The organism is Paraflavisolibacter caeni, assembly GCF_025628885.1.
GTDB classification, from domain to species: domain Bacteria; phylum Bacteroidota; class Bacteroidia; order Chitinophagales; family Chitinophagaceae; genus Flavisolibacter; species Flavisolibacter caeni.
Map to the genome: position 1 here is coordinate 1 of NZ_JAOTIF010000002.1, position 57,671 is coordinate 57,671.

At 41.6% G+C, this 57,671-nt stretch carries 44 protein-coding genes (1 of these 44 running past the window's edge); 23 read left to right on the forward strand and 21 right to left on the reverse strand.

Annotation, left to right across the window (positions count from 1 at the left end):
* Positions 1–112: 112 nt before the first annotated feature.
* The 5 genes from OCK74_RS04120 to OCK74_RS04140 all read right to left on the reverse strand — a co-directional run bounded on the left by OCK74_RS04120 (position 113) and on the right by OCK74_RS04140 (position 5,500).
* Positions 113–958, reverse strand: a complete 846-nt coding sequence (locus OCK74_RS04120; RefSeq protein WP_279295732.1) for a hypothetical protein — start codon at positions 956–958, stop codon at positions 113–115.
* Between the two features lie 893 nt (positions 959–1,851).
* A complete protein-coding gene (locus OCK74_RS04125; protein ID WP_279295733.1) occupies positions 1,852–2,751 on the reverse strand; it encodes an SRPBCC family protein in 900 nt (299 codons plus the stop codon).
* A gap of 324 nt (positions 2,752–3,075) precedes the next feature.
* On the reverse strand, positions 3,076–4,317 hold the full coding sequence (locus OCK74_RS04130; protein ID WP_279295734.1) for a pyridoxal phosphate-dependent aminotransferase: 1,242 nt from the start codon (positions 4,315–4,317) through the stop codon (positions 3,076–3,078).
* Positions 4,318–4,440: 123 nt separating this feature from the next.
* The gene (locus OCK74_RS04135; protein WP_279295735.1) at positions 4,441–4,896 is read right to left on the reverse strand and encodes a DUF1573 domain-containing protein; all 456 of its coding nucleotides are present in this window, start codon (positions 4,894–4,896) and stop codon (positions 4,441–4,443) included.
* 163 nt (positions 4,897–5,059) lie between these two features.
* Complete coding sequence (locus tag OCK74_RS04140; protein ID WP_279295736.1) at positions 5,060–5,500, reverse strand: DUF1573 domain-containing protein; 441 nt, start codon at positions 5,498–5,500, stop codon at positions 5,060–5,062.
* A gap of 259 nt (positions 5,501–5,759) precedes the next feature.
* On the opposite strand from OCK74_RS04140, the gene OCK74_RS04145 reads away from it, so the two are divergent.
* The 5 genes from OCK74_RS04145 to OCK74_RS04165 all read left to right on the forward strand — a co-directional run bounded on the left by OCK74_RS04145 (position 5,760) and on the right by OCK74_RS04165 (position 16,601).
* Positions 5,760–8,153 (forward strand): alpha-ketoacid dehydrogenase subunit alpha/beta, encoded by a 2,394-nt coding sequence (locus OCK74_RS04145; RefSeq protein WP_279295737.1) that lies wholly within the window; start codon positions 5,760–5,762, stop codon positions 8,151–8,153.
* A gap of 279 nt (positions 8,154–8,432) precedes the next feature.
* Complete coding sequence (locus OCK74_RS04150; protein ID WP_279295738.1) at positions 8,433–9,740, forward strand: porin; 1,308 nt, start codon at positions 8,433–8,435, stop codon at positions 9,738–9,740.
* Between the two features lie 170 nt (positions 9,741–9,910).
* Positions 9,911–12,715, forward strand: a complete 2,805-nt coding sequence (locus OCK74_RS04155; protein WP_279295739.1) for a TonB-dependent receptor — start codon at positions 9,911–9,913, stop codon at positions 12,713–12,715.
* A 44-nt stretch (positions 12,716–12,759) separates the two neighbouring features.
* Positions 12,760–14,181 (forward strand): hypothetical protein, encoded by a 1,422-nt coding sequence (locus tag OCK74_RS04160; RefSeq protein WP_279295740.1) that lies wholly within the window; start codon positions 12,760–12,762, stop codon positions 14,179–14,181.
* Between the two features lie 170 nt (positions 14,182–14,351).
* Complete coding sequence (locus tag OCK74_RS04165) at positions 14,352–16,601, forward strand: glycosyl hydrolase family 95 catalytic domain-containing protein (protein ID WP_279295741.1); 2,250 nt, start codon at positions 14,352–14,354, stop codon at positions 16,599–16,601.
* A gap of 16 nt (positions 16,602–16,617) precedes the next feature.
* Here the strand turns inward: OCK74_RS04165 and OCK74_RS04170 are convergent, their stop codons facing one another.
* The 7 genes from OCK74_RS04170 to OCK74_RS04200 all read right to left on the reverse strand — a co-directional run bounded on the left by OCK74_RS04170 (position 16,618) and on the right by OCK74_RS04200 (position 21,005).
* On the reverse strand, positions 16,618–17,088 hold the full coding sequence (locus OCK74_RS04170) for a pyridoxamine 5'-phosphate oxidase family protein (protein ID WP_279295742.1): 471 nt from the start codon (positions 17,086–17,088) through the stop codon (positions 16,618–16,620).
* A 135-nt stretch (positions 17,089–17,223) separates the two neighbouring features.
* Positions 17,224–17,694, reverse strand: a complete 471-nt coding sequence (locus tag OCK74_RS04175) for a hypothetical protein (protein WP_279295743.1) — start codon at positions 17,692–17,694, stop codon at positions 17,224–17,226.
* Positions 17,678–18,145: a hypothetical protein gene (locus tag OCK74_RS04180; protein ID WP_279295744.1), complete on the reverse strand. Its 468-nt coding sequence runs from the start codon at positions 18,143–18,145 to the stop codon at positions 17,678–17,680. The genes OCK74_RS04175 and OCK74_RS04180 overlap by 17 nt, the downstream gene beginning before the upstream one ends.
* 229 nt (positions 18,146–18,374) lie before the next feature.
* Entirely contained in the window at positions 18,375–18,638 is a 264-nt protein-coding gene (locus OCK74_RS04185; protein WP_279295745.1) for a hypothetical protein, read from the reverse strand.
* A 456-nt stretch (positions 18,639–19,094) separates the two neighbouring features.
* Entirely contained in the window at positions 19,095–19,634 is a 540-nt protein-coding gene (locus tag OCK74_RS04190) for a DUF1877 family protein (protein ID WP_279295746.1), read from the reverse strand.
* A 179-nt stretch (positions 19,635–19,813) separates the two neighbouring features.
* Positions 19,814–20,116 (reverse strand): DUF3592 domain-containing protein, encoded by a 303-nt coding sequence (locus tag OCK74_RS04195; RefSeq protein ID WP_423803135.1) that lies wholly within the window; start codon positions 20,114–20,116, stop codon positions 19,814–19,816.
* Between the two features lie 322 nt (positions 20,117–20,438).
* Positions 20,439–21,005 (reverse strand): hypothetical protein, encoded by a 567-nt coding sequence (locus OCK74_RS04200; protein ID WP_279295748.1) that lies wholly within the window; start codon positions 21,003–21,005, stop codon positions 20,439–20,441.
* Between the two features lie 320 nt (positions 21,006–21,325).
* On the opposite strand from OCK74_RS04200, the gene OCK74_RS04205 reads away from it, so the two are divergent.
* The 10 genes from OCK74_RS04205 to OCK74_RS04250 all read left to right on the forward strand — a co-directional run bounded on the left by OCK74_RS04205 (position 21,326) and on the right by OCK74_RS04250 (position 37,875).
* Positions 21,326–22,888, forward strand: coding sequence for an ArnT family glycosyltransferase (locus tag OCK74_RS04205; RefSeq protein WP_279295749.1), 1,563 nt, complete (start codon positions 21,326–21,328; stop codon positions 22,886–22,888).
* A gap of 261 nt (positions 22,889–23,149) precedes the next feature.
* A complete protein-coding gene (locus OCK74_RS04210) occupies positions 23,150–26,434 on the forward strand; it encodes a SusC/RagA family TonB-linked outer membrane protein (protein ID WP_279295750.1) in 3,285 nt (1,094 codons plus the stop codon).
* An 11-nt stretch (positions 26,435–26,445) separates the two neighbouring features.
* On the forward strand, positions 26,446–27,960 hold the full coding sequence (locus OCK74_RS04215; protein WP_279295751.1) for a SusD/RagB family nutrient-binding outer membrane lipoprotein: 1,515 nt from the start codon (positions 26,446–26,448) through the stop codon (positions 27,958–27,960).
* Between the two features lie 50 nt (positions 27,961–28,010).
* Positions 28,011–29,537 (forward strand): DUF5689 domain-containing protein, encoded by a 1,527-nt coding sequence (locus tag OCK74_RS04220; protein ID WP_279295752.1) that lies wholly within the window; start codon positions 28,011–28,013, stop codon positions 29,535–29,537.
* Positions 29,538–29,565: 28 nt separating this feature from the next.
* Entirely contained in the window at positions 29,566–31,056 is a 1,491-nt protein-coding gene (locus OCK74_RS04225; RefSeq protein WP_279295753.1) for a calcineurin-like phosphoesterase C-terminal domain-containing protein, read from the forward strand.
* Between the two features lie 156 nt (positions 31,057–31,212).
* A complete protein-coding gene (locus OCK74_RS04230; RefSeq protein WP_279295754.1) occupies positions 31,213–31,410 on the forward strand; it encodes a hypothetical protein in 198 nt (65 codons plus the stop codon).
* A 687-nt stretch (positions 31,411–32,097) separates the two neighbouring features.
* Positions 32,098–34,281 (forward strand): TonB-dependent receptor family protein, encoded by a 2,184-nt coding sequence (locus OCK74_RS04235; RefSeq protein ID WP_279295755.1) that lies wholly within the window; start codon positions 32,098–32,100, stop codon positions 34,279–34,281.
* A gap of 62 nt (positions 34,282–34,343) precedes the next feature.
* Positions 34,344–36,800, forward strand: a complete 2,457-nt coding sequence (locus OCK74_RS04240; protein ID WP_279295756.1) for a bifunctional YncE family protein/alkaline phosphatase family protein — start codon at positions 34,344–34,346, stop codon at positions 36,798–36,800.
* A gap of 68 nt (positions 36,801–36,868) precedes the next feature.
* Positions 36,869–37,294 carry a phosphohydrolase gene (locus OCK74_RS04245; protein WP_279295757.1) on the forward strand — a complete coding sequence of 142 codons (426 nt, stop codon included), beginning with the start codon at positions 36,869–36,871 and terminating at the stop codon, positions 37,292–37,294.
* A 311-nt stretch (positions 37,295–37,605) separates the two neighbouring features.
* Positions 37,606–37,875 (forward strand): hypothetical protein, encoded by a 270-nt coding sequence (locus OCK74_RS04250; protein WP_279295758.1) that lies wholly within the window; start codon positions 37,606–37,608, stop codon positions 37,873–37,875.
* A gap of 98 nt (positions 37,876–37,973) precedes the next feature.
* Here the strand turns inward: OCK74_RS04250 and OCK74_RS04255 are convergent, their stop codons facing one another.
* The 3 genes from OCK74_RS04255 to OCK74_RS04265 all read right to left on the reverse strand — a co-directional run bounded on the left by OCK74_RS04255 (position 37,974) and on the right by OCK74_RS04265 (position 41,305).
* Entirely contained in the window at positions 37,974–39,056 is a 1,083-nt protein-coding gene (locus OCK74_RS04255) for a cytochrome-c peroxidase (RefSeq protein ID WP_279295759.1), read from the reverse strand.
* On the reverse strand, positions 39,032–39,781 hold the full coding sequence (locus OCK74_RS04260) for a hypothetical protein (RefSeq protein WP_279295760.1): 750 nt from the start codon (positions 39,779–39,781) through the stop codon (positions 39,032–39,034). Before OCK74_RS04260 ends, OCK74_RS04255 begins: the two co-directional genes overlap by 25 nt.
* A 69-nt stretch (positions 39,782–39,850) precedes the next feature.
* Positions 39,851–41,305, reverse strand: a complete 1,455-nt coding sequence (locus OCK74_RS04265; RefSeq protein ID WP_279295761.1) for a PhoX family protein — start codon at positions 41,303–41,305, stop codon at positions 39,851–39,853.
* 218 nt (positions 41,306–41,523) lie between these two features.
* On the opposite strand from OCK74_RS04265, the gene OCK74_RS04270 reads away from it, so the two are divergent.
* From OCK74_RS04270 to OCK74_RS04280, 3 genes are read left to right on the forward strand one after another with little or no spacing between them, the layout of a single operon-like run.
* Positions 41,524–42,378, forward strand: coding sequence for a UDP-2,3-diacylglucosamine diphosphatase (locus OCK74_RS04270; RefSeq protein ID WP_279295762.1), 855 nt, complete (start codon positions 41,524–41,526; stop codon positions 42,376–42,378).
* The gene (locus tag OCK74_RS04275) at positions 42,375–43,457 is read left to right on the forward strand and encodes a glycosyltransferase family protein (protein WP_279295763.1); all 1,083 of its coding nucleotides are present in this window, start codon (positions 42,375–42,377) and stop codon (positions 43,455–43,457) included. Before OCK74_RS04270 ends, OCK74_RS04275 begins: the two co-directional genes overlap by 4 nt.
* A 4-nt stretch (positions 43,458–43,461) precedes the next feature.
* Entirely contained in the window at positions 43,462–44,835 is a 1,374-nt protein-coding gene (locus tag OCK74_RS04280; protein WP_279295764.1) for a GH1 family beta-glucosidase, read from the forward strand.
* A 7-nt stretch (positions 44,836–44,842) separates the two neighbouring features.
* Here the strand turns inward: OCK74_RS04280 and OCK74_RS04285 are convergent, their stop codons facing one another.
* Together OCK74_RS04285 and OCK74_RS04290 are read right to left on the reverse strand one after the other, a co-directional pair.
* Complete coding sequence (locus tag OCK74_RS04285; RefSeq protein WP_279295765.1) at positions 44,843–45,352, reverse strand: hypothetical protein; 510 nt, start codon at positions 45,350–45,352, stop codon at positions 44,843–44,845.
* Between the two features lie 12 nt (positions 45,353–45,364).
* A complete protein-coding gene (locus tag OCK74_RS04290; RefSeq protein ID WP_279295766.1) occupies positions 45,365–46,081 on the reverse strand; it encodes a dioxygenase family protein in 717 nt (238 codons plus the stop codon).
* 169 nt (positions 46,082–46,250) lie between these two features.
* On the opposite strand from OCK74_RS04290, the gene OCK74_RS04295 reads away from it, so the two are divergent.
* The 3 genes from OCK74_RS04295 (at position 46,251) to OCK74_RS04305 (ending at position 49,302) form a co-directional block, all read left to right on the forward strand.
* The gene (locus tag OCK74_RS04295; protein ID WP_279295767.1) at positions 46,251–47,348 is read left to right on the forward strand and encodes a sensor histidine kinase; all 1,098 of its coding nucleotides are present in this window, start codon (positions 46,251–46,253) and stop codon (positions 47,346–47,348) included.
* A 70-nt stretch (positions 47,349–47,418) separates the two neighbouring features.
* A complete protein-coding gene (locus tag OCK74_RS04300) occupies positions 47,419–48,114 on the forward strand; it encodes a LytR/AlgR family response regulator transcription factor (protein WP_279295768.1) in 696 nt (231 codons plus the stop codon).
* 273 nt (positions 48,115–48,387) lie between these two features.
* The gene (locus OCK74_RS04305; protein ID WP_279295769.1) at positions 48,388–49,302 is read left to right on the forward strand and encodes a PepSY-like domain-containing protein; all 915 of its coding nucleotides are present in this window, start codon (positions 48,388–48,390) and stop codon (positions 49,300–49,302) included.
* Between the two features lie 464 nt (positions 49,303–49,766).
* On the opposite strand, the gene OCK74_RS04310 is transcribed toward OCK74_RS04305, so the two are convergent.
* Both OCK74_RS04310 and OCK74_RS04315 read right to left on the reverse strand, forming a co-directional pair.
* Positions 49,767–50,180, reverse strand: a complete 414-nt coding sequence (locus OCK74_RS04310) for a DUF6515 family protein (protein WP_279295770.1) — start codon at positions 50,178–50,180, stop codon at positions 49,767–49,769.
* Positions 50,181–50,463: 283 nt separating this feature from the next.
* Positions 50,464–52,593, reverse strand: coding sequence for a M43 family zinc metalloprotease (locus tag OCK74_RS04315; protein ID WP_279295771.1), 2,130 nt, complete (start codon positions 52,591–52,593; stop codon positions 50,464–50,466).
* A 409-nt stretch (positions 52,594–53,002) separates the two neighbouring features.
* Between OCK74_RS04315 and OCK74_RS04320 the strand changes: the two genes are divergently transcribed.
* Entirely contained in the window at positions 53,003–54,922 is a 1,920-nt protein-coding gene (locus tag OCK74_RS04320) for a T9SS type B sorting domain-containing protein (protein WP_279295772.1), read from the forward strand.
* A gap of 78 nt (positions 54,923–55,000) precedes the next feature.
* Positions 55,001–56,020, forward strand: coding sequence for a PorP/SprF family type IX secretion system membrane protein (locus OCK74_RS04325; protein ID WP_279295773.1), 1,020 nt, complete (start codon positions 55,001–55,003; stop codon positions 56,018–56,020).
* Positions 56,021–56,091: 71 nt separating this feature from the next.
* On the opposite strand, the gene OCK74_RS04330 is transcribed toward OCK74_RS04325, so the two are convergent.
* On the reverse strand, positions 56,092–56,784 hold the full coding sequence (locus OCK74_RS04330; RefSeq protein ID WP_279295774.1) for a LytR/AlgR family response regulator transcription factor: 693 nt from the start codon (positions 56,782–56,784) through the stop codon (positions 56,092–56,094).
* A protein-coding gene (locus OCK74_RS04335) for a sensor histidine kinase (RefSeq protein WP_279295775.1) crosses the window boundary here: on the reverse strand, positions 56,765–57,671 show its 3' portion. It continues 293 nt past the right edge of the window; 907 of the gene's 1,200 nt are visible here — the last part of the coding sequence; the start codon falls outside the window, past its right edge; it ends in the stop codon at positions 56,765–56,767. The genes OCK74_RS04330 and OCK74_RS04335 overlap by 20 nt, the downstream gene beginning before the upstream one ends.

The window sequence follows — 57,671 nt, forward strand, 5'->3', positions numbered from 1 at the left end:
GGTGAAAAGGGGAAAACCCGCTCCAGGCCTGCATTTCAGCTTTTTATTTTCATCATATCCAACCCGTTTTTTCCACAATCCTGGAATCTGATTTGTGTAAAAAAATATACCATCACTTCAGCCTTTCATAATATTCAATTCCCTTTGCGCCACTTGGCCAGGCAATTGTTTGCTGGTAATGGTCCTTGTCAGTGAATTGTAGATCCAGGGTTACAGGATTGCCTACTAGTTCAGTGGCAAAACTGGAATTAGTATTCACTTCTATAGCCTGGTTGTTTCCATTCATCTTAAAGGTACCATAGCCAAAGAAGGATACAGGCTTTTGAGTGGCTGAATCCATAGAAGTATTGCCCCACATAAAGTGGCCGGACTGAAATACTTTATACTGTGTAGGATTATTATTGGTTTCCATTGCTCCATCTTTTGATATGGTTACAACCTTTGTTTGTTTCCAGGCTCCATCAAGTGGTGAGGTGACGTTTTCCCCAATGGTCTTGTAATCTTCAGTGAGTCTGAATCGTCTTCCTTGTTCTTCCGGAAAATTAATGACTTGAGTATAGCCTTCACCCGTCTTGTTGATAGCAAGTTCGAAGGTATCATTATGAGCACCACCTGAAGCTGTATAGAACATATGTTCTATCACCTTCCCATTTTGAATTTTATAAGTTCCAATACCAAAAGAAGCAAGTGAGTCATTTGCATTCTTATGTGCATACATCACATGCTTGTCGGTAAATAGCTTCAATTGTTCATGACCCATCACAGAGTCTTGAGTACCATCGTTTGCAACTTGATTGTACATGGCATAAGCCCCGCGCATTTGTAAGCTTTCTTTACTCGTTCCTTTTACCTTCGTACTGCCCTCTTTTGTTTTTGCTTTAGCTACTTGTTGTGCATGGCTGTGTTGATAACAAAACAGGAAAATGGCTAATAAGCCAACGGTGAGTAAGTGTTTCATATATTATTGATTAATGTGAAAGAAGTAAGGTCCGAACACAATGATTCACGAAGTACAGCCTATAGCTTTGAATAGGAAGGGAATGTTCTAATAAAGGTAAATTGATTTTTAATATAAAAGACTTTTATATACTTAAAGGTGCTTTGGGCCATGTATATGGAAGCATAAAAGCAATTGCCTGCCTGGAAAAGCATTCCTATGTAGCCAATTCTTAATGAACAGGAGTTATAGCCTTCATGGGATAAAATTCATAAGTATTGATTTTTGATGCTGGGTCTTCCGCAATAAATTCATTCACCTGCCCTTCATCGTCAACTGCTAGTATCCCTAGCCCATAAACACCCTTGGGGTCAAATAAATATAAGCTGTTCGCACTGGAGGATATATAAAAAAAGAGCCCTTCCGTAGAAACAGAAAGGCGATTAACGATTGCTTGCCATATGAAACTCTTACAAGGCTGATAGAGCCTTTAATATGTTGAAGTAGAACTTTCTTAAATTGTAAATGCAGAAGAACTATAATCGTAAATCTTACATTTAATGCAAAGAAAATAAAAATGCACTATAAATTAAATGATCAGATGTTATAAAAATGCTAATGATTTTAGAGCTTGGATTTTTTAAGTAGAATGATTAAAGATTGAAAACGCTGCTGGTTCATTTAGGATAACATTGGGGAAACGTGAAACATCAAACGTAAAAAATGATTGCTTAAATAATGCCCTTCCTGTCCTTTATATGAACATGTTTCTGTATCCAATATCTCAATATAGGGCCATTCAAGAATCCGCGCTTCATCATCTTTGTCCTCTCTCACCTCTTACGTCTGACATTTCACCCTTCTCTCCTGGAACTTAAAAACTTTTGAATATTCTTAAAACCGGATCTGTTCCTTTAACTAAGTCCCATGTCGTCTTGACCTTCACCCTGCGACTGTGTTGGGTTTGACTGCTGCGAACTCATACCACCCATATTATTCCTCTGCGAACTGCGGCTTGTTCCACTGGTGCTGCCAGCTCCGCTCATGCTGGTAGTTCCGGTTGATCCAGCTGTAGCTGTTGAAGCTTCCCTGGATCTGTTTTTAGTTTCAATATATTCCTTGAAGTTCATGATGTCCTGGCGGATCACCTTTTCAAATACAGGATTGATCAACCTTGCCAACCCTGCCCCTAATTCACCTGCAGGTGCATGATAAATGATTACAGCTTCCACCTCAGTGCCCTGTCCGCCCAACGCATCATGAAAAACAACCTTTCCTGCATTGTTGATCATAGAATTTGGAATAGACTGCCAGCCAATCATATAACCCGGCTCTTCTTTTATGATCTCCGCATTCCATTTTATTTTACCAATATTACCAGGAATTACAGCTTCCCAATGTGAATGCTTGGAGTCAATTTCTGTAACCGATGCCAGGTGCTTCATAAAGAGCGGCAGGTTCTCCAGTTTACGCCAGAAAGCATATACTTCTTCTTTAGGCTTATTGACAATAAGACTTGTTCTAATGTTGATCGCTGTAGTTTGAGATACACCTCTTGTTTTTCCTATGCTGCTATAAAACGGACAATTACCTGAAGCGCCCCTGTATAATAAAAAGCCTCCTAATGCAGTTTTCACCAATCCTCCAAGAGGGTGCTTGAAAAGATTATTGATGCCAGATGACAGTATAAAGGCTCCTAGAGTAGCACTGATCAAACGTTCATTCCAACCTACATTGATCAAATTCGTTCCGCCTTCTGTTGGTTGAAATTCATTATCTGCATGCCAGCTTCCGTATTGTTCATTAGTTGTCATAAGAATCGTTTTCGTTCAATACAGCGAAAATCTTGCTTGCTATCTGCGATCGATGCATTTTTCCTTCCTTGATCTTATAACTGTCTGATATTCAGTAAATAAAAAAAGCCTGGCATTGCGGCCAGGCTTTTTTAGTCTGTACATTTCTCTATATTATTTTGTGTAAATGAGTAGGATTTTACACATCAGTAAGCAATCCGCTCGCTGGTTTAATTGTTTAATAACTTCCACCACTAACGTACTATTATCCTTTGTCTTTTTCATTCCCCAGCTCCCCAAATCCCCAAATCCCAAAATCCCGAAATCCGAAATCCGAAATTCCCCTCATCCTCTCAATCGCTCAAACTCCCTTACTGGTGCACTCGCAACCTCCATAGTTCTTCCGGGATATTGCAGCAGGGCTTGCTCCAGGCAGTCCATAGCTTCGTTGATGTCTTCCTTATTCAGAACATAAGCAAAACGTACCTCCTGTTTGCCCAAGCCTATAGATGTGTAAAACCCGGTTCCCGGCGCCAGCATGATCGTTTTATTGTTGTAAGAAAACGATTCGAGTATCCATTGGCAGAATTTGTCCGTATCATCAATAGGCAGCTTTGCCATGGCATAAAATGCGCCCCCGGGGTTAGGGCAATAGACACCTGGCATCTTGTTAAGACGGCTGACCAGCAGGTTTCTCCGCGATAAATATTCCTCCCTGGTAGCGTCAAAATAGGATTGTGGTAAATCTACAGCAGCTTCGCCCATGATCTGGGCTAGTCCGGGAGGACTTAAGCGTGCCTGTGCAAATTTCATGGCTGTGTCATAAACCGATTTGTTTTTGGTAACCAATGCGCCAATACGTGCCCCTGTAGCACTGTATCGTTTACTGATCGTATCAATAAGCACAACATTGTTTTCCATACCTTCCAGGTGCATGGCACTGATGTACTCACCATCATAGCAAAACTCGCGGTAAGCTTCATCTGACAAAAGATAAAGATTATGTTTCAGGCAGATCGTCTTCAGCGCCTCCATTTCCTCACGACTGTACAGGTAGCCTGTAGGGTTGTTGGGATTGCAAATAATGATGGCTTTGGTCTTCCGCGTAATCAGTCTTTCAAAATCTGCAATAGGAGGTAGGGCAAAACCTGTTTCGATATGCGAAGTAACAGGCACTACATTGATACCTGCAGCAACGGCAAAACTGTTGTAATTGGCATAGTATGGCTCAGGAATGATGACTTCATCTCCTGGGTTCATGCAAATGAAAAAGCTGAATAAAATCGCTTCTGAACCACCTGTCGTAACCAGGATCTCATCGTAGTGAACATTAATGTCTACTGATTGATAGTATTTCACCAGCTTTTTGCGATAGCTTTCATTTCCTGCGCTATGACTGTATTCTAATGTCTTTATGTTCGCATTGCGCACCGCGTTCAGCATGATCGCTGGTGTTTCTATATCCGGTTGTCCTATGTTCAAATGATAAACATGGATACCTTTTTTCTTGGCAGCTTCCGCATATGGTACCAATTTACGGATCGGTGATGATGGCATTTCCTGCCCACGATGAGAAATTTCTAACATAATGCAAAATTAAATGAATTGAAGTTTAGAGAAGATTGAAGGTTTTGGGTTTAATGATGACGTCCCGGAAACAAAAAACCCTGCACTGGATGTGCAGGGTTTTTTGTTTCTAAGGAAATAAGTTTACCTGCCCGGTTTTGATTTCTTGGCTGCTGCTGGTTTCGCTTTCGCGCTTTCTTTGGCATATGCGTCATATGCAGCAGTGTCTAATACTTCACCGGTGATCTTAATATTTTTAGGCTCTTGCACACCAGCCAGCTTAATAAATACATCTTTAGTAAAAGTGCCCATAGCAGCAGCATTGTACTGTACTTTCAATTTGGTTGTTGAATGAGGTGCGATAGGCTCTTTGGGAACTTCAGGAGTAGTACAACCGCACGATCCCCATGCATTTTCAACAACAACAGCCTTGTCGCTCGTGTTCGTGATTTCAAAAAAAGTAGTTACGGGCACACCTTGCTTGATTTTGCCGAAATCATACTTTTCAGTATTTACTTTGATCACTTCTTCTGCTTTTTGCTGTGCCATCACTGTAAGGCTGAAAACAAAGGCTGAGGCTGCTAATAAGAGTTTTTTCATTCGTTAATAATTTAAAGTTTATGGGTGACGAACTTGAATTTGATGAATAAGTATTGATGCAAAGAAAACTACAAATCTTCAAAAAACGCTATACAATTTCTATAAAAAATAATAAATAATGGATAATTATTATCTAAGGCCTTACAATGTAACAGGCATTGGTTTACATAAGCTGCTGCTTTAAAAATTGAACGGAAGCATTGGGCGGAGCAGCGCCCGCAGGTGCCTTCCATACCTCGCCTTTAATTCTGAGCACCTTGGTTTGATTGCCATTATAAAAAATGGTGATCGTCTTTTCAAACACACCTTCACTGGCTGCATTATAGCCTACTTTAATTTTAGCAGTGCTACCGGGCGCTATTTCATCCCGGCTCCATTCAGGCGTTGTACAGCCGCAACTGGCGCTTACATTGTCCAGTTTCAATGGCTTGCTGCCTTTGTTCACTATTTCAAAAGAATAATATACAGGCTTGCCTTGGGGGATCTTTCCAAAATTATGCTCTGGCGATTTTACCTCCAGCACATCTTCCGCTGTTGTAGCTGTTTGTGCCTTACCAATAAAAAAAAGCGGCAAAAGAAGCAGAAATAGGAAAAATTTTTTCATTGTGGCTGATTTTCCAGTGATAAACTCAGGTTTAAGGGCTCGCGCTTGAGCGCCGTTCAAACCAAAAATACACCAAACTGCTTGCAATCAAAAGGCCCCTTCCCATTTTAGCATAATTTAACGTTGGTCCCATAATTCACTTTTCGCAGCTGCTCACATTCTTTTCTTCCACTTCCCTTCATTTTCAATGATTAATTTAACAAATGTCCAAATCCCCATCTCATCGTTATCGCATGTTCCAATAGCCTATTTTTGCGCCATGGAAAATTCATTCGAGCTTGCCCAGCCTTCTTTAGAAAGGCTTTCTTTCGATAACTTTCGCGAAGAAGTGTTGCAGGATTATCGCTGGGTTTGCATGAGTCGCGAAACCAGCCTGATCAGCCGCAAAGAGGTGCTGACCGGAAAAGCCAAATTTGGCATTTTTGGCGATGGTAAGGAAGTGGCGCAGGTTGCTATGGCTAAATTTTTCCAGCCGGGCGATTTCCGCGCCGGCTACTACCGCGACCAGACCTTCATGTTTGCATCTGGCTTGGCTACGGTAGATCAGTTCTTTTCACAGCTCTATGCCGATCCAAACCCAAAACACGACCCCTTCAGCGGCGGCCGGCAAATGAATGCCCACTTCGCTACCCCTTTTGTGAATGAAAGAGGAGAGTGGCTCGACCTGGTCAATAGAAAAAATATTACCTCCGATATCTCTACCACTGCCGGTCAAATGACCAGGGCACTGGGACTGGCATTGGCTTCTAAGTGTTTTCGTGAAGTAAAAGAGTTGCAAAGCTTTTCCCAGCTGTCTAGGAATGGTAATGAGGTTTGCTTTTGCACAATAGGTGATGCTTCAACCTCTGAGGGACAGTTCTGGGAAACCGTCAATGCCGCCGGCGTGCAGCAGGTGCCCCTGGCCATCTTTGTATGGGACGATGGATATGGTATTTCTGTTCCTAAGAAATACCAGACTACGAAGGGATCCATCTCAGAAGCATTAAAAGGTTTCCAGAAAGAAGAAGGCACAAATGGTTTTCATATTTACCGGGTAAAAGGATGGGACTATGCCGGCTTATGCGAAGCTTTCGAAGAAGGGATCCGCCTGGCCCGCGAAACCCATACACCCGTGCTCTTCCACGTAGACGAAGTGACCCAGCCCCAGGGACATTCCACTTCCGGAAGCCACGAACGCTATAAAGATCGGGAACGCCTGGACTGGGAACGTGAGTGGGACTGTATGCTGAAAATGAGGGAATGGCTCCTGGCCAACTCGCTGGCGAATGAAGAGGAACTGTTCGAAATTGAAAAGAGTGCTAAAGAGTACGTTCGGGATAGTAAATCACTTGCCTGGGAGCGCTTTATCAAGCCGATAAAAATCCAGGTGAGCAAAGCTGCTGAACTGATCAACGACGTGGCTGAAAAACTGCCGGAACATAAAAACCACCTCCGTTCACTGGCTCAGGAACTTTCCTTCCGCAAAGAACCCATGCGCCGCGATGTGATGAAAACCCTGAATGCCGCTATTGAGGTGGCTGGCTTTCACGACGCTTCCTGGTGGTTGAAAGACTTTTACAAAGACCTGCAAAAAGAAAATGTAGCCTATTATAATACCCACCTGTACAACGAAGGTGAAAAAAGCGCCCTGCGTGTAAAGGGCGAAAAGGCAACTTACGACTCCGATGCCCTCACTTTAAATGGATATGAGGTACTGAATAACTACTTCAACGAGCTTTTTGCTGCTAATCCAAAGGTGTTGGCTTTTGGTGAAGACTTGGGTTCTATTGGCGATGTGAACCAGGGCTTCGCCGGTTTGCAGGCTAAGTACGGTGTGGAAAGGATCTTCGATACCGGCATCCGGGAACAGTCTATTATGGGGCAAGGTACCGGGTTGGCCATACGTGGCCTGAGGCCCATTGCCGAAATTCAATATTTGGATTATTTGCTTTATGGCTTGCAGCAACTGTGCGATGATGTGGCTACACTCCACTATCGCTCCAATGGACAGCAAAGCTGTCCTTTGATTGTTCGTACCCGTGGCCACCGTCTGGAAGGCATCTGGCACAGCGGCTCGCCAATGGGTATGTTGATCAACTCATTGCGCGGCATGTATATCTGCGTGCCCCGCAATATGGTGCAGGCTGTTGGTATGTACAATACACTCCTGGAAAGCAATGACCCTGCCGTGGTCATCGAATGCCTGAACGGTTACCGCCTCAAAGAAAAATTGCCAAACAACCTGCTGCAATTCCGCGTTCCTTTAGGAATACCTGAAATAGTGAGCCAGGGCACTGATATAACCATTGTTACCTATGGTTCCACACTGCGCGTTGTGTTAAGTGCAGTGGAAACCCTGAAAAAGAAAGGGATCAGTTGTGAAGTAGTGGACGTACAAACGCTACTGCCTTTTGATATCAATCATAGCATCCTGGAATCACTCAAGAAAACAAACCGCATTCTGTTTGTTGACGAAGACGTTCCTGGCGGCGCCGCTGCTTATATGTACAACAAAGTGATGGAAGAACAAGGTGGCTATCGTTGGTTGGATGTCGCTCCCCGCACACTGACAGCTAAGGCCCACCGTCCTGCATATGGCAGCGATGGCGACTATTTCAGCAAACCCAACGCTGAACAAATAGTGGAAGTAGTAAAAGAAATGATGTCCGAGTAAATAAAGAAGTTACATATACTATATTAAATAGGTGAGATGAGTGATCAGCAGCGAGCGAATAAGCTCCTGTTGATCACTCATCTTTTTTATGCTGTAGCTGATAAGAGCAACCAAACGACGTTGATGCGCCTTGTAAGAAATTAGTTTAACCTGAATGTTAACGGTCCCGCCTCTGTAAAGGAATTAATAATTACTTAATATTGACTTCCCTGCCAGCTCTGCTATGCTTAATATCTTGCGGCCCAATTTTAGATAAATCATTTTAGACAACTATTAGTCATGAAATTTCTTTCAAAAGGAGTAATTGTGGTTTTAACCATTTTGATTACTTGTACCCAGTCTTCAGCACAACGGTATCTCGCTGATTATGATTCCACGTTTTATATCAGGGATACGGTAAAACCATTCTTATCAAGAATGAAAAACCTTTACTTCAGCGGTTACATACAGCCTCAGTACCAGGTAGCTCAAAAGGAAGGAGCTCCTTATTTTGGTGGTGCTGATTTCTCTGAATTTTCAGATAATCGCTTTATGCTCCGCCGTGCTCGTGTAAAAATTGATTACGTGCTGCCATCCAAAGAGAATGGTTTGCCAAACGCAATATTCACATACCAGGTGGATGCTACGGAAAGAGGTGTGGTTACACGCGATATGTTCCTGCGTGTATTTGAACCCAAAAAACATTACTTGTCTCTTTACATGGGTTTGTTTGCACGACCCTTTGGTTATGAAGTGAACCTTTCCTCTAGTTACCGCGAAACCCCGGAACGTGGTAGAATGTCTCAAATATTAATGCCAACTGAACGCGACCTTGGAGCTATGGTTAGCTATGAACCATCCTTTAAAGCAGGGAAGAAACCTGTTAAGTTCGACATCGGCTTATTCAATGGTCAGGGCCTTGCAAAGGGTGCTGTAGGTGATTTCGATTCCTATAAAGACCTGATCACTCGCCTCACTATTAAACCTGCTAAGATCGCTGATAACCTTTTCCTTTCTGGCGGACTTTCCCTTTTGGATGGTGGATGGCGCCAGGCTACAAAATATAAATTGGAAATGGATGAAAATGATTCCAAGGTATTCCTGGTCGACTCTTCTTCATCTAATATCGGAGACAAGGCGCCTCGCCAGTATTATGGTGCAGACGCGCAATTAGCGTATAAACATGGATGGGGTAAAACTGAGATCAGGGGTGAGTACTGGAGAGGTACGCAGCCTGGTACGGCTTCTACCACAACCACTCCCGGTACAATGCCTACAGAGCCAACTTATATCCGCGATTTTGATGGTGCTTTCTTTTACTTCCTGCAAAACATTGTCAACAAGAAAAATGAGTTGATGGTAAAATACGACTGGTATGATCCCAATCGTCATGTGGCAAAAGAAGATATTGGAAAAGCTGGTTCTAAACTCACAGCAGCAGACATCAAATATGTTACCTGGGGTGTTGGCTTCACACATTATTTTACAGATGAATTGAAGTTCCTCGTTTATTACGACATCGTTAAGAATGAAAAAACAAGCTTGTCAGGCTATACTTCAGATAATAAAGACAATGTGTTCACTGCTCGTTTACAGTTAAGATTTTAACCTGGCCTATAACGTTGACAAATAACCAATTGCCGGTTGCTGCTTGCTAGCAACCGGCAATTTATTTTAGTTCTTAACCTTGCGGTAACATTGAATTCATCTTACGGTAACATTGACATAACACAGCGGTAACATCGAATTTCGTCCTTTGCGGGAAATAATACTAGCTGATGTTTTCCCGATTGTTACTATTAATTCTATTGACGATCTCTTCTTTTGTAACGCTCTTTGCTCAATCCCTGAAACTGACCGGTAAGGTGGTAAATGAAAAAAATGAACCATTGTCCGGTGTTACAATCAAAACCAATAAAGGTGGAGGAACCGCCTCCGATGTTGATGGTGCATTCTCGCTTACACTAGTTGTTGGTAATAAATACGAATTGGTTTTTACCGCTGTAGGTTATACGCCTAAATCAATAAATGATGTTGAGGTAATAGCAGGTCAGCCTAATGAATTAAATATTGCAATGGCTGTTGCTGCCAAGAAACTGGAAGATGTTGTGGTGCGGACCACCTCCAGTGCTCGCAAGGAATCAACCAACGCATTGATCCAATACCAGAAAAACACAAACACGGTGGCTCAAGTGGTTTCTGCTGAAGCCATCCGCCGTTCACCCGACCGCAGTACTGGTGAAGTGTTGAAACGGGTGCCCGGTACCAGTATCCAGGACGGTAAATACCTGGTAGTGCGTGGCCTTTCCGACCGTTACAACCAGGCGATGCTGAATGGTATTTTATTGGTGAGCACCGAGCCTGACCGTAAAACCTTCTCTTTCGACCTGTTTCCTGCAGCCATGATCGACAACATTATTGTCAACAAGGCGTTTGTTCCCGAACTGCCCGGCGAATGGGCCGGCGGCTTGGTTCAGGTGAATACAAAAGATATTCCTTCTAAGCCTTTCTTTTCTGTTGAAGTAGGTACAGGTTTTAACTCACAAACAATAGGTCATGACTTTTACCGCTACAAGGGTGGTAAATATGATTGGCTGGGTTTTGATGATGGTACCCGTAGAATGCCGGACGCAGTGCCTGTTCGTTCCGTATTTGAAAGTAAAGACTATACTTCCGAAGCACAGAAAGTGGAGTATGGCAAAATGTTCACCAACACATGGGGAACACAGGCTGGCTCAGTGCCTTTGAACGCAGCCTTCGAAGTAAATGGTGGATTTAATACAAACCTGTGGGGTAAAAAAGCGGGTGGTGTTTTGACTTTGACTTATCGCCGGGCCAACAGGAGACTGCCTTTTACAAATACATTCCAGTCAGTAGCGGATGGTACTCCATCTGTGTTGCTGGATTATAGCAATGAAAGATATGCACAGGATGTTTTATGGGGCGCTTTAGGAAACTTCACCCTTCAGTTGAATCCCAGGAACAAGATCAGTATCAAGAACCTGTTCAACGTAAATGGTACTGACTATGCCACACGGCGTACAGGACTTGACCTGACAGCTGCTATGGACAGTATCCGTAGTACAGAGCTGGGTTTCCGTTCCAATATTTATAACAACACCCAATTAATTGGCGAACACAGCATCTCTGATTGGAACACCCGTTTGAAATGGTATGGTTCCTTCACCATCCTCGACCAATACACCCCCGATCAGAGAAGATTGCAATACAACAAAGACCTGACTGTTACCCATGATACTTACAAAGCCCTGTTGGGTGATGTGTTATCCCAAAAAAGTGGTAACAGGTTCTTCTCAAACCTGAATGATTATGTGTATTCTGGCGGCGCTGATGTGGCTAAATCTTTTAAATGGCTAGGCTTTAATCAGACAGCGAAAGGGGGCTACATGCTCCAGGTACGCGACCGTTTGTTCGATGCTCGTCCCTTCTCTGTTTATCTGCCAAAAAACAACTCAAGTAATGATGCACTGAGAGAATTGGATGAGAACAGCATCTTCAGTCCTGAGAACTTTGATGCCAACGATGATTTCAAGTTTCACTTCGACCAGATGTCAAACATCAAGTTCCGCTACATGGCCAACAACATCCTGAATGCGGGATATATCCAGTTCGATAATCAGTTCTCTGATCTCGTTCGTTTGGTTTGGGGTGCAAGAGCCGAACATTTCGACCAGTTAGTAGGTAGCGTTTATACGAGCGATTCCCGCCATTTACATACGAAACAGTTTGATATCTTACCTGGTGCAAACCTTACATTCCAGCTGAATAAAATAACGAACCTGCGCTTCTCAGCATCGCAAACAGTGATTCGCCCTGAACTGCGTGAGCTGGTGGAATATGAATATTACGACTTCGACCTGAACGCGAGTGTAAAAGGTCTGCCAACGTTGAAACGCACAAAGGTGAGCAATGTTGATTTGCGCTATGAATTGTATCCACGGGCTGGTGAGATGTTTACAGCAGGTGTATTCTTCAAACACTTCAAATCTCCTATCGAGGCCATGTTCAATCAGGCTTCCGGCGGCGCCAGTTCATACAACTTTGTAAATGCACCTGATGCCCAAGGCTTTGGCGTAGAAGTAGAAGGCAGAAAGAAATTGGATTTTTCATCTGCACTGAAAAACTTCACTGTGTTTGGAAACCTTTCTTACATCTACAACCGCGTAAACTTTGACAACAAAGAACAGGACCGTCCGATGCAAGGACAATCACCCTACATTATAAATCTCGGCTTACAGTACGACCTGGAGAAGCAAGGTATCAACACAACTTTGTTATTCAACCAGATTGGAAGAAGGATCGTTTATGTAGGTGGTTCAGATGCCCCTGCTATCTGGGAACGCCCACGCCCATTGCTTGACTTCCAGGTGGCTAAAAAGCTGTTGAACAAAAGAGCTGAGATCAAGTTGAACATCTCCGACATCTTGAACAAAGAAAACTTCCTCTATTATGATGTAGATGAAAACGAGCAGTTCAAAAAAGGCAAAGACGCCATCTTCATCAATAGGAAAATGGGTACCACGTTCGGACTTTCATTGAAATACAACTTTATTCAACAATAACCATAGCAACACAAAGACAACACATAACACTTACAAAAAAGAATATGAAAAAATTACTTGTATTAGGATTGTTAACTGGAATTTTGGCAACAGGTTGCCGCAAGATCGTGGAAGATGCTCCTCCTTCAAATAATAACGGAAGTAATAATGGCGGTAACAATGGTGGAAACACTACAGGACAAACAATTACATTAGCCGGTAAAATTGACAAAGACACTACGCTTAAGGCAAATAACAGTTATATACTCAATGGTCTTGTTTACATCACGAACAATGCAACCATTACAATTGAACCAGGTACTACAATCAAAGGACAGTATACTGATCCTGTAGGCGGATTGGTGATTACTCGTGGTGCAAAGATCAATGCTAAGGGCACTGCAACCAACCCAATTGTATTTACATCTGCTTCCGGTACGCCACGCGCTGGGGACTGGGCTGGTATCGTGCTTTTGGGTAAAGCAAAAACCAATTCATCTTTCAATGGCCAGGCAGGTGTTGGCGAAATCGAGGGTGGCGTGAACGATGCTGCTGGTAACGGTTTGTATGGCGGTACAGATGACGCAGATAGCTCTGGTGCGTTGCAATATGTACGTATTGAATATGCAGGTTATGCCTTCTTGCCTGATAAAGAGATCAACAGTCTTACAATGGGCGGTGTTGGTAACAAAACAGTATTAGACCACATTCAGGTAAGCTATGCAAAAGATGATGCTTTTGAATGGTTCGGTGGTTCTGTGAATGCAAAGTACTTGATTGCCTTTAGAACCCAGGATGATGATTTTGACACAGATAACGGTTATCGTGGAAATGTACAATTCGGTCTCGTGGTTCGTGATTCTTCTGTTGCTGATATCTCTAAATCAGAAGCCATGGAAAGTGACAACGATGCCAACGGTTCTACTAATGCTCCGCAGACAGCCGCTGTTTTCAGCAACCTGACTTTGATCGGGCCTAGAGCTACTTTAGGCAATAAAGGCAGCAGCAACTACCTGGGCGCAGCTGTACAGATCAGGAGAAACTCTGCCCTCTCTTTGTATAATTCCGTGATCCTCGGCTGGCAGACAGGTATCCTGATTGATGCATCCAAGGGCCGTCCAACTGATCTGAATATTGTTGACAGCACATTGCGTGTACGCAACAACATTATTGCGGGTGTAGAAACTGCAATAAAATATTCTGCAAGTACAACAACACCAACTGGCGAAACCGATGCAAGCATGTTGACTTGGTTCAGCACACCTTTCTATGGAAACACGGTATTAACTACAGTTGACGATGCTAAGTTTGTCAATCCATTTAATTATACAAGTCCAGACTTTGCTCCTTTTGGTACATCTTCTGCAGCTACCGGTGCTAAATTCACAGACACCAAACTCGCTGGTATGAAGCAGGTAACCTTCCGTGGAGCAATTGCCGCTGCCGGCGAAGACGCCAACTGGTGGAAAGGTTGGACCAAATTCTAAAGAATATACATACCCATACGCAAACCAAGACCATCGCCGGCATTCTTTTGGATGCCGGCATTTTTATTTTGTGCCCTGCAAAAGCGCTAACTTTCCATCTTTCCTAAATGAAATAGCCGACATTTATAAGCACCTGAATGATGCAAACAAAATACCTATTTGAAAACATAATGAACAGATTATACAAGAAAATACTGGTTCTGCTTCTATTCCCATTTACCATCGCATCGGCACAGTTAAAGCCACAACACAACCTGCAGTTCAATCAGCTTGCTGAACGTTGGGATGAAGCCATGCCACTGGGTAATGGTATGTTGGGTGCTTTGGTCTGGCAGAAAGATAATAAGCTGCGCCTCTCATTGGACAGGGCGGATCTTTGGGATGAAAGAAAAGCACTGGACCTTTCTAAATTTAATTTTAAATGGGTGGAAGAGCAGGTCTTGAAAAAAGATTATGGGCCGGTGCAAAAATTGGGCGATGCACCCTACGACAGAATTCCGTATCCTACTAAGCTCCCCGCGGCAGCCATTGAGTTTGATTTAGGTACTTTCGGAAAATGTGTTTCCAATGTGCTGGATATTGGGACGGCATTGAATACTGTGAAGTTTGAAAATGGTGTTGTTTTCAACTGTTATATTCATGCGCTGCAGCCACAGGGATATTTCAGCTTTGAGAACCTGCCTGCCATACCCCAGTTGATCATACACAATTACAACAGCGGGAAAAGCCAGGAAGAAAGCGATAACAGTCATGCCAGCCAGGGATTGGAAAAATTGGGCTATGAAAAAGGCACTGTTACAAAAACTGCCAACAGTATTCGCTACAGGCAACCTACCTATAATGGACATTATTACGAGGTGTTGGTACACTGGAAAACATTTCCGGGCAATAAAATGATCGGCGCCTGGACCATTTCCAATAACCAGCCAGCCGTTTTACCAGCATTGAACACTGCTGCAAAAGAACCGACAGGTTGGAACACGCATATCAGGTGGTGGAAAAATTTCTGGGCCAGGTCTTCAGTGAGCCTGTCTGATACATTGATTGAAAAACAATATTATCGGGAGCTTTATAAATTGGGAAGCGTTGCACGTGCCGGCGCCCCGGCCATTACTCTGCAAGCTGTGTGGACAGCAGATAACGGCAGCCTGCCGCCCTGGAAAGGAGATTTTCATAACGACCTGAACACGCAATTGAGCTACTGGCCTGCTTATACCGGAAATCATTTGGCAGAGGCGGCAACATTTACAGATTGGTTATGGAAGATCAAAGCAAAGAATCAACAGTACACCAAACAATACTTTGGTGTGGAAGGCCTGAATGTACCGGGAGTGGTTACGCTAAGCGGCGATCCAATGGGCGGATGGATACAATACTCATTATCACCTACGGTAAGCGCCTGGTGCGCCCAGTATTTTTATTGGCAATGGAAGTATTCAATGGACAGGCAATTTTTAAAGAACAGGGCGTATCCCTATATCCACGATGCTGCAACCTATCTCGAAAATATTACGAGGTACAAAGATGGTGTCAGGAAATTGCCTCTAAGCTCAAGTCCGGAATACAACGATAACAGGATTGATGCGTGGTTTTTTGAATGGAGCAATTTCGATCTTTCACTCGCGAAGTTTTTATTCACTGCAGCAACTGAAGTAAGCAAGGCTGCAGGCAAGGCTGAAGAAGCCAAACACTGGCAGCAAATTCTTGAACAATTACCCGGCTATGAAGTGAATGAAACCGGCTTTACCATTGCACCCGGTCAGAACCTGAATGAATCACACCGGCACATGTCACAATACATGGCTATTTATCCTTTGGCATTATTGGATGAGAATAGGCTGGAAGATAAAACCATAATTGAAAATTCTTTGAAGCGGATAGAAGAGAAAGGCACAAGGGCTTGGTGCGGCTATTCGTTCAGTTTGATGGCATCATTATATGCAAGAGCGTATAAAGCCGACAGTGCCGCAAAGCAATTACAGATCTTCGCTTCCAATTTCTGTTCGCCTAATAGTTTCCATTTAAACGGCGATCAAAAAGGTGGGCAGTACTCCGGTTTCACTTATCGCCCGTTCACCCTTGAAGGAAATTTTGCATTTGCCCAGGGCGTTCATGAATTATTGCTGCAGAGTCGTATGGGATATATACAAGTATTTCCCGCTGTCCCTGCAAGCTGGCAAAATGTTTCTTTTCATACACTCAGAACAGAAGGAGGGTTTTTGGTCTCAGCAACAAAAGAAAACGGTACACCCACCAAAGTGGTGATTAAAGCTGAAAAAGGCGGGATGGTAAAAATAAAATTACCATTTACTGATTTCCATTTTTCCGGGCCAGCAAAGAAATATGAAGTGAAAGATGGCATAGTTGCATTTGATATGAAGCCAAACGAAGAAGTGGTTATACGGAACGCAAATCATTAAAAAAGGTTATCCGGATTTATGGTGAAACATCTTTGTGAATTGCATGAATCGACCACCAATAATCTGTCCATCTATTGGTTATTTCAGTTTCAGATAAATGATCATAGGCTGGCGAAAGTAAAGGTGTAACCCGGTCCACATGCACCAAAACGATATGATTGATGGTGTACTGACCCGCTGAACTTTGATAATAGGACAGAATAGAAGAAAATAAATTTCCTTCATGCAGCACTTCCGCCTTTCCCTTGAACCGGTAACCTTTTCTGGTAAATACATCTACAACATTAATCTCAATAGAAGGATTTGTCAGAAGGTTTTGGATGGTTCCGGGTGAATGTATATCTGCAAAAGCTAGATGATCCTCATCCCAGGCTATTGTGGTCCCTTTAGGCGATAGATTAGGCGTTCCATCCGGGCAAACCGTGGCAATAAAGCCAAGCTTTACCCTATTGACAAACTCCTTAACTTCTTCTGTAATAAGGCCCATATTTGAAATAGCTTTTGTCTCCTTAAAGTTACGCCAAATAACAATTAATGTATTGAAACTTAAAACCTTGACTTATGGCGGCTCACGGTTCTCGCAGCTTTGTCTATACAGCGAGTTGTGCGTTCGTTTTGTCGATCACTCCTCAAACTCTAAATCTATGTTCAACTCCTTTGTTTTATTTCGAAACTCTAAAAGTTTAAAGGGACCCATTACATTAAATTGACTGTTGCCTTTTTTGCTGCTGAAATGTTTATCAATAATCCAGTAATTTTCACTTTTGTCTTTTACTTGTATAGACTTTGCAATTATCCAATCATTGTTTGAAGTAGCTTTTTCTACGTATTCGGCATAATGACCTTCTGCATCCATATGCCTATCATACCCTGGAATTAGCTGTTCGCCAATATAACAAGCACCTCCACTATAACCAGTACAACGCACAATTATTCTATCCTCTTTTCTGTCACCTTCAAGTAAGGATAAGCTGTCACCTAACGGATTGTCACCCCACATTTGACGACATGAGGAAGTAAGGAAAAGTATTGCGAACAAAAGGCACCAGTTTTTAATTTCAAGTGCTCTATGAGGTCTAAATATTGTAACCATATATCTTTCGTTGCCTATTTTTCTGCTCCATTCTAAGTATATAAAGTACAAGTAATAAAAGGGCAAACATTGTTACCCATACGGATGCTAAAGCAAGGAGCAACACAATAACGATTACAACGACAATACCCAAGCAAGAAAACCCAGGAATAAATACAAAGCCATACCTGTTATAAATGGGTGTAATCGGCCCAATATACTTGTTAAACAGTTCTATGGACAGGTATTTATCCATTACCTCAAAGTCCTTAATGTAGTGCAGATAATCTGATAATTGTTGATACACCAGTTCCCTTTTCCGTCTATCTTTAATACATCCGAAATGGTGAATAAAGTTTTCTACTGTAATCAAATGAAAACGCTTTAGTTCCTTTTTAGGTACAGTTTCCTTTATTGTATATATTATCTCCTGTAATTCAGAAAAATCATGCTTTATATTATCGGGTGGCATTTCAATTCAGAGTATCTTAATTAATGAAACTTGCATAAGGTTGTACACAACAGTTTCAGATGTTTCTGTCATTTTCGGTAGTCCATAATACTACTGCATGGATAAAGGTAAGGCCAATAATAGTGATGAGGAAGTTGATTGTGATCATAGAACCACAAATGCAGAAAAAAAAGTTAGCTGCCGGTTCTTTAACTCAATAGATTTTCCATGAGATGCAAGGTGGCTGAAACTATTGCCTTTTAATAATTTGGTTGGTTGCCAAATAATACAAATCTTGTCCACCGATTTCAGGCTTAATGTTTTCTTCCTGGTTGAATCTTTTTAGGACACCTGAGATAGTAACAGGTAAGCCAACCTGCTGCAATTCCTGTGGCATGGAACAAACATATCCGGTAATCTGGGAATCAATATTGTTGGCAGTGGTCATAGTAAAACTAATGCCATACCTGTTGAATTTAGAAGAATAAACTACCATGCCTTCTTCGTTACTCACAGATTGATACGTTGCACGCTGTACTTCACAGAACGAGTCAGAAGTATCTTTCTTGCATTGAACCCTGAGAATAGATAAGAAGAATACGGCTACAGGTAATCGAAGCGGGAAGACATATCTTATAACATTTTTTGTGTAGACAAGACCTATCTCAACATCCTTGCATAGCCGTCAGCTTTTGTTTGGCTGTTGGTTCATGTTAGCTAATGACAGAGTATGCAAAAAGGTGAACATTAAACACTCCTGGGCTGTACAAATAACTAATACTCAACCCTTTCGCTGAACACATTATTTAGAAGGGTGACCTTATTACACACGCTGACGATTTAACATGTTTCTTTCAGTGACATCAGTCTGGGTTACTCAACCTTGGATAAAGATATAAGGTTCTAAAGAAAATGCTGATTGTGACATTACAGCTCCCATTGAAGAAGCATAAAATCTGTATGCCGTTTTTTAACCGACATAGGACAGAACATAGTTGTTGTCAGCAGCCGCTCTGCTAAAAAAAACTTTCAGCTCAGCAAAATCTTCCAAAAGGTGTCTTTGATTGAATACTTCGTTATCTCCGTTGTCATCATGCCAACACCAAGGATAAATTCCATTATCATTAAGTTCCTTCGAATTGTAATTACTGGCAACTTTTGCTTGATTCTCAGAGTTCAACAATTCATTAATTTCTTTGACCCTTTCTGGTGTGATGTAAGAAACCGAATCTATCATGTTCCACAATGCCTGTTCGTCGACATTATCAAAATTGACGCTGCTCATGCCCTCTGCACCTAGACTATTACCAGGATTAAAAATCTCGACAACCAATTTGCAAGCGTTTTCATCCTTGCCTTTCGAAAGGATAAATTCTAAAGCCATAAATGAACCTGCGTAGGTAGAATATTCTTCGGAAAGTTTTTCTGGATTTACCTTCTTGCCGTTTACTTTTTCAATTTCTTTAAACTTGTCTGATGTGACTCTATAAAGTGTAGCTGATTGACTCATAAGGAACTTCTAAATAGCATACAACGGTCATGATGTTTGCGAAGCAGTGGCAGTCTGTGAGTCAAAACTTCACTTACAATCTATAGTTGTTTATTGGTTTACAGAATAAATGTAGTGATATAGACACTGATATGCAAACATTAAAGTTAGCGGCTGTTTAATTAAGTTGCTCTTCATTTTTATAATGAAGAAATGGTTTTGATTATAGCATAAATAATCAAGCTAATTGCAATTACTCCAAATGGCAATAAATAAACTTCACCCGGTACAGAACTAAGAATATAAAATTGATAGGGGGCGTGAGGTAAATAGTAAATCTCTAATTGCTTCCCAGTTTCATATTGATAATTTTTACCTATTTCAGTATCAACAACAATCCTTTTTCCTGTTTTGTCTTTAAATTCCAAGACAGGATAATAATATTTAACGCCATCAAGATCTACTTCAATTTTATAATCTATGATTGTTGCTCTAGTTTTCACTCCCTGTTTCCGAATGTTATTTCTTCGCCTGAAAGGGTAAACAGTCAAAGAAATAAAGTAATAGCATGAAATGACAAGTAGAATAAACCAAAAAAGCAACTTTATTGTGGGAGAAATTTCCATAAATTATAGGTGGCACTATGATAGCCGCTGCCAGTAGATAAATTTACGAACCAAGCTCATCCAGAAAAATGATTTTAAAAAAGCTGCATAACTTACTAACTCACAGTGTCTCGCAGGTTCGCATTCTTTGTTGTCCAACCTGCATGAGCCCAACCGTAGTGCTAAACTGAAAACATAATAAACGAACTTCTTCTCCTCCCTAAATCCGCAATACCTCTAAACCTCCATCCTGTTTCCCATAAACTTCCACAACTTCAAGTCCAACCACTTCTTTTTTCCAACAAATTTGCCAAGGCCCCATCTGCTCTAACCCATTCATTCCTTTCACATCCACCAGCTCCTTTCTGCCTGTGCTCATCATCCCCCTCACCGCCAGCTGGATCCTCAGCCACTGCTTGTCCCCCTGCCTGCTCATATACAACCGGATGGCCGCCTGGTAGACATGCTTCCTCTTCTTTCGGGGCAGTGTCTTCCGGAAGGCCTCCTTCCTTTCAGTATCTGCAAGAATCCACTGGGCATAGACCACCGCCTCCTTAAACAGATCCCTCCTTACCCGCTGCTTTTCAGAAGCCACCACTCCACTCATGTCTGGGTACTTGGTGATCACAATCCTTTTTTTCCACTTCTTTTTCTTGTTGCCCCGATAATGCTTCACCACAAAACACTTCCCAATCGAGCCCCGGATCATGCCCAACAACAACCGGGGCATCTTCTTGCCATCCTTGATCACCACCCTTTCTTTACTATTGATATAGACCTGATTCATCTTCTAAATCCATTTACCCCTAAAGCTACTCCGCCCCACCCACAACCAAAAACCTTCTGGCCGTTTTGGCAGAAAATGGCAGGAAATGGCCGCTTTTGTCCGCCCCAGCTCCAGCTTTCAAGTAGGGATCCTTCGTACCTCAAGTATACCTGAAGCAGACCATCAGTATACCTACAGTAGGGCAACAGTATCCCTCCTTCGTTCCCAAACCTCTAAAAAGCCATATTTCTTTCCCCTTCCTCTTCTCCCCATAAAACCCCGACCCCTCTATCCCTTTATTCGTCATTCAAATCATTCATCATTCCCTCTACCTTTGCACCATGAAATCCAATAAAACTGCTTTGTTCATTATCCTGGCCGTATCAATTATCCTTCTATTTTCCTTTCTGGGTAAGATCAGTGTCTTCCAGGTGGCAGAAGCCCGCAACGCAGAATGTGCAAACGAAATGTTTGCCCGGCATGATTGGATTACTCCGGTTTTCAACGGACAGCTACGTACCGATAAACCCGCCCTTGAGTATTTCGCCATGATCACGGCCTACCACCTGTTCGGTGTAAACGAATTCAGCGCTCGCTTCTTCTCGGCAGTTTGTGGACTATTGGTGGTCCTATGCACTTTCTTGTTCACCAAACGCCACTTCGGCCAGAATGCAGCTGTCTGGACTTCTATAGTGCTGTTATCCTCCATCCATGCCATTATTCAGTTCCGGTTGGCCACCCCCGACCCTTACCTTATTCTCGCTCACGTACTTTCTTTGTATTGTTTCTGGGAAGGTTGGCAGTCCGGGAAATGGCGCTGGTATGCAGCAATGTACCTCCTTTTGGGACTAGGCGTTTTAGCGAAAGGACCCGTTGGACTATTATTACCGGCACTCACCATAGCCTTGTTCCTGTTGTTAAAGAAAAAACTTTCATGGAATGTCATCAAAGAGGCAAAGCCATGGTACGGGATTATTCTGGCACTTGCTGTATGCCTTCCCTGGTACCTGCTTGTCCATTTCAAAACAGGTGGCGCCTGGACTACCGGATTTTTCATGGAACATAATGTTGGTCGATTTGACAAAGCCGTCGATGGACACAGTGGCTTTTTCCTCCTTCCACTGGTCTTTGTCTTTTTAGGCATGTTCCCCTTCTCCGTTTTTAGTGTACGGACTTTTTCCTGGGTCTGGAAAGAAAGAAAGCAAAACGACTTGCTTTTCTTTTTACTGGTAGCCGCTACCTCCATCGTTATTTTTTACTCCTTCTCAAGCACCAAGCTCTTGAACTATACAACACCTGCTTATCCATTTCTGGCGATCTTGATCGGTTGCTGGTTAAACAAAGTTTCAGGTCAACCTATTAAGGCTTCTTTCGAATGGGCATTCATTACCTTGATCGCAATAGCCATACCTGTCGGTACCTACCTTTGGAGCGCAAATACCGATCCCGTTAAAGATATCGCCTGGATCGCATATCCACTGGCCATATTACCTGCTGGTGTGCTACTGGCTATCCTTTCAAAACAAAGTCTTTTGCGACGTTCACTCCTGGTAGCCGTAGCAAGCATGTGTACGACATTCCTGTTATTTTCCGTGTCTTTCCCTGCTTTGGATAAACACACCGTTTTCCGTATGCACAAACAAGAATTGAAACAGGGAGAAGAAGTAGTTGCTTATAAAAAGTTCAATGATGGTTTTGTATTCTATAACGGCCACCCCATTCCTGTTGTAAACAGCCAGGAAGAGTTGGACTCTTTCCTGAACAAATACCACCACTTGGTAGTCTTAAGCACTACTAAAAATGACTTTGATGAACTAAATAAGAACCATCGGCTGCACTTACAGAGTAAGGTCAGGGATTTGTTCAGCTCTAAATACTCTGCTATTTACTTTCAACTCAACTAAAAAATCATAACAAGTATAGAATTTGCTGCATTGTATATCCAATAACAGCAGTATTTACCGTTCACTCTATACGAACCGTCTTCTTTACAGTTATTTACATTAGCATAATACTCGCTTAACGTTACGTTAACTGTGCGCTTCTACTTTTACGCCCTCCAAAATAACTGAGTGATAAGCTCAATATAAGACTTTGAATAAATCATCATAATGATCTGCTCAATCATTTATCGCGCCCTTATTAATATATAAACAACCTGTTGAATGAAACATTATTACTTATTGAAAGACCAGCAGTCAAATGCTGGTAGCACTCCTTTTGCCAAGACTAAACGAACACACCCTGTTCAAACAATTGCTGTCTGTTCATCTTCAATTGTACGGATACTGGCATTACTGATTTTATTGTTGGTAAACACCATACTGTTTGCCCAGCAAAAGAAAGTTTCAGGGATAATTAAAAATCCTGTAGACAATAGGCCCGTTGTCGGGGCCAGCGTGCAGATAAAAGGTGCTAACAGGGCAGTTGCAACAAATGAGAGCGGCATGTTCAGTATCAATACTGCCGAAAATGAATCGCTTATTATTTCTGCTGTTGGCTTCAAACCAAGGGAAATAAGAATAGGAAAAATATCACAAATAGATATTCAGTTAATGCCTGATGCAAGGGAATTGGATAATGTGGTAGTAACAGCATTAGGTATCAAACGATCTGAAAAGGCGCTCGGTTACGCCACGACTACTGTCCAGGGAGAACAGTTGACAGATGCAATGTCAGGCAACTGGACAGATGCTTTATCGGGAAAAGTAGCTGGCTTAAACTTAGTGAGATCAAATAGTGGTCCTGCTAGTTCTAACAAAGTGATTCTTCGTGGTGAGAATAATCTTACCGGCGATAACGAAGCACTGATTGTTGTAGACGGTGTAGTCATCAACCAGGGGAGCGGCCGTCGCAATGCCATCGGTGGTGAATTAACATACGGTACTGGTAGCGATAATATGCCTGCCGATTATGGAAGTGGCTTAAACGACATCAACCCTGAAGATATAGAATCTGTTTCTGTACTAAAGGGACCTGGAGCCGCCGCCTTATATGGACAGCGTGCTGCAAATGGTGCGATCATCATCACAACAAAATCAGGAAGCAATAAAAGAAAAGGGTTGGGCATTACTTTTAACTCCAACGCTTCCATGGAGCAGATCAACCGTTGGCCGGACCTGCAATTTGAATATGGTCAGGGCCTGGATGGTGCAGCCTATTACTCTTATGGCACAACAGCAGATGGCGCCAGTACCAGTGGTACCAGTTCTGCTTATGGTCCCAGGTTTGATGGACAAAAGTTTTACCAGTATAACACTGGATTACAAGCGGTAGATACAGTAAGAACACCATGGGTGCCTTATACCAATAAGATCAATAAGTTTTTCAATACAGGACAAACCATTACAAACACAGTAACGGTCGATGGCGGTACAGAAAGGACCTCTGCTCGCTTTTCATTGACCAATGTTTCCAACAAATGGATCATTCCCAATACTGGTTATAAACGCAATACGGTATCCTTATCAGTGAATTCCAAAGTGAATGACCGGCTGCAGATATCTTCAAAAATAAACTACACCAACAAGTGGAGCGATAACCTGCCGGGTGCTGGATATGGGAACCAATCCATCATGTATTGGTATATATTCTGGCAACCTAGTGCTGACTTGGACTGGTTGAAGAATTACTGGGTAAACGGCCAGGAAGACAGGAAAATAAAATATCCATATAGTACATTTCCGGAGAATCCATACGCTGTAGTGAACGAGTTTATCAACAGGTCTAACCGTCATGGAGTAACAGGAAATATCCAGGCAACTTATAACTTCACCAAAGAACTGAGCCTGCAGTTGAGAACTTCAATGGATTTCTCATACGAGCAGCGGGCACAGGAACGCCCTTATGATGCAGGTTCAAAATATCCTAAGGGAAGCTACCGGACACAAAATATCTTTTCTCAGGAAGCGAGCACAGACTTCCTGCTGAAATATGCTAAAAAGCTGAATAGTGATTTCGATTTCTCAGTTACTGCTGGTGGTAGTGCATTGAGAAATACATACAATAGAGATGAAACACGTGCAGACTCACTGACTTATCCGGGTGTATATTCTATGGCCAATGCCGCAGGGCCTTTGGTAACCCTGCCATGGAAAAGCAAATATGCGATCAATAGTTTTTACGGATTGGTCACTGCTGCATATAAAGACTTCTTATTCTTCGATGCAACTGGAAGACAGGATTGGAACAGTGTTCTGGCAACACCAACACGGACTGAGAATGCTGGTTTCTTTTATCCATCAGCGAACTTGAGTTTCATTCTTTCAGAGGTTGCTTCATTGCCTCAGGCCATCAGCTTCGTGAAGTTCAGGTTTTCTGCTTCAGGCGTAGGTAGCGGTCAAACGATACCTTACCGTACGTCCTATAACTTTACTTCAGCAGGAAGTTTATACAATGGTGGCTTGGAAAATACGACTGTACTGGCGAATCCAAATTTGAAACCTTTGAGGACGATCACTTATGAAGCAGGAGCAAACATAAGATTGTTCAATAATCGCTTAGGATTTGATGTGGCTGTATATACAGGTAATACCAAAGACCAGATACTGGAGCGTATCATCGACCGTTCTTCAGGTTACACCAAGTCCATTATCAACGCAGGAAGGGTGAACAACAAAGGTGTCGAGTTAACTGTAAACGGAACTCCCATCTCATCTTCCAATGGTTTCAAATGGACAACGAATGTTGTGTTCTCTGCTAACACAAACCAGATCAAGGAGCTTGCCGATAGTTCCGTGGTACTCCAAACCGGTCCCGTTGGCGGTGGACAGATCGTAGCAAAGGTTGGCGGAAGCATGGGCGATCTGTATGGAAGAGGGTATGTACGTGCTCCTGATGGACAGGTAGTTTACGATGCCAATACAGGTGTTGCTTTGATCTCTCAGGATGTGAAGTACCTGGGCAATACCATTCCTAAATGGAAACTGGGCTTCAGCAATGATTTTAGTTATAAACAATTCCGTCTGAACTTATTATTCGATGCTCAATATGGTGCCGTTGCTCACTCCCTGATGCACTATAAACTGGCAGAACAGGGGAAGACAACCAATACACTTCCTGGAAGATATAACGGTATTATCGGGAATGGCGTGATACAGGAAGCAGATGGCAAATACAGGAAGAATGATGTGATTGCCATGGATATAGATGAATACTACCGTTCACATTACGGAGTTGACAATGCAGAGGGCAGCACATTCCGTACTGACTTTATCAAATTCCGGGAAGCCAGGTTCGATTACACACTCAGCCCAAGATTGACAAAAAAGATAGGCCTGCAACGCGCTACAATAGGTGTATATGGCCGCAACCTGTTTATCTGGTCTCCATGGCCCATGTTTGATCCAGAGTTTGGTACGTTGAGCGGAAGCGATATCGTACAGGGATTCGAGATTGGTCAGTTCCCATCTAGTCGCACACTTGGAATGAATCTGGTTATTGGACTTTAATTATTGAAAAAATGAAGAAGATTACATATAAAATCACAGGTGTCATATTGATGTTCAGTATGATGCTTTCATCTTGCACAAAAGATTTCGAAGAGATCAATACCGACCCGAATAATACACCAAATGCTTTGCCGCAGCAGCTTTTAGCGCCGGCTTTGGTGGGCACTTTACAATACAATATGCTGCGAAACCGTAATTTCAATAACGAGTTGATGCAGGTATCCGTTGATATGGGTGATGGAGATGGTAAGGTGTTTAGGTATGATTATCGCTCCACTTGGGCCGATTACCTTTATAACGGGTGGTATTCCGAACTGACGAACTTTAAGGATCTATACAAGATAGCCAGCGATGAGCTGAATTATAATAAATCCTATATAGGGATCTCCCTGATCTGCCAGTCTTGGATTTACTCAATGCTGACAGATACCTATGGAGATATACCCTACTTTGAATCCAATCAGGCAAGAGATTTACTAAACTATGAACCTAAGTTTGATGCGCAGAAAGACATATACTTTGATATTTTCAAAAAGTTGGAGGAAGCAAATACTTTGCTCGCTGCAAATACAGCCATCGTCGCTTCCAGCGATCCGGTTTACCAGGGAAATATTGCAAAGTGGCGTAAGTTCGGCAACTCACTCTATCTAAGATTGTTGCTGAGAGTTTCCGGGAAAGCAGAAGTTGCAGATGCCGCTATTGCAAAAATCAAGGAGATTGTGGAAGTGAATCCTGGTAGTTACCCAATCATGCAGAGCAATGACGAATCTGCTATCCTGAAATGGACCGGCGTGGCTCCATATACTTCGCCACTTCTTACAGTGAGAGAGCAGGACTTCAGGGCGCTAGGCATTGCTACCTTCTTTATTAGTCATTTGGTTGACTGGAACGATCCCCGTATCGATATCCCTACTTATGGAAGCAATGGGATCAACAGGTGGGGCATTGCTCCTTACCAGGGTGCCTACCTGGGTGTTCCCAGCGGTTACGCTCCTGGAGAAAATCCGGAGAAGAAATCTTACTTCTACTCAAATACTTCTACTTCTTCTATAATGACAGAGCCTTTGGCTGGTATGATCATGAATTATGCCGAGTTGAAGTTCATTTTGGCTGAAGCTGCTGCAAAAGGATGGGTCAGCAGTTCTGCCGAAACATATTACAATGATGGCGCTTTAAATAGCATTACACTCTGGCTGCCTACATGGTCTGTTCCTATAACTACATTTTTGGCTGCGGCTGACATCCAATGGGACAATAATGCAACGTTGGATGAAAAGATGGAGAAGATCCATTTGCTGAAATATTATGCCCTGTTCCTTACCGACATGCAGCAATGGTTTGAATACCGCCGTACAGGTCATCCTGTATTACCTAAAGGGGCTGGCCTGAGAAACAATGGAGAAATGCCTTCCAGGATGACTTATCCGGTCTACGTACAATCTACGAACCCTACAAGGTATAAGGAAGCTGTGACTGCACAGGGATCTGATGTGATCTCTACTAAAGTATGGTGGCAAAAACCATAAGATGCCAAACCGTCCGATTAATAAGTTGTAAGACAAAATAATACTAACTGATGAAACAAATAATATACTTTCCCTTCTTTTTGCTGTCTCTGTCCTTTCTGTGGAGCTGCGAAAAAGACAATACATATCCTGGCGGACAAATTAGTCCCTACATTGCTATTTACGATTTAAGAAACATCTATAAAGGCAGTGATGTTACTTTGAAGAAGGAGAATATGTTTGGCTCCAATACGATTACTGGCCTTGTGGTTTCAGACCACTCAGCTGGCAACTTGCCTGCAGGCTTGCTTGTTATTCAGGATTACCGGCGCTTATCACAGCTACGGGGCATTTCAATCGCTATTGGTGCCAGGGCTGCTGATTATTTACCTGGCGATTCTGTAATTGTCAACGTGGAGGGTGGTGTTCTGAAAAAAGTTGACGGTATCCTTCAGGTGACTGGTGTTCCGGAAACTGCTGTTACAAAAATATCCTCTGGAAATAAGGTTCCTGTGAACCGTGTGCCTACAAATCTTATTCTTGCCAATCCTGATAAATACGAGAGTACTTTAAGTGTTATAGTAAAAGGTGGCTTTGATCCTTTACCAGCCCCTACAGATGTATTGGCGGGTGATAAGATCCTGAATGATGGCTTTGGTAATCTTACATTGCATACGGAATCAAAAGCTTCATTTGCTAATAATCCCGTACCGGTAAGTGCTAACTTTTATGGGATCGTTTTCAATACAAATGGTGCCGCAGGTCAGCCTGTTCCTCAGTTCCATCTTCGTAAAAGTGATGATATAGTAGTATTGAGCTCCACTATTGAGATTGCTCCTGTCATCATCACCGGCTTCATGAGTGATGTCAAAGGTGGTGATGGCAATTATGAATATGTACAGTTGATGGCGACAAAGGATATTGATTTTTCAGTTACACCTTACTCTGTAGTGTTCACCAATAATGCAAATGCATCTACACCTACAGGATATCCTTCCAATGGATGGGCTACTGGTGGAATGCGCACTTTTAAATTCAATCTTACATCGGGCTCTGCAACCAAAGGAACTTTTTTCTATATTGGTGGTGCAGGTAAAACCATAAACGGTTCCGGATCAACGAGCATGAGTAACTCCAACTGGATTAGAGCTTTCAACTATACCACCGCTGATGGCGATGGCTTTGGTACCAAGACAACTGGTTTGTTAGCCAATAGCGGTAATGCCTCAGGCATGGCTGTTTTTGAAGGAACAAATGTTACTGTCGACTCCAAACCAGTAGATGTAGTGTTTGTCGCAACAGGTGGTAGCCTATACACTGCAGGACCACCTGAAATGGGATACCGCATCACCAATACAGACTTTTATGATGTAAAAAATCCTATTACCTTAGAGAACCAGGCATTTTACAGAAGCGGTTCCAATACGCTTTCATTTACCTACAACACAGCCGACTTGGGTTACTTTAACATGCTGGGTGGTGCCTATAATCCGGCTTTAGGGAAATGGGTAAAAGCCCGGACCCAGGCAAACGTTTTGCTGACCAGGGAATCTTCTATCAGCGAAATTGAAGGTGCTGGAGCCACAATCCTCAAATAAATAGCAAATAATAATATTAAAATAGATCATGCAAAGGAGAAACTTTCTAAAGAATTTTGGTCTTGCAGGCGCAGTGTTTACTGTGCCTGCAGCCGTAGTGAATGCCGCTACGCCCCGTAAAAAGCAAAATGTAGACGTAACCAACCTTACCTTAAAAGGTCGCGTACATAGCAATGGCAAAGGCATTGCAGGCGTGGCCGTTACCGATGGACTGAATGTAACTACTACAGACAAAAATGGTAATTACGAATTATTAAGCAGCAACACAGCCGAATTCGTGTACATCAGCATTCCATCAGGCTATGCTTTCCCTCATGAAAAAGGAATAGCCAAATTCTTTTACCCCATTAATCAAAAAGATGGTGTCTTTAAATCGGACTTCTCTCTTGAAAAACTTACAGTAGATGACCGTAAGCACAACTTCGTAGTTTGGGCCGATCCTCAGATTATTTCTGAAAAGGATGCCACATTATTAAAAACACAATCAGCTCCCGACCTGGCCGAACTGGTGAAATCATACCCCAAGGGAACTCTGTTCCATGGTATTGGCTGCGGCGACTTGGTATGGGATCACTTTGAGTTGTTTGACGATTACAAACAGGCAATTGAAATATCCACCGTTCCTTTCTTCAATGTGATCGGCAATCACGATATGGATATTGATGCCCGTTCTGATGAAGCCTCATCAAGGACCTTCAAACAGCAGTTCGGACCTACCTATTATTCTTTCAATCGTGGTGAAATTCACTATGTGGTGATGGATGATGTGTTCTTCGTAGGCACTGCCAAAAAATATATAGGTTACTTAACAGAAAACCAGCTGCGCTGGTTGGAGCAGGACCTAGCCTTTATAAAGCCAGGTTCAACTGTTGTGGTAAATGTGCATATACCTACCAACACAGGAGCCGCCAGGAGAAATGGCAAAGAAGAAGAAATGGGCGGAACCGTTTCGAACCGTAAACAATTGTATAAAATGCTGGCGCCATTTAAAGCACACATCATGTCAGGCCACACCCACGTAAGTGAGAAATGGCAGGAGGGGAGTATCATAGAACACGTGCATGGTACGGTTTGTGGCGCCTGGTGGACCGGCCCTATTTGCAGCGACGGCACACCCAATGGTTATGGCGTTTATGAAGTAGATGGAAGTGAGCTAAAATGGTATTACAAATCAACTGGCAAAGAAAGAGGCCATCAGCTGCGCGTATACCCCAAAGGCAAGCTGAATACAAATCCCGACGAAATAATAGCCAACGTATGGAACTGGGATCCTCAATGGAAAGTAGAATGGTATGAAGACGGAATGCTGAAAGGTAAAATGGAACAACGTACCACATTAGACCCTTGGGCCGTTGAGCTGTACGCAGGCGAAGACATGCCAAAGAAGCACAAGTTCGTAGAACCTACCATCACTGACCATCTGTTTTTTGCAAAGCCTTCAGCTGGTGCAAAAGAAATAAAAGTAGTAGCAACTGACAGGTTTGGAAATATTTTCTCAGATGTGATCCGAATGGCCTGATTTTTCAGGATGCAATTTTTCTCAGTAACAATCTATCAGTCGCCTGTTGTTTCTACAACGGGCTTTTTTATATTAATTATTTGATAACCCCGGCTTAAATCTTGCTTAACAATACTGGCTTTCTTTTGACTGTGAATTATTATTCAATTGACTATTATGATACAATACTTGGATTCATTCTCAAAGAGGCCGATTAAAGCTAAAATATATTCAGGGAAAGAATTTATAAAGGATGTGTTTCCTGGCTTTCAAGGCGATGAAATAGAGTTGGGAGTGGACGTTGAAGAAGATGAAGAAACTGGTGAAGAAGAGGAAAACTATGATCTGTACTTTCCTGGAGTTGACTCGTTGTAGTTACTGAAACCTTCAATAGTTGTTATCATTCTCTGATTTAAAAAGAAGTTTATGATTTCGTTTCTCCAATTCAATCGTAGAGATATGCAGTCTAAAAGCGATTATTTGAACAACCATGGAGTCTGTCTTAATATGAGTATTCATCGAGGAATGTTTATAGTGACTTTGTTTGACTTGCATGGTTTTTATGTAGAAGTATGCTATGAAAAGGAAACTAATATGATCAGCAGAATAAATTCTTTCGCATCATTAAAAAAGCTAGAACCTTTTTTTAAGCAAATAAATATTGAAGAAATTATTCTTTTATTAAAGGCTGTGTGATTCATAAAACCAATCTGGATGAAAAAGATTTTCAATAAACTGGATAAGTATTCATTACCTCTTATTTGGATGATTACCTTTTGCATTGTTTTCTACTGCTTCTATATCATAAGTCGAATGTTTGCCATTTTAATGCAGAATGGTTAGCGTATTTTATATTTTACATTTCTTAACTACAGTATTTCCAAATTTATGTTTTGAATTGTTCACAGTAATTCATAAAAAGTTTCTCCTACAGCTAGCAATATTTCCCTTAAAGTATTTGATAACAATGAGTTAATCTGCCAAAAGGTTTATACAAATTAATTTGCGAGCTTTATTATTTATGTTTACTTATTAAAATAATAATAAAGGCTCATTTTCATTATGAATATTGAAAATTCAGTTAAAGCTTTCTTCTGTATGATTGGCTTGAGCAATTGTAACCTGACTATTGCTCAGGTTGATACTTCCCGTTATGCTGAATTGAAGAAAGTGGTGGTGGTAGGTTATAAAGCCATGAATGGCATCGGGCATTTTAATGAGGTCAATTCTTCCTTCGTCTATACTGGAAAGAAAACTGAGATCATTGAAGTGGATAGCATTGATGCCAATAAGGCCATTAATAATACCCGGCAAATCCTGGGAAGAATTCCTGGGTTGAACATTATTGAAAGTGAAACTGGTGGTTTTGTAGCTAATGGTATTGGCATCAGGGGATTGAATCCTGTACAGTCTATGGAATTAAATGTGCGGCAGAATGGTTATAACATTGCCGCCGATGTATATGGATATAATGAAACATATTATTTGCCACCTATGGAAGCTGTAGAAAGAGTAGAAATGATCAAGGGAGCTTCTTCACTTCAGTTTGGTTCACAGTTAGGCGGTATGGTAAACTATGTGATCAGGCAGGGTAGCAAGGATAAACCCTTTTCATTTTCTACAATGCAGACAGTGGGAAGTGCTGGCTTGTATAATGGCTATTTGTCTGCTGGTGGTTCCATAGGAAAACTGAACTACTTTTCTTTTATCAATTACCGTGGTTTACAGGGCTGGAGGGCTAATTCCAACCAGCAGCAGTTAACCGGGTTCGGAAAGGTGAAATACCAGCTAAAAGAGAACCTTTCTTTTAGCCTGGAATATTCTTTACTGCGCAACAAAATAAAGATGCCCGGGGGATTAACCGATACTCAGTTTAATGAAAACAGCAGAACCTCCGTCCGTTCTCGAAACTGGGTGAAAAGCCCCTGGAATATAGTCTCCGCAAATATGGATTATATGATCAGCAAAAATACTAGGCTGAATGTTGTTACCTCCTTTCTTTCAGGTGAGCGAAGCCTTGTATGGGTAAATCAATTACCTGATAAAGCGGATGAAAAAGACCCGCTTACCGGTGTGTATACAAACAGGGAAGTGGATAGAGAAGTGATGAAGAGCACAACCACTGAACTGCGACTGCTGCACCATTATAAGCTAGGAAAAATTCAAAACACTTTGTCTGCAGGAATGCGTTTTGGTTTTGCCAAATTTGATCGCATGGAAGAGGCTCCGGGTACCAACAACAGCGACTTTGATTTATCAACACAAGGTGAATATGAAGAACAGTTTAAATTCACAACAATCAACAGTGCCGGTTTTTTGGAAAATAGGATCCAGTTAAATGATAAATTTTCGATCAACCCAGGCCTCCGGTTAGAATCTCTGATTACTGAAGCAGAAGGGGAGTTTGAAGCCGGAAGTGTTGAAAAGGAAATAGAAAAGGAAAAAGAACGCGTCTTTGTATTAGCTGGATTGGGATTGCAATATCAGGCCGGCAAAAATGCAACCGTTTATGCCAATATAACACAGGCCTACCGGCCAATAGATTATGCCCAATTGCTCCCCCTTAGTTCGGTTTCTGAAGTGGATCCTGATTTGAAAGATCCTAAAGGGTGGAATTCTGATTTAGGTATAAGAGGTAATGTGAAAAATCTATTTAATTATGATGTAAGTCTTTTTTACCTGCAATATAATAACCGGATTGGTTTAGTCTTAAAAGAGAACGAAGCAGGTGAATCTATTACGTATCGTACAAACATTGCGCAAAGCATCCATAAAGGAGTGGAAAGTTATTTGGAATGTAATGTAACAAGATGGCTAGGCCTGAGCAACAAAATTGGTAATCTGAGTATTTATAATTCTTTAGCCTATACAAATGCACAATATACTAGGGGCGAATACAAAGGGAATAAGGTTGAATATGCCCCGGAATTGATTAATCGGGTAGGCTTTAGTTATGCCCTTAAATGGTTTTCCACCTCCCTTCAATACTCACATCAGTCAAAAGCATATGGCGATGCTGCAAATACGGAAATCAGTAGCAATCCCGTTGTTGGCAGGATTCCAGCATACAGTGTAATAGATTGGTCAGTTAACGGCCATTGGAAAAATTTAAAGATCAAGTCTGGTGTGAATAACCTGGCTGATAAGCATTATTTTACACAAAGAACCGACGAATATCCTGGCCCTGGTATTATTCCATCTATAGGCAGGAGTTATTATATAGGTATTGGATGGGATTTTCGCTAACAGCTTTTATTAAGTCTTACTATTGATCTGATACAAGTTTTATTATTTTTCAAATCCTGCATATGAAGAAAATAATTGTTGCTATTATTCTTTGTTCAATATCTGTAATCTCTTTTGCCCAAACTTCTTCTCTCGAAAACGAATTGTCAAAGAACAGGGTAAGACTTCCCAATGGCTGGCACCTGTCGCCGGCAGGTCGTTCTTTGCAATTGGGTGACCTTCCATTGAACATTGCAGTATCCACATCAAAGAGGTATATGGCCGTTACGAACAATGGCCAAAGCATTCAGAGCATACAATTAATTGATCCAAGGACAGAAAAAGTGCTGCATAACGTGATCATACCTAAATCTTGGTATGGCTTAAAGTTTAGTCGTGATGAGAAATTTTTGTATGCATCTGGTGGCAATGATAACTGGATACTGCAATATGCTATTGTCAATAATAAACTGCAATTGAAGGATAGTATTATTCTTGGAAAAAAATGGCCTGAAAAAATATCTCCGGCAGGCATTGAAATAGATGATGCCTCAAAATTGCTTTATGTAGTTACAAAAGAGAATAACTCATTGTATATAGTTAGCCTTTCAGGCAAAAGCATTATTCAGCAAATCGAATTAGGCAAAGAAGCATATACCTGTTTACTCTCTCCTGATAAAAAGGAATTATATATCTCGTCATGGGGTGGTGACAAGGTAATTGTGTTTAATACAGAAAAAAGGAAAATAATTGGTGAAGTTCCTGTAGGTGATAATCCAAATGAGCTTTTGTTGAATAAGAAAGGAAATACTTTATTTGTTGCCAACGCTAATGATAACAGTGTTTCTGTTATTGATATAAAACAGCGTAAAGTACTTGAGGTTTTAAACGCGGCTTTATATCCCGATGCGCCAGCGGGTTCTACATCCAACGGGCTTGCATTATCTGGCGATGAAAAGAAATTGTTTGTTGCGAATGCAGATAATAATTGTTTGGCAGTATTTGATGTATCTGTACCTGGTCATAGTAAATCAAAAGGATATATTCCTGTTGGATGGTACCCAACCAATATTAAAGTAATTGGAAAAAAGATATTTGTTGCCAATGGAAAGGGCTTTTCATCCTTTGCAAATCCTGACGGCCCTAATCCTGTAAAAACGCAACGGCCAGTTGTTCGACATTTAGGAGATACTTCTGCAACAGTTCGGCCCGGGTACATTGGTGGGTTAATGAAAGGAACCATGTCCATTATAGATGAACCATCTGATGTTACCTTGGCAGTTTATTCAAAGGCCGTATATAAAAACACACCATATTCGAAACAAAAGGAAATGAATGCAGATGGCGAAGCAGGGAATCCCATACCAATGAAAGTGGGAGATAAATCGCCCATAAAACATGTATTCTACATCATAAAAGAGAACAGGACTTATGACCAGGTACTGGGTGATATACCAGGTGGAAATGGTGATACTGGTTTGGTATTATTTGGTGAAAGAATTACACCGAATCAGCATAAACTTGCTAAAGAGTTTGTTTTGCTGGATAACTTTTATGCAGATGGTGAAGTAAGTGCAGACGGACATAACTGGAGTACAGCCGCACATACAACAGATTACCTTGAAAAGGACTGGGTAACAAGTTATGGCGGGCGCGGAGGCACTTATCCTGGCGAGGGTAAAAAAGAAATTGCAAATCCCAAAAAGGGATTTATCTGGGATTATGCCAAACGTGCAGGCGTCAGTTATCGTACTTATGGAGAATTTGTGGATGATGGGAAAGCAAATATTCCGGTATTGGAAAATCATTTTTGTCCATATTATCCCAGCTATGGCTTGGGTGATAGAGACACTGTGCGGTTTTATGCATGGAAGCGTGAATTCGATTCGCTCGTTGCTGTCAATGCTGTTCCCCGGCTCAATACGCTTCGTTTTAGTAACGACCATACTGAAGGATTACGCTTTGGCGCTCCCACTCCCTTCGCTCATGTGGCAGATAACGATTTAGCAGTAGGGTTGTTCTTGGAACATCTTTCAAAAAGCCCGGTATGGAAAGAGAGTGCAGTGTTTATTATTGAAGACGATGCGCAAAATGGCCCGGACCATGTGGATGCACATCGCACTACCGCTTATGTGGCTGGCCCTTTTGTAAAACGTGGCATTGTTGATAAAACAATGTACTCTACCTCATCTATGCTGCGCACAATTGAGCTGATTTTGGGGCTTCCGCCAATGAGTCAATACGATGCCGCTGCTACACCTATGTTTAAAAGTTTTACATCTAAGCCTAATTTTGCCCCCTTTGAATCGCTTCCGTCCAATATTGATTTCAATGAAAAAAACAAGGCCAGGAATGCTACTGCAAAATTGAGCGGTGAAATTGATTTGAGCAAGGAAGATCGTGTTCCTGATATGTTGTTCAGTCAAATCATATGGAAAGCGGTTAAAGGTGAGCACAGCGAGATGCCTGCACCTCGCAGGAGTGCTTTTGTGAAAGTTAATGATGATGGCGATGATGAAAAAGAGAAAGGAGAAGATTAAAGCAGAGAAAATAATGTTTACATTTAAGTAGGGATCATTCCGTAAGGTCCTGCTTAAATGTAAACATTATGGCTACTTTGGAGAAAGCAATTGAAATCGCTGTAAATGCGCATAAGGGCCAATTGGATAGATATGGTGCGCCTTTCTTAATGCATGTATTTAGAGTGATGAATGCCGGTAAGAATAAGAATGAGAAGATAGCAGGAGTTTTACATGATATTGTCGAAAAGACGGACTATACTTTTGGCCAATTGCAAGCAGAAGGCTTTTCTACTGAAATTATTCTGGCAGTAAAATGTCTTACCAAAGAAAGCGAAGATGAAGATTACAACGATTATATAAAAAGAGTGAAGACGAATTTCCTGGCAGTGAAAGTGAAGCTGAATGATTTGACTGATAATCTCGACCTCAAAAGAATAAGTGAATTAACCGAAAAAGATATTCCCCGCTTTAATAAGTATTTAAAAGCATACAAAGAACTCATTGAACTGTAAATATCTGGTTAACGACAACGAATAATGCTAAAGATGGCGGTAAAGATAAATACAGGTTAATTGCAAAGGTCCCATTGCAAAAAGAAGCCTATTCACTTCCGGCGAAGTTTGATCCCTCTTCTTTTTATAAAGTGGTTCTTCAAACACCCTCCAATACCGTCAACCATTGGATATTGAAAAGCCGGTAAAATCTCATGAATTCAGTTTATCATTCATTGACTATTTGCCATTGTCCAATAGCTGTTAACAATTTGTTCATATTAGAAATCCTTCAGGAGAGTGTAATTTTATTTGCCGATAAATTGAAACATATGCCACGCTTTAGAAAAAATATAAATATAGGTAATGAAGAGATGGATTTTCAGTTCACGCAATTACATTATCCGGATGGTGTAGGTTATTTTGTAACAGTAGCTGACAAAAACAAAAACCTCTACGCTCTTGATTTGAAGAGAACAACTGAGAATGAATGGAAAATAGTGAAAAAAGACAGTTTGCCTGAATGGATTATCGATGTGGAATCAGCATTGGCCAACACTGTTAATGAGGCAAGGGCACATCATTTCATCCATACTGCCTGAATCTTTCGATAATTTTTGTTCCATTACAATAAGAAAACTTCAACAACAAAACATTTTTACTCAAAAAGCCTTTGTATCATACAAAGGCTTTTTGAATTTTACATTTTAACCTCATCAGTTAGCGTATGTAAAAAAAGTATAAGTTTTCTCTTTTCTTCTGCTGTCAATGAAAGCGGCTCTGCTGGTAAGGTTTGGTTATTCAGTTCCATCTTTCTTCCAGCTGCACCTCCTTGATCATAAAAGTCAATCACTTCTTCCAATGTTGAAAATACGCCATTATGCATATAGGGGGCCGTAAGTTGAACATTTCGGACGGTAGGGGTTTTGAATGCATGCAAGAACTTGGAAATTGGGAAAATTTGATGACGCCCTTGATCACTATCCACTTTTGTGAACTTCTTGTCATTAGGAACACCGATCACTTCGCTCTCCGTAGAGGTAAAGGCTGGCGGTACAGTTCCATTAAATAAGGGTGCAAAATGACAGGTGCCACACTTGGCCTTGCCCATAAATAAATTAAAGCCTTCAATCTCTTCCTGGTTCATTACTTGTTTTCCTTGCATGTGACGGTCAAACTTCGAACTGAAAGGCATTAGTGAACGGATGAAGGTCGCAAGTGCATTTTGTATATGAAAACTCTGGATCGAATCAAACGTAATAGGAAACGCTTGTTGAAACAGTCGAATATAACTGGTGTCCCTTGCTAATTTTTTTGCCGCTAGTGATAAAGATCCATGCAATTCATTCTTGTTTTCCACTACATCTCTTGCCTGGTCTTCAAGAAAAGCCGTGCGCATATCATAAAACTGGCTTTGTTGCAAAGCCGCATACAGAAGGGTAGGGGCATTGCGCTGTAAAAAGCCTCCCTTAATAGCATGACTCTTCGGCAATCCGTCAGTAAAAGCCTTGGAAGGGTTGTGACAGGTGGCGCAACTTCTTTTCCCATCACCCGATAAAATGACTTCAAAAAATAGTCGCTTTCCTAGTGTTACCTTATCCTGGTTGCTATAGGCTTGTGTGCCTGGTGTAAAGAAATCTGGATTAAATATGTTTGGTGCAAACAATGTTTTGGCATCTGCACGTATGGCTCTGGGCTCAGTAAAAACAGGGATGCCTAGCTGTTGCTGTACTGATAATAACTGCTCGGAAAGTGGATTTAAACATTCTGTAATAAATGCCATACGGTCGAAAGAGTCAAAATCATGATGGCTAGATAAAAACTTTTGTGTATGTAGGAATAAGCTATTGATTTTTTGCTGCAGTAATGGATCCTTTGCAGCTGTTCTTCATAGATCTCGAAATAAGTTTGCATGCCTTCAAGGCTGCTCAGAGCTTCTGGTAGACTATGGTGGGCAATTGGAGAGTCAAAGCCTGAAATCCCTAAAGTCAGGATACGAAAAACTTCCAGTCTCAGGGCGTCAAAAATATGAGCATCTGTAGTTTGCAGATTGCTGGCAACCTGTTGTAAGCGTCCTGTATTCGATTGTAATACCTTTGCCTGGTGCAATAACTCCTCTTTTTGCGCAACATTAGGAATAGGAAATAATAACTCTTCCAAAACCAGGAACCCTTCAGGTTGGATGACAACATTCTTTTCATCGGCCTCTACTTCTTCCAGGGCAGCCCCATTGATGTATTTTACAGTATATGGATTATAGTATTCTGCTAGCCACTCGATCTTCTTATAAGCCTTTCTGGCTTCCTTGAATTGCTTCTGTATTTGTTCTGGTGTTGCATTGGCATCAATGAGTTGGACTAGCAATGCCACTTCCCTATTCAGTGATGCAATATCCTGCTGGTAAAGCCTGATAGTTTGCTGCGCAGTCTCTTGTTTTCCTGTAAAAAAGCATCCAATAAATACTACACTTAAAAAAAGGGCACTGGCAATCAGCATTATCTTTTTCATCTTAATATCATTAAATTAAATCCCCTGGCCTTATGACCAGGGGATTTTCAAAAGGAATAAAATGGTTTTTTATCTTGGTAATCCTTTAATAATCACAATTTCACTACCCTGGTCTTCACTCTTTCTCTTGCTGCCACCGTCAACACCTGCAAATTTTGCATCTCTCCAGGTATGAGGCTGAACGCTCAAGGCAAACGTATTGGCCAAACCTGTGGCATCTGATATGTCTATCAGTGCTCCATATTCCCAGCTTCCTTTTACAGACATGCCGCCTACATTATACTTGGAAGCATCGGCAGCATTTCTTCTGTGATCCAGCTCAAATACTTTTTTTAATGCTCCCGTTGCTATATCATATTGGTAAACATAGGCATCGTGATCTTCAGTACCATAAGTATTGGAGTCTTCCTGTATATATACATAGTTGGTGGTTACACAAACGTTATCTGGGTTTTGAAAATCTTTAGCAGGGCCTTTGTCGTCATCGCCATCAAGGATGCAGGTAAGTTTACCTTTCAGTGGATTTGATGGATCTAAAACCAGTCTGTATACACGGCCATAAACCGTACGGGAGTGGTCAGCATTCACGCCAGATGCCTCTTGACCGGTAACATTGAAATATATTTCACGATAATTAGCCGCGTTGCCTTTGCGGTAATCCAGGTCTTCTACACGGCCAAACTTAATGGCTTTCAAAGGATCAACCAACGCTTGTATTTGTGCACCGGTTAATGTTTTGTGATTTTCAATTTTTACGAATTCCACGTCATAAGCTGTGCCTGCAACTATGTCGGTTTCTTTCTGGTTGTTATCACTGCGTTTCAGCATATACTGGGAGCCGTTTTCCAAATCGCCAATAACATTGCTTAAGTACATCACTAACTGTCCGCCTGTGGCATCTGAAGCATCTTCGCCGGTAATGATTATGGATTTACCTGTATAGGCATTTTTGTGAAGCGGTACAGAGTTTTCAGCGCTCCAGCGTCCAAGGCCTGTCAACCCCTTGGAGGTATTCGGTGTGGCTACGCTTTGATATGGATCAATGCCATGGGTCTGTGCTTCTACGCTGCTTTCCCCCGCACTGAAATAAAGAGGACCAAACCCGTTTACATCTGGAGTAGCTAATGTTCCGGAGCATAAACGCCACTGGCCACCATCTGAATTCAATGCGTATTCGCCTTTTATTGGTTTCAGATTTTTATCCAGGTACAGTTTGGATACTGAATAGTTATCTTCATTGTTTACCATCATAATATAACCTTCTCCATCCTTTGCTCTCAAAAATCCGGAGCCATCGGCAGAACCGCCAAAACGGTAGTTAGGCAGCGAATCCTCGCTACTGATAAGGGTATATAATTCTAGGTTCTCAAAGCCAGTCAGTTTCTTTAAAAGAGCTGGAGTCGCAGAATAACTTTTGATTTCAGGCTTTGTTGAGGGAGAAGGATGGTCCTTCTTGTCACAGGCAGTAAGTGCTGCTGCTAATGAGGTAAGAAAAAATAAGTTCGTTGGTTTGATTAGGTTCATAAATCATTTAAAATTTATGCGAAGTTCAATGAGCATTGTTGCGAAATTGTTACCTCATGATTAAGCATAATTTAATTGTCCGATAAAATCTTCTCTACTTTCTGTCCTCTGCCATTCCTTCTTAACCCAACCATAACCTTCTCTTAACCATATAGTAATATATAGTTGGTTGATTTGTAAATCCTTGAGCAAGGATCCTTAAATTAATTATCTGATAAATGACCAATAAATCTAAGAGGGAAGTTGAAATTGTAATTATCTCCGATGTGCACCTGGGCACATACGGTTGTCACGCAAAAGAGCTGCTTCACTACCTGAAAAGTATTAAACCTTCCACAATCATTCTGAACGGCGACATAATAGATATCTGGCAATTTAGTAAACGCTATTGGCCAAAAAGCCATATGAAGGTGGTAAAATACCTGATGAACCAGGTCTCCAAAGGCGTGGAGGTTCATTATATAACCGGTAACCACGATGAAATGATGCGCAAGTTCGTCGGCTTTACAATGGGATCATTTTCTATCAAAAACAAACTGCTGCTGTCTTTAAAAAATGGTGAACATGCTTGGATCTTTCATGGAGATGTGTTTGATGTAACCATGAAGCATTCAAAATGGCTGGCCAAACTGGGGGCCATTGGTTATGATACACTGATCCTGATCAATCAGATGGTCAACTTCCTATCCGTCCATCTTCTGAAAAAAGGTAAGATTTCTTTATCTAAAAGAATTAAGAATAGCGTGAAAAAAGCGTTGACATACATCAACGACTTTGAGCAAACAGCTGCAGGCATCGGCATCGATAAACACTATCAATACGTCATCTGCGGGCATATTCATCATCCTCAGATGCGCAAAGTGCAAAACGAAAAGGGCACCATCATGTATCTCAATTCGGGCGACTGGATTGAAAACCTGACAGCTCTTGAATACAGCAACGGGCAATGGAGTATTTATCATCATCAGGAGACAGTCATTTCAGAAGAAACAGAAAAGGAAGAAGAGGAATTGAATGTAGATATCCTCTTCAACAACCTGATACAGGAATTCAACGAACTGCGTAAACCATGAAAATCTTATACGCCATACAGGGAACTGGAAATGGCCACGTAAGCCGGGCCGGTGATATCATTCCCATTTTGCAAAAACATGGTAAGGTCGACGTTTTGATTAGCGGAACGCAGTCCGACCTGAAACTGCCATATAATGTCAACTACACTTGCAATGGCCTTAGCTTCATCTTTGGGAAAAAGGGAGGCATAGATTATCTGGAGACCTATAAGAGAAGTAATATAAAAAAGCTGTTTAAAGAGGTGAGCAGCTTGCCTGTAAAAGAATATGACCTTATTATCTCCGACTTTGAACCGGTTAGTGCTTGGGCCTGCTTCTTGAAAAATAAACCTTGTATAGGTCTGAGTCATCAAAATGGAGTAACCTGCAAACAGGCACCCAAACCCTCTAAAACGGATCTGATCGGTAAAGCTGTATTGAATTGTTACGCTCCATCTACCTACCGCTATGGGTTTCACTTTCAACCATACGCCAAGAACATTTTTACCCCTGTCATCAGGCAGGAAGTAAGAAACCTGAGTACTGAAAATAACGGGCACTATACAGTTTATCTGCCTGCTTATGGTGATAAGCAGATCATTAGGTTTTTATCCTGCTTCCCCGAAGTCCAGTGGCAGGTGTTTTCAAAGCATAACTCAAAAGAAGTTGAGTTTGATAATATCTGCATTTACCCTGTCAACAATAGAAAATTCCTGGAAAGTATTGCCAGTGCAGAAGGTGTCTTGTGCGGAGCTGGTTTCGAAACGCCGGCTGAAGTTTTATACCTGAGAAAAAAACTAATGGTGATTCCTATGAAAGGCCAGTACGAACAGCAATGTAATGCTGCTGCATTAAAAATGTTGGGTGTTCCGGTGCTGAAAAATCTGAAGCCTAAGCAATTTAAAAAGTTACATAAATGGCTGCAGGAAGAACAACAATATGAAATCGACTATCCAGACAATACATCAGAGATCCTGGCAGGGATTATAAAAAAACACGCACAAGAAAAATCCCAGGCAGACACTGTTAAAAATGTTGCTGATAGTCCCTCTGAATTCCACAACCTCTTAATGAAAAATATATTCGTAAAAGCTGATTGATGCCATGGAAATACATTCCTCTCACTTTGGAAACAACTTTGATTGGGGCGTTTCTTCTTCTGCTTGCCAGACGGAAGGAGCGGCCACTACTGATGGAAAAGGCCTATCTATATGGGATACCTTTTGCATGAAGCCTGGAAACATTTTCAATAACCAGAATGGCAACACTGCTTGCAATTTTTATGACAGATACATCTACGACCTGATTCTGATGAATTTCCTCGGCATCAGGAACTTTCGCTTCTCCATTTCATGGCCTCGCATCATCCCCGATGGGATAGGCGCAAAAAATGAAAAAGGTATAGACTTCTATAATCGCTTGATCGATTTTTGCCTGGAAATGGATATTAAGCCTTGGATTACCCTGTACCATTGGGACCTCCCACAGGCTTTAGAATCAAAAGGAGGTTGGACCAACAGGGAGATATTGAACTGGTTTACAGATTATGTGGAAACCTGCATACAGCATTTTGGCGATAGAGTGAACAATTGGATGGTGTTGAATGAACCTTTGGTATTTACTGGGGCAGGGTACTTCCTGGGCATACATGCACCAGGGAGAAAAGGAATGAACAACTTTTTGGCTGCAGCACACCATGCTGTTTTATGCCAGTCATTGGGGGGAAGGATCATCAAATCAATAAATAGTAGATTCAAGGTTGGTACTACATTTTCCGCTTCGCTGATTGAACCAGTCGAACATACGAAGTCGCATGTGGAAGCCGCTACCAGGGTAGATGCTATAATAAATCGTATGTTCATCGAGCCTTTGATGGGATTGGGATATCCTGTTCATGACTTCAAATTGCTGCAACAAATGGAGAAGTTTATAGAACCTGGTGATGAAAGCATCATGCCTTTTGCAATGGACTTTATTGGAACACAGAACTACACAAGAGAAATCGTAAAATACTCGCCAGTCTTCCCTCATCTGCATGCACGTTTAATCAAAGCAAGCCAACGGAATGTTCCCGCAACAACCATGAACTGGGAAATATATCCCGAAAGCATTTACCACATCCTCAAAAAAGTGGCTGCTTACGAAGGCGTTTCCAATATTATAGTAACTGAAAATGGAGCAGCTTTCAATGATGTACTGATCAACAATCAGGTGCAAGACTATCAACGGATTCAGTATATGCAAGACTATATCGCCCAGGTACTCCGGGCTAAAAATGAAGGAGTACCCGTCAATGGCTACTTCTATTGGACATTCACCGACAATTTCGAATGGGCAGAAGGCTATAGCAAAAGATTTGGTTTGGTATATACAGACTTCTCTTCTCAACGCAGGATTGTTAAATCTTCAGGTTACTGGTTCCAGCAATTTTTAGACTTGCAAAAGAGCGCAGTATACTTTCCCAAAAAAGCATCATAAATTGGTTTTACAATGGCCTGTACTTTATGATGGATAAATGGGGCTGCATTTTTAATGAAAACATATCAATCGTTTCTCCTGCCAACGTTTTGTCTCCCTCAGCCAATAGCATATGATCGCCTATACTATCAAAGAGTGTTAGCGTATCGGATGTATAAGTCAATGCTACTACATGCGCCTGCTCGTTGGTAATATCAGATGCCACAATTTCAAACTCATGGTTTGCAAATGGAATATGATTCCTGCCCAATGAATCTTGCAAATGGGGCATCTTTCCGTTTAACCCTTTTACATAAAGCCCAATACTAAAGCCTACTTTATAAGGAATATTGAAAGCCGCTTTCCCGTTATCTGCTTTCAACTCCTCCCAGGTTTTGTATCGGTTGTCTTGGTTATATGTTTGAATCTGTATCTGGAACTCACTGTACGAGTCTTTCCATACATTCTGTTCGAAAGCTCCGTTAGAGGCAATATCTATGATCTGTCTGTAGGCAATTTGGATCAGGGCTTTAGGCATAAGTGTTTGGTTTTATGCGGCTATGTAAATCGTATGCACAAGGTCATAGCCTCCTGTTGAATTAGCTGCTACTAGGGCCAGTTCATTATCCAACGAATCCCGGATGATAGAATCACTAGTATTCTTTGTGGAGTTCTGTCCATGTGCTGCATATAACGTCGTATTATATACTGCAGTATTGATGTCCTCCGGAAAAGCGATTTGCGTGGTCAGTTTAAGCACGTTATTCACAAAAACCTGTGCGTGTATATGTGTAACACGGCCACTGTACCAGCCTGGATAAATGGAAGAAAACTTCACCACACCACTGGCATCTGTATACTGAAGCCCCCTGCAAAACACTTCAGAACTATTGTTTTGTGTGCCCAGGTAACCTGAGTTGGTATAACCTGAATAGTAACCATCCTTATCACAATGCCAGATATCTACCCTTGCGTTCGATACTACATTGCAGTTGTCGTTCACATTTCTGATGGTGATATTGATGTTGAGAGGAATGCCAGGTTTGCCATCTGCAATATTGGTGCGCTGAATGGAGGAACCTCTGCTGTTATAAAGAGGGTACGGACCATCTGTTTCTGAATCTGTAACAGCGCAGCCATCACTGGTGTCTGACCCGCTGGTTTCATCATCAACGGCATCTTCCTTGTTACAACTGTTAAAGGCCGGAATGATCGATGCAAGGCTGATCATGCCAACGCTGTTTTTTAAAAAATCTTTTCGTTGCATATCGTGGATTTTCGTTGAAATAAAATTATTCTCAACGCTTCCAACAGCAAAGAGTCTCTCGGTAAGTGACCCGTTTTTACTGATCGTTAACAAAAAAAGCTCCTAAACATGGAATGCTCCATTTTCATATTTCCAAATTGGCTAATTTGCTCATCATCACAGTTTTTCTATGTATTCATCAAAAGCAGGCGGAATCCTGGTTCATTTTATTGCATGGCTGTTGTTTATTAGCCTGATAGTCGGCTTTGTTTCCTTTTCAAGGCGGGGTATTTATGTGTCGCCTGACTTCTTAAGTGTGCCTTATATTTCTTTTTTTGCTGTTTATATAGCCTTGTTTTACCTCAATTACAGTTTGTTGATTCCTCAACTATATCTGAAGAAAAAATATGCCTATTATTTTGCTGTTGCAGCTGTGCTGCTTTTGGTAATTTATTTTCTAAGGCCCTTCGAACAGATTATGATGCACAACAGGCCAAGGTTTGAACAAATGCCAGGCCCCCCATCATTCAGGGAAGGTATCCCCCCTTCACCAGGATTTCGTTTTCCCCAACAGCCTTTTCATGCCCAACGGCCATTTCGTATTGATATAGTGAGCATCATCTTGTTTGTGATGATATGGTCTCTGGGTATGGCTTTACAAATAGTAAAACAATGGCGCTACACAGAGCAGAGGGCAACCCTGGCCGAAGCAGAAAAGGCTACAGCAGAATTATCCTTTTTAAAAGCCCAGATCCACCCGCATTTTTTATTCAATACATTAAACAACATCTATTCAATGGCAGTCTTAAAAAGTGAACATACCCCTGCCGCCATCTTAAAACTTTCCAATATAATGCGTTATGTCACTGATGAAGTAAAGAGAAACTTCGTTCCTTTGGAAAAGGAAGTAGCCTACATTAGTGATTATATCGACCTGCAACGCCTGCGCTTAAGCAATAAGGTGCAGTTAGACTTCTCAGTAACTGGCAATATAGAAGGGAAACAAATCGCTCCCCTGATCTTGATGACGTTTGTTGAAAATGTTTTCAAATATGGAATTAGTAATCATGAACCAGCAGTAATTAAGATACAAATTGCAGTAGAGAAAAATGCGATCGTCTTCTTCTGTCAGAATAGAATTCCCCGGTCGCAGAATAAGACAGAAAGTACTGGTATCGGCATCAGCAATACAAGAAAACGCCTGGAGCATTTGTATCCCGGAAAGCATTCATTAACAATTTATAACGCAAACGAACAGTATACTGTGCAATTGACTTTGCAGGTCTAGATCGCAAACTTTCACACATCTTTACAATAATAATAACAATAGAAAATATACCAAAAACATTTATGAATGTATGCAGATCAAATGTGTAGCAATTGATGACGAGCCCTTGGCATTAGAACTCTTAAAAGAGTACATTGCCCGCTTTCCATTCTTGAAACTGGTTCATGCATTTGATGATCCGCTTGCTGGTTCTGAATTCTTAAGGGCTCATCCTGTAGAACTGCTCTTCGTTGATATCAATATGCCGGATATCTCTGGTATCAACCTGGTGAAATCATTGTCAGATAAGCCCATTGTAATATTCACAACAGCTCATAAGGAGTTTGCTCATGAAGGCTATGAATTGGATGCTCTGGATTACCTGTTGAAGCCCATTCAGCCTGAACGCTTTGAGAAAGCTGTGAATAAAGTTTTAGCATACTTTCAATATATGCAGAAGGCAAAGGCTAACACCGATGATGCTCTATTTGTCCGGTCAGAATATCAATTAATAAAGATCGGCCTCGATGAAATTGAATACATAGAAAGTGTAGATGATTACCTGAAAATTCATCGCTCTGGTGCCCGCCCCGTAATGACATTGATGACACTGAAAGCCATCCTGGAAAAACTTCCTGATAGCCGTTTTAAACGCATCCATCGTAGCTATGTTGTCCCTCTGTCCAAAATAAAATCCCTAGCCAACAGGAAAGTTCAACTCGCATCAGCAGAACTCCCCATCAGCGACCGTTACGCCTCCTTCATTAAAGACTGGAAAACCCGCTAACCCCCAACCTCCACCTTCCTTCTATCATCTATCATCATCCCCACTCTCCCCATTCTACATTCGTCATTCGAATCATTCCCTCCATTCCCCGGTACATTCCGCCCATTCACCGGTACTTTAACTTTTTCATTAAACTTAACATGCGTTCCTCAGTCCATAGAACTCTGAATATTATTGGCAAGTGATGATCAATTTTATGCTTATGGTCCAATTTTAAAGCCTGTTCATTTCAACTCTCAATTAATTACTTAAAACTTTTAATTTTTATATTGTATGAAGATTCAACAAAGATTGAAGGGATCATTCTATGCCCTCTCCGCCTTAGTTATTGCAATAACTTCCTGCTCAAAGGAAGTAGATAATGGCTCCGCAGAATTCAATACATCTGATGCGATTGCTGTGCTCGCTAGTGAGTCGGCTTCTGTTTCAAGTACGTTGCGTACTGCTGCTGATTCTGTTTATATCATGCAGTCATGTGCCCGTGGCGAAAAAAGAGAGATTGTGGCAGAAGCTGATTTACCTGCCGGTATAACAGATTACTTGACAGCCAACTATTCGGGATGCTCCTTCAATAAAGCTTTTGCCATTAAGAGTAGCGACCTGGCAACTACAGGTTATGTAGTGGTCATTTATTACAATGATAAACCTGTAGGCCTTCAGTTCGACGTGAATGGAACATTTGTGAAGGTTTTGGAACAACGTGAGAAAGGAGATTTCCATGGACGTGGCTGGCATCTCGGTGGTCGTTTTGAGGAACGTGAAGGCAAACATAGAGACACTGTTGCTTTGTCTGCTTTGCCATCTGCTGTTACAAGCTACATTTCTACAAACTATGCAGGCGACACGTTGGTAAAAGCTTTCAAAAACAGGGACAGCAGCTTGGTAGTGATCACAAAGAACAATGGACTGTATGCTTCTGTTTTTAATTCAGGCAATATTTTCCAAAGTAGGATACAACTGCCCGCTAAAGGTGGTAAACATCAGGATGTTGCTCAATCAGCATTGCCGGCAACAGCGCTAACTTACCTGGAAACAACTTATCCCAATTATGTTTTCAATAAAGCATTTTCAATTACTATAGGAGGAAGCTTGAAGGGGTACATTGTACTACTGGATGCCAATAGTACCAAATATGCTATCTCGTTTGATACTTCTGGCAACTTTCTGCAGGCTAAGACAATCTATTGACAATTTTCTCATGTGGTCTTATACGCCCCGTAGCCTCCCTGCGGGGCTTTTTAATTTTCCATTACTCCTTGACCGCACACTGCGTCCTTTGCTTTAGATCCTCCATCTCCTAATAATTTGATAAAACGCTCTCTTGACTGAAGAAGTCCGCTCTACGTCTTTTTTTGAATTCCTTTTTGTATTATCTTTATAGCTCACCAAAAAAAAGGAGGTATTCATGACATCTACAGATTATTCATGGAAACCTTCGGTTAGTATCGCCTAACCGGGTTGCTCCATCCAAATATCTGATTACGCCCATAAAGCGTAAAGCCAGTAAGTATACTTACTGGCTTTCTTTGTTTTGAGCCCTGAAGCTTTCAATATGATCCGTTCTTTCCCTTTATATTCATTTAATTTATGACCTACACACTTGTGCGTTGATGCTCCCTTTAGGGGCCGGGGGGGTGGTTGGGTAGGATGTGCTACGAGCTCTGAGGAACTCCCACTACTTCATAATCACGCTCATGTTCGGCTCTTCTGTAAAATATTCCATTAGAATAATAGAAAACATCGCTACCCATATATATCGGGCGATATCCCCTCGGAAGTACCGATACGCGTATCCCTAATGGTGGTGCAACAACTTGTATAGATGATCCGTAAGGTCTGTAATAATAGCCATAGTCGTAATAATATGGATACCCTCTGTATGGTGGAGTTACATAACGGGGATGATAGTCATACACGACCCTTTGTACCCGCACGGGATAGGGAGGACGGCAGTAATAATAATCCCTGTCATAATATTTGTAATTTCTTTGTGCCTCGGCTGTGGAAGTGTTGAAGATGCCAACACAAAGCAGAAAAGCAAACAAGGCAGGATCAGCAATTTTCATAAGTGTAGTTTTATGATCCGTTGTATAAATTTATTCAATATTATTTTCAATTTATTCTTTGCATAAATGATAACATCACTTTTAAAATTTTACAAAAACATAAATAAAAAGCACAAGGACTCTGGCTCGATAACCTGTCCTTGTGCTTTAGTGAAACGGACTAAGCATAGTCCTAACCAACAATAAACAAAATGAAACCCATTTAATACTTGCAAATCGTCAATTCCCTCCCTTTCGCCTTTATTCGTCATTTATCTATCTCTCTTTCCATTCGTCATTCAAATCATTCCATCATTACCTTCTTCACCAATGTCCTGTCTGTAAACACAACCTTTACTATATATATGCCCTTCGCTAGCCTGCTTAGATCAAACTGGTAATGATTGTTAGGATTTTGGGTAACTGTTTGTTGGACAACTACTTGCCCCGCAGCATTGTAAATCGCAATACCTCTGAGATTGGTCGGCTGTGGGTAGAAGTCTACGTTAATGATCCCCGTAGTAGAAGGATTAGGACTAACCAGAAATCCATCTTTCTTTAAATATGGATTTACAGTAACCTTATTCAAATTAATATCATCAATGTAAACATTGTTCTCCCATTCTGTTGTATTGGCAATAGCGAGCATTACATTTCCATAAGGAATGTAGTCTGTTAAGTTAACAGAGTCTTTTCGCCATTCATCACTGCTTGGGATAAATGAATTCTGAACTGGCGTTTTAGTGGTAGCCAGGCTGGATCCCCACTTTTTATATAGACTCTTATAACTATTACTACAGTCTGTACTGACCAGCACTTCCAATGTATCCCATACGTTACTTGTTGTTGTCAGTGTTGTCTGTACTGCAGCTGCTAACTGGAAACTCAGGAAAGCTGAATCAGCGCCAGACAGGTCGATAAGAGGTAACCGGATAAGGTCCTTCTGGCCATTTTGTTCATAATTGAAGTTTTGAACCACAACGGATGCCGTACCTGTTTTAGCCGCATCGGTGGTTTTTTGCCATGTGTAGGATTTATCCGGGTTAACAATATCCCAGCCGGCAGGAGGGAATATTTTACCTTCAAAGCTTTCAGTTACTTTAGTAACTGGATAGTAAAATTCAACGATCTGTGTCAGTGTATCGTTTTCATGATTCTCATCTTCAGTACCATTGATACCAGAGATATAAATTTTCAGTGAATGACTGCCTTCCGGCACTATTATTTCTGGCAAACTGATCGTGTTGGCAACATTATATACTAAGTTTTGAGTGAAAGATGTAGTTTGCGGTGCTTCGTTATTTAGCTGTAAAGAAACGCTGAAAGAAGTAATGGCTTCTATGCCTTTGTTCTTAATAATAACCTTAGGCGTAAAAGTATTGGCGCAAATACGTGTCGCCGGTTGTGTGATACTTACGAGCATGGCGTCCTTGTTTTTCTGAACGACAGGAACACATCCGTTTGAGGAAAGAAGCGATGATCGGTAATTGATTAACGATGTCTCAATACGCGCAACCTGGTTGGCTGTAAACATCACCATACAATCATCATTGGTATAATCCATATAATTCTGGTACATAATGCCGGGTGAGGTTGTTGTGCATTGATCTGTTTTTATTCCTGATGGGCAGCCGGTTGTTTCACTTCTCTGGTTAGGTGTATCATCTACATCGTCCGATCCAGTACAGGCTCCATCATCATCTCCCCAAATGTGATATAAATCAAAATAATGGCCTGTTTCATGCACCAGCGTTTTCCCTCTGTTATATCCTGATGCACTGCCGCCTGGAAGAGTAGTATAATCAATGACAACTCCTTGGGCAACTGCTGATGAAGTTTCTGGAAAAGTGGAATATCCAAGAACACCGTTCGACAACCGGCAGATCCAAATATTCAGGTACTTTGCCGTATTCCATGAATCTGCACCACCGCTCGAACTGTACTTCACATCTTCACTCACAGTAAAGGATGTTTTACCAGCAGTATAACGTACGATACCGCTGGTGGGGTCGCCTTCTGGTGTTCGTTGTGCAAGGCAAAAACGGATGGAACTGTGACCAAATAGACTTTTGAAGTAAGAAGGAATTTTAACTGAATCTGCATTACTACCACCGAAAGTCTTGTTCAATGTATCTAGTTGCGACTTTATTTGGGCGTCTGTAACTGTATTTTGATTTTGCAGTACAACATGGAAAACCACTGGAATGGTATATGTACCTTCCATTTCTGTTCGCAACTGGCTACGCAATTTCAGGTTCACTTTTGTCTGAAGCAAGGCCCTGCGATCAGCAAACTTCTTTTGGAGGGTAGGAGCTTTCTTTATGTTAGCTGTCAATACATCCATCGTTGCACAACTGCGCGTTTGTGCTGGGCTTTGCAGGTAAAGCAGGTGAAATAATAAAAGCAAAAAGCAGGATAGATGTAAAGCTCTCATAAGTAAAGTTTGAGCAAGTCTATTGGTTTAGTTGTTTTGAACGTTTTAATGGTGTTTTAAAATCGGCTAAAAGCTTCCTGGTTCGTATGAGTGATCATTATAAATCGACAGGTGAAAGTGGTAAGCTGCCGGTAAATAGGATTCTGAATGCTTACTTACCGGTGACTCAATTGAACTGTGATCAATCGCTTTCAATAAACTTTGTGACAAAGCCAGGGCCCTTGGGTTTATTGCTATATGGGTTTTATAGACAGATTGCTCCCTTTTATAGACAAACGCTCTCTTCGCTCATGCTACATTCCCAAAACTTCATCCCCAAATCCTATCATCTCACCTTCCCAATTTTCACCTTCCTGATTCTGCGAATAATTGAATAGTTTTAGCAGATTGAATTCATATTGCAAGCCTTATGATGCGGATCTTATCTATAAAACTGCTTATGCTTTTTTCTTTCACTTTCATGATGATGCCATCAAAGGCACAACTATGCAATGGTAGCTTGGGAGATCCTGTTGTGAATATCACATTTGGTTCAGGCCCAAATCCCGGCCAGCCGCTAAAAGCAGCTACCACCAGTTATTCTTTTCTTGCAGCAGATTGCCCAAACGATGGATATTATACCATAGAGAATAGAACCACTAACTGTTATAATAATACTTGGTACAGTTTAACCGCCGATCATACAGGCGATCCAAATGGCTATTTTATGCTGGTGAATGCTTCCTATCAGCCAGGCGCATTCTATTTGGATACGGTAAAAGGTTTATGTGGCGGCATTACTTATGAATTTGCAGCCTGGATCCTTAATTTGGTGAAATCAGACGCAAGCATTCGGCCCAATATTACTTTTTCTATTGAAACGACCTCTGGCACTGTGCTGCAATCTTACAATACCGGTGAAATACTGGCAAGTTCATCTCCCCAATGGAAACAATACGGTTTCTATTTTACAACACCTGTCAATGCTCCGCAAATTGTGCTGCGCATGGTAAATAATGCTCAGGGCGGCATCGGTAATGACGTGGCTTTAGACGACATTACCTTCCGGCCTTGTGGTCCTAAACTGACAGTCCAAATGAACGGAGGCACTACCTCTAAAGAGGTCTGCCAGGGAGACAAAACTTCTTTTGCCTTCAGTAGCTCAATTACTGGCAGTTACAACAACCCTTCCTATCAATGGCAGGTCAGCAAGGATAAGGGCGTTTCCTGGACAGATATCGCCGGTGCTACTGGTACTTCTTACAACCGCTTGCCTACTGATACAGGCGCTTATTTGTATCGTCTGGCTGTAGCAGAAGGCGATAATATCTCTTCTCTGAAATGCCGTGTAGCATCCAATGTACTATCCATCAATGTGCAGCCTAATCCTGACCCGAAGATTTCTAGCAATAATCCCGGCTGTACTGGTGATACATTGCGCCTTTTAGCCGCCAGTGGCGGTGCTACCTACCTGTGGACCGGTCCCAATGGATTTACTAGTAATCTGCAAAACCCGGTGATCAATAAAATAACGCTTGCCAATAAGGGAAGTTACTTCGTCGCACTCACAGATGCGCTGGGATGCAGAAATCGGGACTCAATAGACATATCGTTTATTGTATCTCCGGTAGCAAATGCAGGGGCTGATGTGGCCATCTGCGAAGGCGCTTCTACTTCCCTGCAGGGCAGCGGTGGTGGTACATATGCCTGGAAACCTGTAAACGCTGTTGCAAATCCTAATAGTGTCACCACAATAGCTACACCTTCCGACACTACTTCTTACATTCTTACTGTAAGCAGTGGTGGTTGCAAAGGCTATGATACAGTAACTGTTTTTGTTTGGAAAAAACCTGTTGCTAATGCTGGTCCTGACCAGGTGATTTATGAAGGCAATACCGTTCAACTGTCCGGCGCAGCAGGTGGAACAGCCGTGTCGTATTCATGGTCTCCTGCTAATAACATGAACAACAACAACATCCTCAATCCGGTGGTCTCTCCAACAAATGATTATACCTATTCACTCAATGTGTCTTCTACCCTTGGATGCGGCACGGCTAGTGACAATGTCTTCATACGCGTATATAAAAAGATCACCATCCCTAATGTGTTTTCTCCCAACGGAGATGGCATCAATGATACATGGAACATCGCGCAACTGAATACATATCCTGAGGCAGATATAGCTGTCTTTAATCGCTATGGACAGAAAGTTTACGAAAGCACCGGCTATGCAACAGAGTGGAACGGAAAGTACAATGGAAAACCTTTACCTGTGGGCACTTATTACTACGTCATCGACCTGAAAAATGGATTAAAACCTTTCTCCGGTTGGGTGATGATCGTAAAATAAGTGGTACCTTTTCACCATTCACCATTGACCATTAAAACTTGTCCGCCTCTGGCGGATTCACCACAAACAAGCCCCGGCATGAACAAATTCTTTACACTATCCATTATACTTTGTTGCGCACTGAACTGCTTTGCACAACAGAAGCCTCATTATACCCAGTACGTCTTGAATCAATACATCATCAATCCAGCTTTATCAGGTATTGAAAATTACGTGGATATCAAAATAAGCCACCGCCACCAATGGGCCGGCATCAATGGTTCACCGGTAACCACTTATGCGTCCGTGCAGGGACCGATTGGTAAAAATGATTACCGTACTACAGCTACTTCCTTTGATGTTCCTGGTGAAAATCCTCGTGGTCAGCGATACTGGGAAACTTATACAGCAGCAGAACCTCACCATGGTGTAGGAGTGCAGGTGTTGAACGACGTGACTGGGGCCTTGCGCAATACAGCTATTTACGGTACTTATGCTTACCATCTTGGCTTAAGTCCTCGCACTTCATTGGCTGCTGGATTTGGTGTAGGCGCCAGTAGGTATAGTCTGGATGCCTCTAAGCTGGATTTCGGTTCTGTTTCCGTTGATCCTGCAGTTGCTTCCAGTGATGTGCTGAACAAAACAAACCTTGATCTGACTGCCGGTCTTTACTTGTATTCCGCGGACTATTTCGCAGGTCTTTCCGCCCAGCAGATCATCCCTTCTAAACTCGACTTTTCCAACAATACCGTTACTACTTCAACCGGTAGAACAGTACCTCACTTGTTTGCAACTGCAGGCAGGCGCTTTTTGATCGGTGAAGACTTCAACCTGGTTCCCTCATTGATGTTGAAATATGTACAGCCCTTGCCGGTCCAGGTAGAAACCAATCTTAAACTTCAATATCAGAATTCCTTATGGCTTGGTGCCAGTTACCGGCACAAGGATGGCTATGCTGGAATGTTTGGTTTCAACGTTTTCAATACGTTCAACATTAGCTATGCCTACGACCACACCACCTCCAATTTAAATACCTATAGCAAAGGCACGCACGAACTCCTCATTGGCTTCATCATTGGCAATAAATACAGCGATTCCTGTCCCCGCAACGTCTGGTAAATGTTAGCTTCACGTTCTAATTTATCCCAGTCCCTCTTCACTCACCATTCACCATTGCCCATTCACCCATCCTACTGCTGTATCAACGCAAACAACCTGTCCCTGTAATGATCACTCACAGGCATTGTATGACCGCCAATGGTTACTACTTTTTTGGTAATGGTATTCAACTTGTCTATAGCTACCATATAAGAACGGTGAATACGTACAAATTCATTCTTGGGAAGGAAATCTTCGAAGTACTTCATGTTTTGAAGGATCAGGAAAGGGTTCTGTATACCCGCTAAATAGATTTTGGTATAATCCTTCAACCCTTCCAGGTATAAAATATCCTTATAAAAGATCTTGTGGATCTTATGCGATGCGTTGATGAAGAAATACTCCTTATTGCCTGTTGTTTTATTGTTTTTGAAGTCAATGTAATCTTTAGCCCTGTTAACGGCCGTAACAAAACGCTCAAAAGAGATGGGCTTTAGAAGATAATCAACAGCATCTAGCTCAAAGCCTTCAATTGCATACTCACTAAAAGCCGTGGTAAAGATTACTTCAGGTTTTTTACTAAGTGTTTTAAAGAACTCTATACCTGATATGTCAGGCATTTGAATATCCAGGAACAGGAGATCAATGTTGTTCTGGTTCATATAAGGCAGAGCCAGTAGGGGCTCGTTGCATTTGGCTACGAGGTTTAAAAATGGAATCTTGCTGATGAAAGTCTCCATCAGGTCAAGTGCCAGGGGCTCATCATCAATAACGAGACAATTCATCACGGCTTAAATTAATTTTGAGGTTCACGGCAAACAATTGTTTATCCTGCTCAATATCCAGCCAGTAGTTTCCGGCATACATAAGTTCCAGTCTTCTCTTCGCGTTTTGCAAACCTACGCCTCCGGTTTCAGATTTTTGCCCTTGTAATACAGGATTGGACACAAAAAGCGTTAAGTTTTTATCAAAAACTTCTATAGTTATGTGGATTGACGATGCATTTGTGTAACTGATGCCATGCTTAAATACATTTTCTACAAAAGTACTTAGCAGCATGGGGGCAATGGTAAGGCCTTGTAAATCACCTTTTACTTCATAGTTGATCATTACTTTATCCGACAGACGTAATCGCTGCAACTGGATATAACTGTCCAGGTAATGTATGTCCTTTTTCAATGGGATCTTTTCAGCAGTAGCATCATAGATCATGTAACGCATGATTTCAGATAACTTTAAAACTGCTTGCTGTGTTTTTTCAGAACTATGGTGCGCCAGCGAATAAATACTGTTCAAAGTATTGAACAGGAAATGGGGGTTGATCTGCGATTTTAACTGGTTGATCTCTGCTTTCAATGTTGCATTTTCCAACGCCTTTTTTTCATCTGAAGTCTTGATAAACGAAAAAAATAGGTGAATAAAGCCGCTGAAAAAAGTGAGCATGAATGTAAAAGAAAGCACATTCCGGAGCAGCATAAAGAAAATGCCCGCAGGCACACCCGCAATCATTACCTCTGGTTGCCATCGCATCTCCCCAATTTTTTCAAACAGCATTCGCCGGCGGTTGGATCCTCCTTCAAACATTCCATTCCTGAAGTAGTTGTCATAAATATAATGCTCTACAATCAGGTGTTGTGCCAGCAGAAAGAGAATACATGTAATCAGCAGGACA

Bases quoted from the DNA above. Each gene is read 5' to 3' on its own strand.
- OCK74_RS04250 (WP_279295758.1), top strand. From the start codon at position 37,606: ATGCCACGCTTTAGAAAAAATATAAATATAGGTAATGAAGAGATGGAT.
- OCK74_RS04215 (WP_279295751.1), top strand. From the start codon at position 26,446: ATGAAGAAGATTACATATAAAATCACAGGTGTCATATTGATGTTCAGT.
- OCK74_RS04235 (WP_279295755.1), top strand. From the start codon at position 32,098: ATGAATATTGAAAATTCAGTTAAAGCTTTCTTCTGTATGATTGGCTTG.
- OCK74_RS04125 (WP_279295733.1), bottom strand. From the start codon at position 2,751: ATGACAACTAATGAACAATACGGAAGCTGGCATGCAGATAATGAATTT.
- OCK74_RS04210 (WP_279295750.1), top strand. From the start codon at position 23,150: ATGAAACATTATTACTTATTGAAAGACCAGCAGTCAAATGCTGGTAGC.
- OCK74_RS04310 (WP_279295770.1), bottom strand. From the start codon at position 50,180: ATGAAAATTGCTGATCCTGCCTTGTTTGCTTTTCTGCTTTGTGTTGGC.
- OCK74_RS04200 (WP_279295748.1), bottom strand. From the start codon at position 21,005: ATGAATCAGGTCTATATCAATAGTAAAGAAAGGGTGGTGATCAAGGAT.
- OCK74_RS04295 (WP_279295767.1), top strand. From the start codon at position 46,251: ATGTATTCATCAAAAGCAGGCGGAATCCTGGTTCATTTTATTGCATGG.
- OCK74_RS04305 (WP_279295769.1), top strand. From the start codon at position 48,388: ATGAAGATTCAACAAAGATTGAAGGGATCATTCTATGCCCTCTCCGCC.
- OCK74_RS04225 (WP_279295753.1), top strand. From the start codon at position 29,566: ATGCAAAGGAGAAACTTTCTAAAGAATTTTGGTCTTGCAGGCGCAGTG.
- OCK74_RS04260 (WP_279295760.1), bottom strand. From the start codon at position 39,781: ATGAAAAAGATAATGCTGATTGCCAGTGCCCTTTTTTTAAGTGTAGTA.
- OCK74_RS04285 (WP_279295765.1), bottom strand. From the start codon at position 45,352: ATGCCTAAAGCCCTGATCCAAATTGCCTACAGACAGATCATAGATATT.
- OCK74_RS04170 (WP_279295742.1), bottom strand. From the start codon at position 17,088: ATGGGCCTTATTACAGAAGAAGTTAAGGAGTTTGTCAATAGGGTAAAG.
- OCK74_RS04140 (WP_279295736.1), bottom strand. From the start codon at position 5,500: ATGAAAAAATTTTTCCTATTTCTGCTTCTTTTGCCGCTTTTTTTTATT.
- OCK74_RS04240 (WP_279295756.1), top strand. From the start codon at position 34,344: ATGAAGAAAATAATTGTTGCTATTATTCTTTGTTCAATATCTGTAATC.
- OCK74_RS04270 (WP_279295762.1), top strand. From the start codon at position 41,524: ATGACCAATAAATCTAAGAGGGAAGTTGAAATTGTAATTATCTCCGAT.
- OCK74_RS04150 (WP_279295738.1), top strand. From the start codon at position 8,433: ATGAAATTTCTTTCAAAAGGAGTAATTGTGGTTTTAACCATTTTGATT.
- OCK74_RS04300 (WP_279295768.1), top strand. From the start codon at position 47,419: ATGCAGATCAAATGTGTAGCAATTGATGACGAGCCCTTGGCATTAGAA.
- OCK74_RS04190 (WP_279295746.1), bottom strand. From the start codon at position 19,634: ATGAGTCAATCAGCTACACTTTATAGAGTCACATCAGACAAGTTTAAA.
- OCK74_RS04245 (WP_279295757.1), top strand. From the start codon at position 36,869: ATGGCTACTTTGGAGAAAGCAATTGAAATCGCTGTAAATGCGCATAAG.
- OCK74_RS04290 (WP_279295766.1), bottom strand. From the start codon at position 46,081: ATGCAACGAAAAGATTTTTTAAAAAACAGCGTTGGCATGATCAGCCTT.
- OCK74_RS04315 (WP_279295771.1), bottom strand. From the start codon at position 52,593: ATGAGAGCTTTACATCTATCCTGCTTTTTGCTTTTATTATTTCACCTG.
- OCK74_RS04175 (WP_279295743.1), bottom strand. From the start codon at position 17,694: ATGGTTACAATATTTAGACCTCATAGAGCACTTGAAATTAAAAACTGG.
- OCK74_RS04255 (WP_279295759.1), bottom strand. From the start codon at position 39,056: ATGGCATTTATTACAGAATGTTTAAATCCACTTTCCGAGCAGTTATTA.
- OCK74_RS04220 (WP_279295752.1), top strand. From the start codon at position 28,011: ATGAAACAAATAATATACTTTCCCTTCTTTTTGCTGTCTCTGTCCTTT.
- OCK74_RS04275 (WP_279295763.1), top strand. From the start codon at position 42,375: ATGAAAATCTTATACGCCATACAGGGAACTGGAAATGGCCACGTAAGC.
- OCK74_RS04135 (WP_279295735.1), bottom strand. From the start codon at position 4,896: ATGAAAAAACTCTTATTAGCAGCCTCAGCCTTTGTTTTCAGCCTTACA.
- OCK74_RS04130 (WP_279295734.1), bottom strand. From the start codon at position 4,317: ATGTTAGAAATTTCTCATCGTGGGCAGGAAATGCCATCATCACCGATC.
- OCK74_RS04330 (WP_279295774.1), bottom strand. From the start codon at position 56,784: ATGAATTGTCTCGTTATTGATGATGAGCCCCTGGCACTTGACCTGATG.
- OCK74_RS04320 (WP_279295772.1), top strand. From the start codon at position 53,003: ATGATGCGGATCTTATCTATAAAACTGCTTATGCTTTTTTCTTTCACT.
- OCK74_RS04160 (WP_279295740.1), top strand. From the start codon at position 12,760: ATGAAAAAATTACTTGTATTAGGATTGTTAACTGGAATTTTGGCAACA.
- OCK74_RS04165 (WP_279295741.1), top strand. From the start codon at position 14,352: ATGAACAGATTATACAAGAAAATACTGGTTCTGCTTCTATTCCCATTT.
- OCK74_RS04145 (WP_279295737.1), top strand. From the start codon at position 5,760: ATGGAAAATTCATTCGAGCTTGCCCAGCCTTCTTTAGAAAGGCTTTCT.
- OCK74_RS04325 (WP_279295773.1), top strand. From the start codon at position 55,001: ATGAACAAATTCTTTACACTATCCATTATACTTTGTTGCGCACTGAAC.
- OCK74_RS04180 (WP_279295744.1), bottom strand. From the start codon at position 18,145: ATGCCACCCGATAATATAAAGCATGATTTTTCTGAATTACAGGAGATA.
- OCK74_RS04280 (WP_279295764.1), top strand. From the start codon at position 43,462: ATGGAAATACATTCCTCTCACTTTGGAAACAACTTTGATTGGGGCGTT.
- OCK74_RS04120 (WP_279295732.1), bottom strand. From the start codon at position 958: ATGAAACACTTACTCACCGTTGGCTTATTAGCCATTTTCCTGTTTTGT.
- OCK74_RS04205 (WP_279295749.1), top strand. From the start codon at position 21,326: ATGAAATCCAATAAAACTGCTTTGTTCATTATCCTGGCCGTATCAATT.
- OCK74_RS04230 (WP_279295754.1), top strand. From the start codon at position 31,213: ATGATACAATACTTGGATTCATTCTCAAAGAGGCCGATTAAAGCTAAA.
- OCK74_RS04155 (WP_279295739.1), top strand. From the start codon at position 9,911: ATGTTTTCCCGATTGTTACTATTAATTCTATTGACGATCTCTTCTTTT.
- OCK74_RS04265 (WP_279295761.1), bottom strand. From the start codon at position 41,305: ATGAACCTAATCAAACCAACGAACTTATTTTTTCTTACCTCATTAGCA.